The organism is Xanthomonas sp. WHRI 7065, assembly GCF_040203115.2.
Classification (GTDB): Bacteria; Pseudomonadota; Gammaproteobacteria; order Xanthomonadales; family Xanthomonadaceae; genus Xanthomonas; species Xanthomonas arboricola.
Window position 1 is genome coordinate 2108445 of sequence record NZ_CP168194.1, and the last position, 57671, is coordinate 2166115.

At 64.3% G+C, this 57671-nt stretch carries 33 protein-coding genes, 1 tRNA gene and 2 pseudogenes (2 of these 36 cut by a window edge); 16 read left to right on the forward strand and 20 right to left on the reverse strand.

The features are described 5' to 3' along the window. On the reverse strand, positions 1-1396 hold the 5' portion of the coding sequence (locus ABQY64_RS09180) for a PhoX family phosphatase (protein WP_104554972.1). It extends 560 nt beyond the left edge of the window; the window shows 1396 of its 1956 coding nt (coding positions 1-1396); the start codon lies at positions 1394-1396; the stop codon falls past the left edge of the window. Between the two features lie 435 nt (positions 1397-1831). Here ABQY64_RS09180 and ABQY64_RS09185 point away from each other — a divergent pair, with 435 nt between their 5' ends. Together ABQY64_RS09185 and ABQY64_RS09190 are read left to right on the forward strand one after the other, a co-directional pair. Beyond that, positions 1832-4444 carry an exo 1,3/1,4-beta-D-glucan glucohydrolase gene (locus tag ABQY64_RS09185; RefSeq protein ID WP_115511252.1) on the forward strand — a complete coding sequence of 871 codons (2613 nt, stop codon included), beginning with the start codon at positions 1832-1834 and terminating at the stop codon, positions 4442-4444. Positions 4445-4701: 257 nt separating this feature from the next. After that, positions 4702-6264: a sodium/sugar symporter gene (locus ABQY64_RS09190; RefSeq protein WP_039509865.1), complete on the forward strand. Its 1563-nt coding sequence runs from the start codon at positions 4702-4704 to the stop codon at positions 6262-6264. Positions 6265-6357: 93 nt separating this feature from the next. On the opposite strand, the gene ABQY64_RS09195 is transcribed toward ABQY64_RS09190, so the two are convergent. Then, on the reverse strand, positions 6358-8214 hold the full coding sequence (locus tag ABQY64_RS09195) for a GGDEF and EAL domain-containing protein (RefSeq protein WP_349780029.1): 1857 nt from the start codon (positions 8212-8214) through the stop codon (positions 6358-6360). 481 nt (positions 8215-8695) lie between these two features. On the opposite strand from ABQY64_RS09195, the gene ABQY64_RS09200 reads away from it, so the two are divergent. Beyond that, positions 8696-9652, forward strand: a complete 957-nt coding sequence (locus ABQY64_RS09200; RefSeq protein WP_104554975.1) for a glycoside hydrolase family 5 protein — start codon at positions 8696-8698, stop codon at positions 9650-9652. A 1026-nt stretch (positions 9653-10678) separates the two neighbouring features. Here ABQY64_RS09200 and ABQY64_RS09205 read toward each other — a convergent pair. Further along, positions 10679-11257 carry a response regulator transcription factor gene (locus ABQY64_RS09205; protein ID WP_016903100.1) on the reverse strand — a complete coding sequence of 193 codons (579 nt, stop codon included), beginning with the start codon at positions 11255-11257 and terminating at the stop codon, positions 10679-10681. Then, complete coding sequence (locus ABQY64_RS09210) at positions 11254-12480, reverse strand: ATP-binding protein (protein ID WP_016903101.1); 1227 nt, start codon at positions 12478-12480, stop codon at positions 11254-11256. The genes ABQY64_RS09205 and ABQY64_RS09210 overlap by 4 nt, the downstream gene beginning before the upstream one ends. A 120-nt stretch (positions 12481-12600) precedes the next feature. On the opposite strand from ABQY64_RS09210, the gene ispG reads away from it, so the two are divergent. Together ispG and ABQY64_RS09220 are read left to right on the forward strand one after the other, a co-directional pair. After that, positions 12601-13866, forward strand: a complete 1266-nt coding sequence (gene ispG / locus ABQY64_RS09215) for a flavodoxin-dependent (E)-4-hydroxy-3-methylbut-2-enyl-diphosphate synthase (protein ID WP_016903102.1) — start codon at positions 12601-12603, stop codon at positions 13864-13866. Then, a complete protein-coding gene (locus tag ABQY64_RS09220) occupies positions 13847-14545 on the forward strand; it encodes a phosphatase PAP2 family protein (protein ID WP_349780685.1) in 699 nt (232 codons plus the stop codon). The genes ispG and ABQY64_RS09220 overlap by 20 nt, the downstream gene beginning before the upstream one ends. Before the next feature lie 80 nt (positions 14546-14625). Here the strand turns inward: ABQY64_RS09220 and ABQY64_RS09225 are convergent, their stop codons facing one another. The 8 genes from ABQY64_RS09225 to ABQY64_RS09260 all read right to left on the reverse strand — a co-directional run bounded on the left by ABQY64_RS09225 (position 14626) and on the right by ABQY64_RS09260 (position 22879). Next, entirely contained in the window at positions 14626-15924 is a 1299-nt protein-coding gene (locus ABQY64_RS09225) for an MFS transporter (protein ID WP_349780684.1), read from the reverse strand. A 165-nt stretch (positions 15925-16089) separates the two neighbouring features. Continuing rightward, positions 16090-16794 (reverse strand): aspartate/glutamate racemase family protein, encoded by a 705-nt coding sequence (locus ABQY64_RS09230; RefSeq protein ID WP_349780683.1) that lies wholly within the window; start codon positions 16792-16794, stop codon positions 16090-16092. Positions 16795-16934: 140 nt separating this feature from the next. After that, positions 16935-17846, reverse strand: a complete 912-nt coding sequence (locus ABQY64_RS09235; protein WP_349780682.1) for a DMT family transporter — start codon at positions 17844-17846, stop codon at positions 16935-16937. Beyond that, entirely contained in the window at positions 17840-18892 is a 1053-nt protein-coding gene (gene murB / locus ABQY64_RS09240) for a UDP-N-acetylmuramate dehydrogenase (protein WP_228960884.1), read from the reverse strand. The genes ABQY64_RS09235 and murB overlap by 7 nt, the downstream gene beginning before the upstream one ends. Further along, entirely contained in the window at positions 18889-19944 is a 1056-nt protein-coding gene (locus ABQY64_RS09245; RefSeq protein WP_039521311.1) for a quinone-dependent dihydroorotate dehydrogenase, read from the reverse strand. The genes murB and ABQY64_RS09245 overlap by 4 nt, the downstream gene beginning before the upstream one ends. Positions 19945-19949: 5 nt before the next feature. Further along, positions 19950-20717 (reverse strand): class I SAM-dependent methyltransferase, encoded by a 768-nt coding sequence (locus tag ABQY64_RS09250; protein WP_349780681.1) that lies wholly within the window; start codon positions 20715-20717, stop codon positions 19950-19952. A gap of 2 nt (positions 20718-20719) precedes the next feature. Then, entirely contained in the window at positions 20720-21004 is a 285-nt protein-coding gene (locus tag ABQY64_RS09255; protein WP_016903110.1) for a DUF4190 domain-containing protein, read from the reverse strand. Between the two features lie 342 nt (positions 21005-21346). After that, positions 21347-22879 carry an aldehyde dehydrogenase family protein gene (locus ABQY64_RS09260; protein ID WP_102252462.1) on the reverse strand — a complete coding sequence of 511 codons (1533 nt, stop codon included), beginning with the start codon at positions 22877-22879 and terminating at the stop codon, positions 21347-21349. A gap of 134 nt (positions 22880-23013) precedes the next feature. Between ABQY64_RS09260 and ABQY64_RS09265 the strand changes: the two genes are divergently transcribed. Together ABQY64_RS09265 and ABQY64_RS09270 are read left to right on the forward strand one after the other, a co-directional pair. Then, a tRNA-Arg gene (locus ABQY64_RS09265) sits at positions 23014-23090 on the forward strand. Between the two features lie 1188 nt (positions 23091-24278). Then, a complete protein-coding gene (locus tag ABQY64_RS09270) occupies positions 24279-25553 on the forward strand; it encodes an RICIN domain-containing protein (RefSeq protein ID WP_181141788.1) in 1275 nt (424 codons plus the stop codon). 173 nt (positions 25554-25726) lie between these two features. Here ABQY64_RS09270 and pgaD read toward each other — a convergent pair whose 3' ends face one another. From pgaD to ABQY64_RS09290, 4 genes are read right to left on the reverse strand one after another with little or no spacing between them, the layout of a single operon-like run. Further along, positions 25727-26173 carry a poly-beta-1,6-N-acetyl-D-glucosamine biosynthesis protein PgaD gene (gene pgaD / locus ABQY64_RS09275; RefSeq protein WP_349780680.1) on the reverse strand — a complete coding sequence of 149 codons (447 nt, stop codon included), beginning with the start codon at positions 26171-26173 and terminating at the stop codon, positions 25727-25729. Then, on the reverse strand, positions 26170-27423 hold the full coding sequence (pgaC, locus tag ABQY64_RS09280) for a poly-beta-1,6-N-acetyl-D-glucosamine synthase (RefSeq protein ID WP_016904643.1): 1254 nt from the start codon (positions 27421-27423) through the stop codon (positions 26170-26172). Before pgaC ends, pgaD begins: the two co-directional genes overlap by 4 nt. 3 nt (positions 27424-27426) lie before the next feature. Next, entirely contained in the window at positions 27427-29325 is a 1899-nt protein-coding gene (gene pgaB / locus ABQY64_RS09285; protein ID WP_349780679.1) for a poly-beta-1,6-N-acetyl-D-glucosamine N-deacetylase PgaB, read from the reverse strand. Next, the gene (locus tag ABQY64_RS09290; RefSeq protein ID WP_349780686.1) at positions 29307-31265 is read right to left on the reverse strand and encodes a tetratricopeptide repeat protein; all 1959 of its coding nucleotides are present in this window, start codon (positions 31263-31265) and stop codon (positions 29307-29309) included. Before ABQY64_RS09290 ends, pgaB begins: the two co-directional genes overlap by 19 nt. Positions 31266-32012: 747 nt before the next feature. On the opposite strand from ABQY64_RS09290, the gene ABQY64_RS09295 reads away from it, so the two are divergent. The 4 genes from ABQY64_RS09295 (at position 32013) to ABQY64_RS09310 (ending at position 48915) form a co-directional block, all read left to right on the forward strand. Then, on the forward strand, positions 32013-33713 hold the full coding sequence (locus ABQY64_RS09295) for a ShlB/FhaC/HecB family hemolysin secretion/activation protein (protein ID WP_349780678.1): 1701 nt from the start codon (positions 32013-32015) through the stop codon (positions 33711-33713). A gap of 69 nt (positions 33714-33782) precedes the next feature. Continuing rightward, on the forward strand, positions 33783-48107 hold the full coding sequence (locus tag ABQY64_RS09300) for a hemagglutinin repeat-containing protein (RefSeq protein WP_349780677.1): 14325 nt from the start codon (positions 33783-33785) through the stop codon (positions 48105-48107). 4 nt (positions 48108-48111) lie between these two features. Further along, positions 48112-48402 carry a hypothetical protein gene (locus ABQY64_RS09305; RefSeq protein ID WP_104559269.1) on the forward strand — a complete coding sequence of 97 codons (291 nt, stop codon included), beginning with the start codon at positions 48112-48114 and terminating at the stop codon, positions 48400-48402. 138 nt (positions 48403-48540) lie between these two features. After that, on the forward strand, positions 48541-48915 hold the full coding sequence (locus ABQY64_RS09310; RefSeq protein ID WP_349780676.1) for a hypothetical protein: 375 nt from the start codon (positions 48541-48543) through the stop codon (positions 48913-48915). A gap of 96 nt (positions 48916-49011) precedes the next feature. Here ABQY64_RS09310 and ABQY64_RS09315 read toward each other — a convergent pair. After that, a pseudogene (locus ABQY64_RS09315) lies at positions 49012-49344 on the reverse strand (transposase); the annotation flags it as partial. Positions 49345-49400: 56 nt separating this feature from the next. Next, positions 49401-49625 (reverse strand): annotated as a pseudogene (locus ABQY64_RS09320) (transposase); the annotation flags it as partial. A gap of 185 nt (positions 49626-49810) precedes the next feature. Between ABQY64_RS09320 and ABQY64_RS09325 the strand changes: the two are divergent. From ABQY64_RS09325 to ABQY64_RS09335, 3 genes are all read left to right on the forward strand, one after another. Next, a complete protein-coding gene (locus ABQY64_RS09325) occupies positions 49811-50311 on the forward strand; it encodes a TspO/MBR family protein (RefSeq protein WP_104559270.1) in 501 nt (166 codons plus the stop codon). A gap of 591 nt (positions 50312-50902) precedes the next feature. Continuing rightward, complete coding sequence (gene thrA, locus ABQY64_RS09330) at positions 50903-53410, forward strand: bifunctional aspartate kinase/homoserine dehydrogenase I (protein WP_349780675.1); 2508 nt, start codon at positions 50903-50905, stop codon at positions 53408-53410. Between the two features lie 29 nt (positions 53411-53439). Next, entirely contained in the window at positions 53440-54390 is a 951-nt protein-coding gene (locus ABQY64_RS09335) for a homoserine kinase (protein ID WP_104559714.1), read from the forward strand. A gap of 74 nt (positions 54391-54464) precedes the next feature. On the opposite strand, the gene ABQY64_RS09340 is transcribed toward ABQY64_RS09335, so the two are convergent. Further along, the gene (locus ABQY64_RS09340; RefSeq protein WP_065032272.1) at positions 54465-54779 is read right to left on the reverse strand and encodes an EthD family reductase; all 315 of its coding nucleotides are present in this window, start codon (positions 54777-54779) and stop codon (positions 54465-54467) included. 146 nt (positions 54780-54925) lie between these two features. Here ABQY64_RS09340 and thrC point away from each other — a divergent pair, with 146 nt between their 5' ends. Both thrC and ABQY64_RS09350 read left to right on the forward strand, forming a co-directional pair. Next, positions 54926-56233, forward strand: a complete 1308-nt coding sequence (gene thrC / locus ABQY64_RS09345) for a threonine synthase (RefSeq protein WP_349780674.1) — start codon at positions 54926-54928, stop codon at positions 56231-56233. Between the two features lie 101 nt (positions 56234-56334). Then, a complete protein-coding gene (locus ABQY64_RS09350; RefSeq protein ID WP_104626671.1) occupies positions 56335-57081 on the forward strand; it encodes a murein L,D-transpeptidase catalytic domain family protein in 747 nt (248 codons plus the stop codon). Between the two features lie 244 nt (positions 57082-57325). On the opposite strand, the gene ABQY64_RS09355 is transcribed toward ABQY64_RS09350, so the two are convergent. Beyond that, positions 57326-57671, reverse strand: the 3' portion of a protein-coding gene (locus tag ABQY64_RS09355; protein WP_349780673.1) for a helix-turn-helix domain-containing protein. 278 nt of this gene lie beyond the right edge of the window; 346 of the gene's 624 nt are visible here — the last part of the coding sequence; its start codon lies off the right edge, out of view — the gene reads right to left on this strand; the stop codon is at positions 57326-57328.

The window sequence follows — 57671 nt, forward strand, 5'->3', positions numbered from 1 at the left end:
CGTTGCGCATGCTGGTGACGATGTAGGACATCGCCATGTAGGCGATCTTGTCGCGGGCGTTGACGGTGGTGCCTTCGAGCTTGGTGAAGCCCAGGCTGCCGCCGGCCAGCGCCGCGTAGCGATGGGTTTCCAGATAGGTCGCCGCCTTCTCCATGCCCGGCTTGATGCGGATCCAGTTGAAGGTGCCGTTGAACGGGATCTTGGTAAACGACGCATCGCCCGGGTCGCTCAGATGCACGTCGAGGATGTCGGCGGCGGTCAGACGGTCGGCCATGGCCTGGATCTCGGCGCTGGTGGCGTGGCCGAGCTTGATCCAGCGCAACGTGGCCGCGCCCGGGCCCACGCCCGAGGTCTGCTGCCACTTGCCCACGTACAAGGTGCCGGCCGACAGGTCCGCCTTGCGGTCGGCGATGAACATGAAAAGACCGCCATTGGTGGCATCGTCGCCCATCAGCACGGTGCGCTGGTCGGGCATCACCTGCACCAGCTCGTGCGAGATGCGGCCCAGGCAGTAGTGCTTGCGAACGCTCCCGGTGCCGTCCGGGTGCACGGTGATTTCGGGCAGGTGGCCGTAGTGATACGGATTGGCTTTTTCCGGGTCGCCGTACAGATGCGTGCTGTAGCTGCGGAACTGGGTGTTGCCGGCCAGCGCGGTGGCGTCGGGTTCGTACTCTTCGCTGGACAGGTGGGTATTCCACGGCGACAGGCTGGCGCCGCAGGTGGTCCACAGCCCGTGCACCGGCGCGGTGTCGACGTTGTGGTACTTCACCAGCGACAGCTTGCCGGTGGCCGGGTCCTGATCCAGCGTCAGCACCGCGATCGGCGCGGGCAGGTGGCGGTTGGTGTCGTTGCCGGCCTGGTCGCGGGTGGTGTATTCGAACTGCACCACCGCAAACACGTGGTTGCCCTTGACCCCGGGCACCTTGGCATCGGGCAGGGTCAGCAGCGAGGAGCCGTCCGGGCAATCGGAAAAGAACGGGCGTTCGGCACCGGGTTTGGAGCGGTCGATGATCGGCCGATGCTGGATGTCGTAATAGCCACCGGCCAGCACGGTGCCGCCCTTGCCGTCGGGCACCTGGTCGCCGGTGACGAAGAACGGGTGGTACGCAAGCGCATAACGCTGGCTGCTGCCGTCGCTGCGCGCCACCGTCAGCGCCGACCCCACCGTGGTGGTGGCCATCGCCGCGGGGTTGGCCAGGCTGGGTGCGGGCATGCCATGGAACGTGGCCGACACCAGCTGGGTCGGGTTGTCCGACGGCCGCAACGGGTGTGCGGCCAGTGCCGCGCCGCCGAGGTGTTGCAGGGCGGCGGCGCTGGCGCTGCCCAGCGGCAACAGCGGGACGGACGCCAGCAACTGCATCAGGCGGCGGCGGGCGGGATCGGGGGAGGCAGACATCGAAACTCCAGGCAAAGACGACGATCAACGATGGCCGGTGGCGCATCGGCAAGCCGGTCACGCTAGGCCCGAGGTATGACAGTTGTTTGACGGCGAGCTCACCCGTTGGCGGGCGTTCGAACACCTGCCTGCAAGCGAACCAGGCAATACCCGCGCGGGCGACAGCGGCTGCGCAGTGCGGAGCCTGCGAAGTGGTGCATTGCAGCAAAGTACGCCGCCGCGAAAGATCAAGCGCCACGCCGGATTCGGCGCTTTGCCGTGGTTTGACAGGTGCTGCCGGTATTCCAAGCCTATAGCCCGGGCCAATAAGTTGGCCGTCGTTTGGCATACAAGCGCGCGTTGTTGACAGGGTAGGGGAATCACGCAAGCGTACGCCGCCTAATGGCCTGCGGCGTCACGCATCGCCGTGGGGAGAACCACCTGGAGACCTGGATCTTGGACAAGCTGCTTCGTCGTACCGCCGCGCCTGTCGCGCGTCGTGCCCTCTCTCTGGCCACCGCCGCTGCGGTGCTGATGCTGGCCGCCTGCCAAGGCAAGGACACCGCTGCCGAGGCGAGCAAGACCGCACCGGCCGCCGCACCTGCCGAGGCGTCCACCACGATCCATCCCGACCAGTGGCCGTCGCCGAAGTGGCCGTTCGCCCAGGACCAGGCCCTGGAGCAGCGCATCACCGATGTGATGGCCAAGATGAGCGTCGAAGAGAAGGTCGCGCAGACCATCCAGGGCGACATCGCCAGCATGACCCCGGACGATGTGCGCAAGTACCGCATCGGCTCGGTGCTGGCCGGCGGCAATTCCGATCCGGGCGGCAAGTACGACGCCAGCCCGGCCGAATGGTTGAAGCTGGCCGACGCCTTCTATGAAGCGTCGATGGACACCTCCAAGGGCGGCAACGCGATTCCGATCATCTTCGGCATCGATGCGGTGCACGGCCAGAGCAACATCGTCGGCGCCACGCTGTTCCCGCACAACATCGGCCTGGGCGCCACGCGCAACCCGGAGCTGATCAAGCAGATCGGCGAAGTCACCGCCGCCGAAACCCGCGTCACCGGCATGGAGTGGACCTTCGCGCCGACCGTGGCGGTGCCGCAGGACGACCGCTGGGGCCGCAGCTACGAGGGCTATTCCGAGTCGCCGGATGTGGTGGCCAGCTTTGCCGGCAAGATGGTCGAAGGCGTGCAGGGCGTGCCGGGCACCCCGCAGTTCCTCGACGGTAGCCACGTGATTTCCTCGGTGAAGCATTTTGTCGGCGACGGCGGCACCACCGACGGCAAGGACCAGGGCGACACCAAGGTGTCCGAAGCCACCATGCGCGATATCCACGCGGCCGGTTACCCGCCGGCGATCGCGGCCGGTGCGCAGACGGTGATGGCCTCGTTCAACAGCTTCAACGGCGAGAAGATGCACGGCAACAAGGTCATGCTGACCGACGTGCTCAAGGGCCGCATGAACTTCGGCGGCTTCGTGGTCGGCGACTGGAATGGCCACGGCCAGGTCAAGGGCTGCACCAACGAAAACTGCCCGGCCTCGTTCATTGCCGGCGTCGACATGGCGATGGCCTCCGACAGCTGGAAGGGCATCTACGACACCGAACTGGCGGCAGTGAAGTCGGGCCAGATCTCGGCTGAGCGCCTGGACGATGCGGTGCGCCGGATCCTGCGCGTCAAGCTGCGCCTAGGCCTGTTCGAAGCCGGCAAGCCGTCCAAGCGCCCGCTCGGCGGCAAGTACGAATTGCTGGGCGCGCCGGAACACCGCGCGATCGCCCGCCAGGCGGTGCGCGAGTCGCTGGTGCTGCTGAAGAACCAGGCCGGCATCCTGCCGCTGGATCCGAAAAAGCGCGTGCTGGTGCTGGGCGACGGCGCCAACGACATGGGCAAGCAGTCCGGCGGCTGGACGCTGAACTGGCAGGGCACCGGCACCAAGCGCAGCGACTACCCCAATGGCAACACCATCTGGGAAGGCCTGGACAAGCAGATCAAGGCTGCCGGCGGCAAGGCCGAGCTGGCAGTCGATGGTGCGTACAAGACCAAGCCCGACGTGGCGGTGGTGGTGTTCGGTGAGAACCCGTACGCCGAGTTCCAGGGCGACATCGCCACCCTGCTGTACAAGCCGGGCGACGAGAGCGAGCTGGCGCTGATCAAGAAGCTCAAGGCCGAGGGCATCCCGGTGGTGGCGGTGTTCCTGAGCGGGCGCCCGTTGTGGATGAACCAGTACATCAACGCCGCCGATGCCTTCGTCGCCGCCTGGTTGCCGGGTTCGGAAGGCGAGGGCATTGCCGACGTGCTGCTACGCAAGGCCGATGGCACGGTACAGAACGACTTCAAGGGCAAGCTGAGCTTCTCCTGGCCCAAGACCGCGGTGCAGTTCGCCAACAACGTCGGGCAGAAGGATTACGACCCGCAGTTCAAGTTCGGCTTTGGCCTGACCTATGCCGACAAGGGCGACCTGGCTGCGTTACCGGAGGAATCGGGCGTGTCCGGCGAGCAGTCGGTGGGCGGGGTGTACTTCGTGCGCGGCAAGCCGGCGCTGGGTATTGCGATGCAGCTGTCCAATGCCGGCCAGGCCAACATGCCGGCGACCACGCTGCCGGTGGGTCTGTCCGATGGCAGCCTGAAGATGACCGCGGTCGACCACAAGGCGCAGGAAGATGCACGGCGTCTGGTCTGGTCCGGTGCCAAGGCCTCCAGCGTATTGCTGGTGTCTGGCAAGCCGGTCGATGTCTCGCGTGAGAGCAACGGCGATGTTCAGTTGCAGCTGACCGTGCGCCGCGATAGCGCGGTGACCGCGCCGGTGTGGCTGGGCGTGGGCTGTGGCGACAAGTGCGGCGGCCGCGTCGATGCGCAGAAGACTCTGGCCGCGCTGCCGCAAGGCCAGTGGAAGGTGGTGGGCGTGCCGTTGAAGTGCTTCGCAGTGGCCGGTGCGGATGTGACCAAGCTGACCCAGGTCGCCAGCATCGAAAGCGCTGCGGCGCTGGACCTGTCGGTGTCGAAGATCGCGCTGGGCGCACTCAACGAGGCCGAAGTCACGCTCGACTGCCCGGTCAAGTAAGCAGCACACCCGCAGGCGCGCTTGCGGGTATGCCCAGGTAAGAACCACATACATGCGTCGCCGGCCCCGGCGACGTGTTACAGCGGCCACCCTCAGCGGTGGTGTCATCAGCCGCCGCGGGACGCGCGCGTCGATCGGCCGGGACGGCCTGCAGCTGCGGTTCGCCGCGCTGCTGCCACGCACGTAGTGCGGGCGGCGGCAGTCTGCAGACCTGTCCGGTCCACGACGCTCAGCCCAGAGCCAGACAGGAGAGTGCAGTGGGTTTGGCGACGTTGGATATCGTGATTGTGCTGGTCTATCTGACCGGCATCTTCGTGCTCGCGCAGTGGGTCTCGCGCGAGAAGGCAGGTCACAGCAAGAGCGCCGAGGATTACTTCCTTGCCAGCAAGTCGTTGCCGTGGTGGGCGATCGGCGCCTCGCTGATCGCCGCGAACATCTCGGCCGAACAGATCATCGGCATGGCCGGTTCCGGTTATGCGATCGGCCTGGCGATCGCCTCCTACGAGTGGATGGCGGCGCTGACGCTGCTGATCGTGGGCAAGTTCTTCCTGCCGATCTTCCTGCGCAACGGCATCTACACCATGCCGCAGTTCCTGGAACAGCGGTACGGCAAGTGGATCCGCACCCTGATGGCGGTGTTCTGGCTGCTGCTGTACGTGTTCGTCAATCTCACCTCGATCCTGTGGCTGGGGTCGATCGCGGTCAGCCAGGTCACCGGCATGGACCAGACCCTGGCCCTGGCGTTGATCGGCGTATTCGCGCTGGTCTACCAGCTGTACGGCGGTCTGAAGGCGGTGGCGCTGACCGACATCGTGCAGGTCACGCTGCTGGTGCTGGGCGGCCTGCTGGTGGCCGGGCTGACCCTGGCACGGATCGGCGACGGTGCCGGCGTGCTGGCCGGCTTCAAGCATCTGTGGAGTGCGCACCCGGAGCACTTCCACATGATCCTGAGCAAGGACAACCCGTTCTACAAGGACCTGCCCGGCCTGAGCGTGCTGCTGGGCGGTCTGTGGGTGATGAACATCAGTTACTGGGGTTTCAACCAGTACATCATCCAGCGCGCGCTGGCGGCCAAGAACATCGGCGAGGCGCAGAAGGGCATGGTGTTCGCCGCGTTCCTGAAGCTGCTGATGCCGTTGGTGATCGTGGTGCCGGGCATCGCCGCGGTGGTGCTGGCGCCGGACCTGGCCAAGCCCGACCAGGCCTATCCGACCATGATGCAGCTGTTGCCGACCGGCATCCTGGGCCTGGTGTTCGCGGCGCTGGTGGCGGCGATCGTGGCCTCGCTGGCGTCGAAGATCAATTCGGTGGCGACCATCTTCACCCTGGATTTCTACGCCAAGTTCCGCCCGCAGACCGAGCAGAAGCAGCTGGTGCGCGTGGGTCGCATCGTGGCGATCGTGGCGGTGGTGATCGGCATCCTGACCGCGCGGCCGCTGCTGGGCAACTTCGATCAGGGCTTCCAGTTCATCCAGGAATTCACCGGCTTCTTTACGCCTGGCGTGGTGGTGATCTTCATGCTTGGCCTGTTCTGGAAGCGCGCCAATGAAGCCGGCGCACTGACCGCGGCGATCGGCTCGGTGGTGCTGTCGTTCGCGCTCAAGTTCGCCTGGCCGGAACTGCCATTCATGGACCGCATCGGCGTGGTGTTCGTGGCGGCGCTGGTGCTGGCAGTGCTGGTGTCGTTGATGACCGCGCCCACCCAGGCGCGCGACCTGATCCGTACCGACGATGTGGCCTACGGCACCACGCTGGGCTTCAAGGTCGGTGCGATCGGAGTGGTGGTGATCCTGATCGCGCTGTACGCGGTGTTCTGGTAATCGCCCAGTCAGTCCGCTGAAATTGGTTGTGCGCATGCGGCGCGACACTCAGGTGTCGCGCCGCATGCGTTTTGGCTGCTGTGCTGCTTCCGCTTACACCCGCGCCGCGGCCAAGCTTGCGGCGAGCAGGTTGACCGGCGCTTCGAACTGCTCATACCACGGCGTCTGCAGCCAGGTTTCCAATGCGGCCGCCGGCATCGGTTTGGCGATCCAGTAGCCCTGACCTTCGTCGCAGCCCCAGGCACGCAACTGCGTGTAGGCCTCTGCCGACTCGATGCCTTCGGCGACTACGCGCTGGCCCAGGCTGTGGCCGAGCTGGATCATCGCCGGCACCAGGGTGCGGTCGGTGCGGTTGTCCGGCAATGAGCGGATGAAGGATTGATCGATCTTCAACGAGCTGGCCGGCAGCTGCTTGAGATAGCTGAAATTGCTGTAGCCGGTGCCGAAGTCGTCGATGGCGATATGCACGCCCAACGCCGCGATGGCCGCCAATTGCTCGGCCAGATGCTCGGGGTGGCGGATCATCGCGCTTTCGGTGAATTCGATCTCCAGCCGGCGCGGATCCAGGTTGTGGCGCTCCAGGCCACGCCGCAGCAGGCCGACGAAACCGGGCCGGTCCAGATCGGCGGCCGACACGTTCAGGGCCAGATTGAAATCCAGGCCCTGTTGCTGCCAGCGCGCGGCCTGGGCGATGCCGTTGTCGATGACCCAGGCGGTGATGCGGTTGATCAACGCGGTTTTTTCGGCCATCGGCACGAAGTCGGCGGGCATTACCGGGCCGATCATCGGATGCTGCCAGCGCAGCAGCGCCTCCACTCCGACGCAGCGGTGATCGTGCAGGTCCACGCGCGGCTGGTAGTGCAGGCGTAGCTGGCTGGCGCTGTCCAGCGCGGCGGGCAGGGAAGCCAGCAGGCGAAAGGTGTTGCGCTGGGCCACGTCGTGCTTGCGCTCGTACATGCTCCACGGCACGCCACGTTCGCGCGAGATGTCCACCGAGGTGGTCAGCGAGCGGATAGTGTCGGCCGCGCCATAGCTGGTCTGCAGCGAGACCGCGCCGATCGAGGCCACTGCGGTATGCGGAATGCCCTGATGTTCCAGCGTCTCGGCAAAGGCCTTGGAGACCTTGGTGCACAGCGCGGACAGACGCTGCGTTTCGGCCTGGGCCAGAAAGCCGAAGGTGGTCGGGTCCAGCCGATACAGCGCGGTGCCGGCGGGCAGATACGCCGCCAGCCGACGCTGGGCGATGGCCACATAACCGTCGGCGTAGTCCCAGCCCAGCGCCTTGACCATGTCGCGGAAGTAATCGCTGCCGCAGATGTCGACCGCCACCGCGGTGGTGGCCGGCGCGCTGTCGCGTTGCGACAGCCAGGCATCCAGGTCCTCGGCAAAGCGCGACCGATTGGGCAGCCCGGTCGGGCCGTCGCGGTAGGTGGTGCTGCGCAGGTTTTCCACCCGCAGCACCGCCAGGTCGCGCAGGCCTTCCAGCTGGGTGATCGCTTCGGCGTCCAGGCCCGGACGCGGGCTGGTCCCGATCACACACAAGGTGCCGATGCGGTGGCCGTCGCGCAGCGTCAGCGGCGCGCCGGCGTAGAAGCGGATGAAGGGTGGCCCCAGCACCAGCGGGTTGTGGCAAAAGCGCGGATCCAGTTGCGCGTCGGGCACCACCATCACCTCGGGGGCGCGGATCGCATGCGCACAGAACGCCTGGTCACGCGGCGTTTCCTGCGGTTCCAGGCCGATGCGGGCCTTGAACCACTGACGATGCTCGTCCACCAGCGACACCAGCGCGATTTCTGCGCCAAGGTTGCGGGCGGCCATGGCGGCGATGGTCTCGAACACCGGGTCCGGCGGCGAGTCCAGCAGGCACAGGCCACGCAGGACGGACAACCGGGTCGACTCGTCGACCACGGGCGGAGGAGGGGACTTGGCGGGAGCGAGCGCGGATTGCATGCGCTTCTATCGGCCTGGAGCGTAATCCCTTGACCGATCGCGCTGGGCGCCGTTCAGTTGAAGCGGGGCTTGCCACGCGATGGCTGCGACTGAGCCGCTGCCGCGACGACAGCTGCGCGATGGCATCAGGCCACAGCATGCGGCGAGAGCCAGGCGCCAGGCCCGCGGTCGCTCTGACTCCCACGTCATGCGTGATGTAAGCAAACGTGCGGCGTCGCGGTCGGCGCTGGCGCACGGCCGCTAAACATTGGCGACGCCTTGCCGATCACTGAGGGTGCGCCTGCTTCGTTGCCCCACAACAACGTAATCGTTCAGCGCGCTTGTTTCGGCGCTTGTTCGATATGTGACAGGGGTTGCATCGGCTGACACGTCAAATTGACACAGTGTTCACGCGCACTGTGGGTGCCGCCATTGCTCGTCGTCCTCCTCTCTGTCTGGAAAATCGATCGTGAAATCACCGTTGTCTGGTTTTGCCCGCCGCATGCTGCTGGTCGTTGCAGGCCTGGCAGTGTCGTCTGCCGCACACGCGGGGCTGTCGGTGTCCGGCACACAACTACGTGAGTCCAATGGCAACACCGTGGTCTTGCGTGGCGTCAATCTGCCGCACGCCTGGTATGCAAGCCGTACCGACGCGGCCCTGGCTGCCATCGCTGCCACCGGCGCCAATAGCGTGCGCGTGGTGCTCAGTTCCGGTTATCGCTGGAACCGCACACCGGAGGCCGAGGTGTCGCGCATCATCGCGCGTTGCAAAAGCCTGGGCCTGATCGCGGTGCTGGAAGTGCACGACACCACCGGCTATGGCGAAGACGGCGCTGCCGCTGGCCTGGCCCACGCTACTGCGTACTGGACCAGCATCCGCAAGGCGCTGATCGGCAACGAAGACCAGGTCATCATCAACATCGGCAACGAGCCGTTCGGCAATCAGTTGAGCGCCAGCGAATGGGTCAACGGCCATGCAACCGCAATCGCCGCATTGCGCAAGGCCGGACTGACCCACGCCCTGATGGTGGATGCGCCGAACTGGGGCCAGGACTGGAAGTTCTACATGCGCGACAACGCTGCGGCGTTGCTGGCGCGCGACAGCCGCCGCAACCTGATCTTCAGCGTGCACATGTACGAAGTGTTCGGCAGCGATGCGACGGTCAACAATTATCTGCGCGCCTTCCGCGATAAAAAACTGGCGCTGGTGATCGGCGAGTTCGGGGGAGACCATCGCGGCGCGCACGTGGACGAGGCAGCGATCATGCGCCGTGCCCGCGAATACAACGTCGGCTATCTGGGCTGGTCGTGGTCGGGCAATGACAGCAGCACGCAATCGCTGGACATCGCAATCGGCTGGAACGCCACGCGCCTCAGCAGCTGGGGGCGCAACCTGATCCTCGGCGCCGATGGCATCACCGCGACCTCGCGCAGGGCGAGCGTGTTCGGGCCACGTTGAGAGTGACGCCCTGCGGTCAGCGTCTTTGGTTTTTGGGATGGGTGGATAGTTAGCTGCGGAGCTGCCATCTGCGGCTTGGCTGCAGGGCCCTTGCCTGCCCACCATCGCAGGACACGCCGCAAGTACGTCCATGTAGGCTCTTACGCGGCATCCATGCCGCGTAAGGTCCCGCGACGGTGGGCGGGCAATGACCAGTCGAGCTAGTCGGTGTGTATGGTGTTCAACAAAACAGCCGGCAACCGGGGCGGTGTCCTCGCCGCGCCATCGACGCTGTGAGTTGGCTGCAGGGTCCTTGCCCACCCATCATCGCAGGACACGCCGCAAGTACGTCCTTGTAGGCTCTTACGCGGCATCCATGCCGCGTAAGGTCCCGCGACGGTGAGCGGGCAAGGACCAGTCGAGATGGTCGGTGTGCATGGTTTCGATAGAGCAACCGGAAACCGGTGCGGTGTCCTCGCCGTGTTCTCGACGCTGTGAATTTGCTGCAGGGCCCTTGCCCGCCCACCATCGCAGGACACGCCGCAAGTACGTCCATGTAGGCTCTTACGCGGCATCCATGCCGCGTAAGGTCCCGCGACGGTGAGCGGGTAAGGACCCGTCGAGATGGTCGGTGTCATAGTGGAAGCGACGCATGACGTGCGCTGGTCGGATCACTAAGCGTTCAATCCATCTCTGACCATTCTTCCGTCGCAAGCCGAGCAGCAAACGGGCTTTCAACACGCAAGCTGCAAACGTCGCATCTGCTGCCGCAAGCCAAGCAATACGCTTTCAAGAAAGCAGCCGGCCAACTCTCTGGCGCGGTGTCCTTGCCGGTTGCGGGACCCTTGGCGGCATGGATGCCGCCAAGGAGCCTCCATGGATGGATTCACGGCGTGTCCCGCAAGCGGCGAGGGCACCGCGCTCTCGACTCACCGAGCGTTTGAGCTATGTATCGGATCGCGCCCCAAAACAGCGCCATGGTTGAACGGAATCAAGCCTCGCGTAGCGCCTGAAAAACGCAATGGTTCAACGTCTCGATGCCAGGTCTCAACGCCCGGGCTCGCGTAACGGCCCCGGGCTTGGACGCTTGGTCAGCTTGCGCTGCAGCGAGCGTCGGTGCATGCCGAGCAGGCGTGCGGCAGCGGACACATTGCCGCCGGTTTCGTGCAGCGCCTGCTGGATGTGCTCCCACTGCAGGCGGCTGAGCGGTGTCATCATTTCCCGCGCGGTTTCTTCTTCGTCCGGCTCCGGTAGCTCGTCGTCCTCTTCGCCCAGCGCCCGCATGATGGTGGGGATATTGGCCGGCTTGGGCAGGTAGTCGTCGGCGCCGAGCTTGATCGCCTCTACCGCGGTGGCGATGCTCGCATAGCCGGTGACCAGCAGGATGCGCATGTCGGCGCGGATCTCGCGCAGCGGCTGGATCAGGCTCAGGCCGGAATCGTGGCCGAGCTTGAGATCGATCAAGGCGAAATCGGGCAAGGCGCTGCGTGCGGTCGACAGGGCACTGGCCGCGTCGGTGGCGGTCAGGGTTTCCACGCCGCGGCGGGCGAGGCTGCGCTGCAGCGTGCGCAGATACAGGGTGTCGTCGTCGACCAGCAGGCCGGTACGCAGGGGAGTGCTTGTCATGCGAGTGCCTCGTGTTCGGAGAGCGGCAGACGGAAACCGACGCGGGCGCCGCTGCCTTCGGCGGGCAGCATCCACAACTCGCCCTGCAGCCGCTCGACGGTGGCGTGCGAGAGCGCCAGCCCGACGCCCATGCCGTCGTGCTTGCCGCTGTTGAACAAGGTGCCCGGCAGCATGGCCTGCGAGGTGTCGAAGCCCGGACCGTAGTCGCGGACTTCGCCGCTGAGATGATCCTGCTCCACGCGCAGGGTGAGATCGATCTGCGGCCGGCCAGCACGTTCGCCGGCATCGGCCGCGTTGTTGAGCAGCACCATCAGCAGATGGCTGACGCCTGGCTGCAGCAGCAGGCGCATCGGTGCGTCGTCGTTGCGGCGCAGCTCGATGGTCGGGCGTACCAGCCGCCATTGTTCCAGCACGTCCTTGACCGCCACTTCGCGGCTGAGGTGGCCGTTGTCGGCCGGTGCGGCCAGCGCCAGCACGCGCTCGTGGCACTGCACCAGCAGCTCGCGCAGGGTGTCCAGATCCTCGCGCAATTCGCCTTGGTCGCATTGGTCGGCGATGTCGTCGACCAGCAGGGTCATCGTCGCCAGTGGCGTATTGAGTTCATGCGCCACCGAGGCCGCATGCGTGGCCAGCGCGACGATGCCCTCGTTGCGCGCAAAGCGCTCGCGCAGCGTGGAGATCTCGCGCTCGCGTTCGCGCATCGACAAGGCCAGCCGGGTGGCGAAGGCCAGCACCACCACCGTCGACAGCAGGAAGTTGGCCGCCATGCCCCACATGTGCAGGCTGAGCGGGTCGAAGCTGCCGTAGGGCAGTGGCAGGCCGAACGCCGCACTGATCACATACCCGGCTACACAGGACGCCGCCACCGCCATCGCCCAGCCCAGCGGCAGGGCCAGCGCGGCCAGCGCGATCAGCACCAGGAACAGCGAGCCGAACGGGTTGGCGATGCCGCCGCTCCAGCCCACCATCCAGGTCAGCACGGTGACATCGACCAGGATGTGGCCGAACTCGGTGGCCGGGCTGACCGCGCCACGGTGAGCCACCCGCAATTGCGCATACAGGTTGAACACCGCCAGTGCGGCCACGCCGGCCCACAAGGGTTGCTGCGGCAGGTCCAGGCCCATCAGGCCGGTGGCGACCAGGATGGTGGCGGCCTGGCCGGCGGTGGCCAGCCAGCGCAGGCTGCACAGGGTCCGCAGGAAGGAGGCGTCTGAGGAATTCATCACGGCAATGCTATGCGCTCGGGGGCGTGGCGGCCTGCGACAAACCGTCGCATCGGCCCGGAAGACGACCCGCGCAGCGCTTCAGCTGTGAGCGGACCGATGACAGGCTAAAATACCGCGATGTACGACGCCGTGACTCGCCCAACCCCTCCCGCCGACGCCACCGCCTGGCCGCGCCGCATCACCCAGGCCGTCAAGATCGGCAGCGTGACTGTGGGCGGCGGCCACCCGGTGGTCGTCCAGTCGATGACCAATACCGATACCGCCGATATCGCCGGCAGCGTCAAGCAGGTGGCCGACCTGTGGCGCGCCGGCTCGGAAATGGTGCGCCTGACCGTCAATAACGCCGAGTCGGCCGCGGCCATTCCGCGCATCGTCGACAAGCTGCGCATGATGGGGATCGAGGTGCCGTTGATCGGCGATTTCCATTACAACGGTCACCAGTTGCTCGCCGCCGAGCCGGCCTGCGCCGAAGCGCTGGCCAAGTACCGCATCAATCCGGGCAATGTCGGCTTCGGCAAGAAAAAGGACCTGCAGTTCGCGCAGCTGATCGAGTTCGCGATCAAGTACGACAAGCCGGTGCGCATCGGTGCCAACTGGGGCTCGCTGGACCAGTCGCTGGCTGCGCAGCTGATGGACGAGAACTCGCAGCGCGCCACGCCCTGGGATGCCGGCCGCGTGCTGCGCGAGGCCTTAATCCGTTCGGCAGTGGATTCGGCCGAGCGCGCGGTGGAACTGGGGCTGGCGCGCGAGCGCATCATTTTGTCGGCCAAGGTATCCGGTGTGCAGGAGCTGATCGCGGTATATCGCGACATGGCGAGCCGCTGCGACTTTGCGCTGCACCTGGGCCTGACCGAGGCCGGCATCGGCAGCAAGGGCATCGTGGCCTCCGCCGCGGCGCTGAGCGTGCTGCTGCAGGAAGGCATCGGCGACACCATTCGCATCTCGCTGACGCCGGAACCGGGCCAGTCGCGCACCCAGGAAGTGATCGTCGCGCAGGAACTGCTGCAGACCACCGGCCAGCGCGCCTTCACGCCGATGGTCACGGCCTGCCCGGGCTGCGGCCGCACCACCTCCGAGTTCTTCCAGGAACTGGCCGGCGTGGTGCAGAACCATGTGCGCGCCAAGATGCCGGAGTGGAAGATCAGCAACCCCGGCGCGGAAAACATGACCCTGGCGGTGATGGGCTGCGTGGTGAACGGGCCGGGCGAATCGCGCCACGCCAACATCGGCATCTCGTTGCCGGGCACGGGCGAGGCGCCGTCGGCGCCGGTATTCATCGATGGCGAAAAAAGCGTCACCTTGCGTGGCGAAAACATCGCCTACGAGTTCATCGATCTGATCGATCAGTACGTCGAACGTACCTATGTCCGCCGCGCCGGCTGAATCGCCGGCCGGTTTCAGGGGATGGCTGCGCAGCAATGCGTGGCGCATGGCGTTGCTGTTTGCCGGCGTACTGTTGCCGTTGGGCTTGTTCGTCGACCTGGCCGACGAAGTCCACGAGCTGGAAAATTTCTATTTCGACGAGCCCCTGCTGTGGAGCATGCGCAGCATCGCCACGCCGGGGCTGGATGCGTTTTTCGGGGTGATCTCCAAGATCGGCTACCAGTACGGGGTGATCCCGGCCGATATCGCGATCGTGCTGGTGTTGCTGATGTTGCGGCGCTGGCGCGAGGGGACCTTTGCCGCACTCGGCTTTGCCGGCTCGGCCTTGTTGAACATGGGCGCCAAGCAGGTGTTCCAGCGCGACCGCCCGAGCCTGTGGGAATCGATCGCCCCGGAGAGCACTTTCAGCTTTCCCAGCGGGCATGCGATGGGCTCGATGACGCTCGCTGCGGTGCTCATCGCGCTGGCCTGGAACACGCGCTGGCGCTGGCCGGTGACCATTGCCGCCAGCCTGTTCGCGGTGCTGGTCGGCGTGTCGCGGATCTACCTGGGTGTGCATTATCCCTCCGACATCCTGGGTGGCTGGTCGGCCGCGCTGGTATGGGTGGTCGGGCTGTATCTGGTGATGTTTCGCGGCGCACGGCGGCCGCATTGGCGTCGCCGTCTGACCTCGGCCTGAGCGTACGGCCGCGCTGACGTCGAACGTTGTGGGCGAAAACGCGGGTATCGAGCATGGCGCAGACAGGCACGGCGTTCGACTCAGTAACGACGTGCGCGCTCCCGGCGCCACAACTGCAGCCCGATCACGCTGCCGATCGCGGCCAGCAGAATCATGTAATACGCCGGGCCCATCGGGTGTTGCTTGAGCAACATCACCACCACCAGCGGGGTCAGGCCACCGAATACCGCATAGCCCAGGTTGTAGGCGAACGACACGCCGGACAGGCGCACCACCGGCGGAAACGCTTCGACCATGACGCGCGGAACTGCCCCCAGGACACCGAGCGCCGCGCCCAGCAGGGCGTACAGCGGAAACAGCAACTGCGGATCACCGGCCAGGCGATAGAACAGCCAGGCGCTGGCGCCCAGGAACACGCTGCCGGCAAGCAGCACGCGTCCGTTGCCGCAGCGATCGGACAAGGCGCCGGCCACGATCGAGCCGATCGCCTGCAGCAGGACCGCAAGCAGGTTGGCCTGCAAGGCGACCGCTGCCGGGTAGTGGTACGCGCTCTGCAACAGCGTTGGCGTCATCAACGACACCACCAGCACCCCGGCGGCCACCATCCAGGTCAGCCACAACGACTGCGCCACACTGCGTGGATGATCGCGCAGCACCAGTTTGAGCGGCGTTTCACGCGCGACGGCACGCATCGCCATCAGCTCGGCGAACACCGGCGTTTCATGCAGCCAGCGTCGCAGATACACGGAAAGCAGGCCGAAGAGGCCGCCGGCCAGGAACGGCAGGCGCCAGGCATAGTCGGCGATTTCCTGCGGGGTGAAAGCGCGATTGATCGCCCCGGCGCTGAGCGAACCGAGCAACACCCCGGCGGCCAGGCCGGCGGTCAGTGTTCCGCAGGCCAGTCCCCTGCGTTGCGCAGGCACGTGCTCTGCGACGAAGACCCATGCACTGGGAACTTCGCCGCCGATGGCTGCGCCCTGCAGCAACCGCATCGTCAGCAGCAAGAGCGGGGCGGCCAGGCCGATCTGCGCATAGGTCGGCAGCACGCCGATGGCCAGCGTCGGCAAGGCCATCAACCCGATGCTCAGCGCGAACATGCGCTTGCGACCGAGCAGGTCGCCGAAGTGCGCCATCACGATCCCGCCCAGCGGACGGATCAGGTAGCCGGCAGCAAAGATGCCGAAGGTCTGCAACTGCCGCATCCAGTCCGGTATGCCCGGCGGAAAGAACAGCTCTCCCAGCACCGTCGCGAAGAAGATGAAGATGATGAAGTCGTAGAATTCCAGCGCGCCGCCCAGCGCGGACAGGGCCAGGGTCTTGTAATCGCCGCGTGTGAGCTGGCTTGCGGGTGCGGTGCCTGTTGCGGGATGGGTCTTCAAGGCATGACATCCTGTGGCAGGTGCTCGCGCGCATGCGCGTGCTGGAGCAGTGAGGTATGAGTCATCCGTGCTATTGCTGCGGCAACGCGCAGCTTGCACGCTCGCCCGCCACGGCCAGGCGCATGCACTTCGGGAAAGGCGCGCTGGCTGCGCCTTCGGTGCCGATCAGTCGCGCACACTTGCGTGCGCCGCCGCTTCGGCATGCAGTGCGGTGGTGTCGAACAACGGCAGCTGCGCATCGCTGCTGTCCACCAGCAGCGAAATCTCGGTACAGCCCAGGATGATCGCTTGCGCACCCTCTTGGCCGAGGTCGGCCATGACCTGGCGGAAATAGCCGCGCGACTCCGGCCGGATGATGCCCTGGCAGAGTTCGTCGTAGATCACCCGATGCAGTTGCGCGCGTGCGTCGGCCGGCGGTACCAGCACCTGCAGGCCACGCGCAGCCAGGCGCTCGCGATAGAACGGCTGTTCCATGGTGAAACGCGTGCCGAGCAGCCCGACCCGGGTGACGCCCGCGGCAATCAACGCATCGGCGGTGGCATCGGCGATATGCAGCAATGGCAGCGGCGTTGCGGAGGTGATCGCATCGGCAACGCAATGCATGGTGTTGGTGCACAGCACCAGGAAGTCGGCACCGCCGGCATGCAGCGCGCGCGCCGCTGCCGCCATTGCCTGGCCTGCGCCGTCCCAGTCGCCGGCGTGTTGCAGGCGCTCGATCTCATGGAAATTGACGCTGTACAGCAACAGCCTGGCCGAATGCAGGCCGCCGCAGGCCAGGCGCACCCGCTGGTTGATGATGCGGTAATAGGGCAGGGTGGATTCCCAGCTCATGCCGCCGATCAGGCCGATGGTTTTGCTTGGAATCGGCATGCCGACCTCACCTTGGAACAGTCAACGAAGTGCGTGCGCATCGCCCCTTCAATGGCCGGGGAGCGCGTACCAGCGCAGTGTACGTCGGCATCGTCGCCACGCCACCGCGCGGGCCGGTCAGGCCGCTCGCAGACGGTCGATCACTCGCCGGGTTTTGCGCCTTCCAGCGGTGCGTGCGTGGCGGCGCGACGCGCCAGCACGCTTTCACGATGGGCGATGTAGACATTGGCGCAGATGATGATGGCCGCACCGATCAGGGTATGGTGTTCGATCGCCTCGCCGAACAGCCACCAGCCCAGCAGCGCCACCAGCGGCAGCTGCATGAAGCTGATCGGCTGCAGTGCGGAGACTTCGCCCAGCTTGAGCGCGCGCGTCCAGAACAGCTGCCCGGCGGTGCCGAAGATGCCCGTCGCCGCCAGCCAGAGCCAGTCGATGCCCTGCGGCCAGCTCCACTGGAACAGTGCCGGAATCAGCGACATCGGCACCCAGAACACATAGGTGTAGAACACCACGGTGTCCGAGTCGTCGCTGCGCGAGAGCTGCTTGATCTGGATCGCCACCACGGCGCTGATCACCGCTGCCAGCAGCGCAATCAGCAGGCCGGGCGTAAAGGTGGACGAGCCTGGCCGCATGATCACCAACACGCCGATGAATCCGGCCGCCACCGCCAGCCAGCGGCGCAGGCGCACCTGTTCGTGCAGCCACACCACGGCCAGCACGGTGACGAACAACGGAGTGGAATACGACAGCGAGATCGCCTGCGACAACGGCAGATGGCCGATCGCCCAGAACCCGCACAGCATCGAAGCCAGGCCGATCAGGGTGCGCGCCAGGTACTGCGGCAATTGCCGTGTGCGCGGCAGCGCCTTGCCGGCGCGCAGGATCAGCGGCAACAGGGCCAACAGCCCGAACGCGTTGCGAAAGAACGCGATCTCGGTGGTGGCGATCGTGCCCGACGCCAGCCGGATGCAGATGGCCATCAGGCCGAAGGCGAAGGTACTGGTGAGCATCCACAGCGCAGCACGTCGTGGTGCCTGCTGCGCTGTCACCAATGCGCTCCGATGATGCGCGGCTCCGGCTCCAGGATCACCGAGTAACGCTCTCGCACCGATTCGGCGATGCGCCGCGCAAAGTCCAGCAGCTGCGCACCGCTGGCGGTGCCGTAATTGACCAGCACCAGGGCGTGATCCGGCGACACCCCGGCATCGCCTTCGCGCCGGCCCTTCCAGCCGCACTGCTCGATCAACCAGGCCGCCGACAACTTGCCCTGGCCGGGCTGCTCACCGGGATACACTGGCATATCGGCAAAGGTGGCCTGCAGCGCGGCAATCTGCTCGCTGGGTAACAAGGGATTCTTGAAGAAGCTGCCGGCATTGCCGAGCACATCCGGGTCGGGCAGCTTGCGCCGACGGATGTTGATCACCGCCTGCGCCACATCGGCGGCACCGGCCAGGTCGGCGCCCATGCTCGCCAGCTCCTCGCGGATGCCGGCGTAGTCCAGCCGCAACTCGTGCAGCAGCGGCAGATTGAATTCCACCGCGACGATCAGATAACGCTCCGGCTGCTGCTTGAACACGCTGTCGCGATAGGCAAAGGCGCACTCGGCCGCGGTCAGCCGCACGAACTGCTGGGCGTGCAGATCGAAGGCGTCCACCACATGGATGAAGTCGCCCACCTGCGCGCCGTATGCGCCGATGTTCTGGATCGGGCAGGCGCCGACGGTGCCGGGAATCAAGGCCAGATTCTCCAGCCCCGACAGGCCTTGCTGCAGCGAATACAGCACCAGCGCGTGCCAGTTGACGCCGGCACCGGCGCGCACGATGGCGTGGTCGGCGTGGTGCGCGATGATGGCGATGTCGCGGTTTTCGAAACACAGCACGCAGCCCGGTGGGTCGCCGGCCAGCAGCACGTTGCTGCCGCTGCCCAGCACCAGCAGCGCTTGCCCGGCGATCTCCGGCGCTGCCAGCGCCTGCGGCAAGGCATCGGGTGCGTGGATGCTCAGCAACCAGCGCGCCGTGGCATCGACATGAAAGGTATTGAGCGCACGCAGGGGCGCGTGTTCGCTCAAGTGCCAGCCGGCCTGCGTTGCATCGCTCATAGCGGCGACACCGCACCGCCGCTGGGCGCTTCGCGGCGGCGACGGATCGCGTCCACGCATTCGCCGATCAGCGGCGGCCCGCGATACACCAGGCCGCTGTAGCACTGCACCAGCGTCGCGCCGGCTGCCATCTTGGCCACCGCATCCGCACCGGAGTTGATGCCGCCCACGCCGATCAACGGAATCGACTCCGGCAGACGCGCGCGCAGGCGGCGCAGCACCAGGGTGGATTGCCCCAGCAGCGGCGCGCCCGACAGGCCGCCGGCCTCGGCAGCCAGCGGATGGTTGGCGATCAGGGTGCGCGTCACCGTGGTGTTGGTGGCGATCACACCATCCACCGCCAGATCGGCCAGCACGCGCGCGGCCGCATCGATGTCGCGATCGTTGAGATCCGGCGCCACCTTCACCAGCATCGGCACGCGCTTGCCGTGTTGCGCGGCCAGGGCTTCCTGGGTGTCGCGCAGATCGGCGATCAGCCGGCGCAGCGCCTGTTCTTCCTGCAGCTCGCGCAAGCCGGCAGTGTTGGGCGAAGAAATGTTAACGGTGATGTAGTCGGCCAGCGGGTATACGCGCTCCATGCAATAGCGGTAGTCGCTGGTGGCTTCCTCGTTGGGCGTGTCCTTGTTCTTGCCGATGTTGATGCCGAGCAGGCCGCCGCGACGCCGCGCGCGTTGCACGTTGGCCACCAGCACATCCACGCCCAGGTTGTTGAAGCCCATGCGGTTGATCACCGCCTGGTATTCCGGCAAACGGAACATACGCGGTTTGGGATTGCCTTCCTGCGGCCGCGGCGTCACCGTGCCGATCTCGACGAAGCCGAAACCCAGCGCGAGCAGCGCATCGATGTGCTCGCCGTTCTTGTCCAGGCCGGCACCGAGCCCGACCGGGTTGGGAAACATCAGACCGAAAGCCGGCGTCGGCAGCGGCACCGGGCGCTTGGCCAGCAGCGGCGTGGTGCCGGTGCGGTAGGCGACATCGATGGAGCGCAATGCCAGCGCGTGGGCGCGCTCGGCATCGAGGGAAAACAGCAAGGGGCGGGCAAGCGAATACATGCGGGTCAGTTCAATCCCCCGGCGAACACCCGGGTCTGGTATTGGAAGTCGATCAGCCCGTCGCGTGCATGCACATCGAACAGCGTGCGCAGTGCGGCGAGCATCGGGACATGGCGTGGGTCATGCGCGAGCGGCGCATACGACGAAGACAACAGCCGGCCGCGTAAGGCATCGAAGTCCAGCCGTTGCACATTCGGAAAGCGTGCCATCGCGCGGAAGCCTTCGCCGAACCACGCCTGCATGGTGGCATCGTCCTGATAGCGTTCGGCCACGGCCGAATAGTCGGTGCCGTAGTCCAGCAGCAGTTGCTCGTAGCCGCGCAGGAAGTCGGTGGTGTCCAGCTCGCGGCTGTTCCAGTAGATCACCGCCAGCCCGCCGGGCTGCAGGATGCGCGCCCACTCGGCACGCACCGCCTGCACGTCGAACCAGTGAAAGGCCTGCGCCGCGGACACCAAGCCGACGCTGGCATCCGCCAGCCCGGTGGCCTCGGCGGTGCCGTCGACCGCGCGGAACTTGGGGAACTCCGCCAACCACTGCTGCGCGGCTGCGCGCATGGCCGGGTTGGGTTCCACCGCCGTGACCGGATAACCGGCCTCCAGAAACAGCCGGCTGGAGATGCCGGTGCCGGCACCGATATCGGCCACCGCGGTGGCCGGCGTCAGGCCCAGCTCTTCGTGCAGCCAGCGCAGCAGCTGCGGCGGATAGCTCGGCCGGTAGCGCACATAGGCCGCGACGCGGTCGTTGAAGCGTTGGGCGGAGGAGGGCGCGGCCATGCTCAACTGTTGGCGGCCGCAAGCCAGGCCAGGCCGCCGAAGAACAGGATGAAGATCGCCACCCCTGCCACCCAGAGCGCGACCGCCAGCCAGCCAAGAATCAGCCCGCCGATGGCCAGCCCGTCGCCGTCCAGTCCCTGCGGATTGCGGCGGATTTCGCCGCGCGCCAGGTGGCCGGTGATGATGGCGCAGAGGCTGCCGAGGAACGGGATCAGCGTCCAGCCGAGAATGCCCGAGACCAGGCTGACGATGGCCATGGCACTGGTCTGTCGAACGACGACGTTCATCATGAACTCCTGAAGTGGCGGCAGCCGACGGCTGGCGTGGGCCGATTATCCCAGAGCCGCCGCCTGAATGGCGTGCCGTCTGCGGCCAGACGCGGTGCGGGGCCGGTTTTGACCGGAATGGGAGGGCTTGCGTGTCTGGTCGCCCCGCTATCGGACCGAGCGGCCGATGAGACGTTGGGTGCCGAGATCGTGCGCGGCTGCGTGGCGCACTGCCAATGACAAAGACATCGGAACCAAGCCGCCGCTGATTGGCTGAGCCGGACGCAGGCGCAACGTGGCGGCCATGCTCCGGTACGCTTGCGACAGCGCGCCGGCTCAATGCCCGGCGCGCCTGCACATCGATCAAAGATCGAACTTGATGCCCTGCGCCAGTGGCAGCGAGTCAGAGTAGTTGATCGTATTGGTCTGGCGACGCATATAGACCTTCCACGCATCCGAGCCGGATTCGCGGCCACCGCCGGTCTCCTTTTCGCCACCGAACGCGCCGCCGATCTCCGCACCCGAGGTACCGATGTTGACGTTGGCGATGCCGCAGTCGCTGCCGGCCGCCGACAGGAACTTCTCGGCCGCCTTCAGGTTCTGGGTGAAGATCGACGACGACAGGCCCTGCGGCACGCCGTTCTGCAGCTCGATCGCCTCGTCCAGCGTGCTGTACTTCATCACGTACAGGATCGGCGCGAAGGTCTCGTGCTGCACCACCGCGTCGCTGTTCTGCAGCCCGGTGACGATGGCCGGCAGCACGAAGTTGCCCGGGCGGTCGATCGCGGTGCCGCCCACTTCGACCGTGCCGCCAGCGGCCTTGGCCTTGGCGATCGATGCCAGGAACTGTTCCACCGCGCCCTGGCTGTTGAGCGGGCCCATCAGGTTTGCCGGGTCGGTCGGGTCGCCGATCTTGCTGTCGAGCTGCTTGTACGCCTTGACCAGCGTGGCCAGCACGTTGTCGTAGATGGATGCGTGCACGATCAGGCGGCGCGTGGTGGTGCAGCGCTGCCCGGCGGTGCCCACCGCGCCGAACACGATGCCCGGGATGGCCAGCTTCAGGTCGGCGGTCTCGTCCAGGATGATGGCGTTGTTGCCGCCCAGCTCCAGCAGGCAACGGCCCAGGCGGTGCGCGACCTTTTCCGCAACCACGCGGCCGATCTGGGTCGAACCGGTGAAGCTGATCAGCGGGATGCGGGTGTCTTCCACCAACTTCTGCGACAGCGCCGTGCCGGCATCGTTGATCAGGAAGAAGATGTCCGGGAAACCGGCGTCCTTCAACGCCGCATTGCAGATCTTCATCGTCGCGATCGCGGTCAGCGGGGTCTTGTTGGACGGCTTCCAGATGCAGATATCGCCGCAGATGGCCGCCAGGAACGCATTCCACGCCCACACCGCCACCGGGAAGTTGAACGCACTGATGATGCCGACCAGGCCCAGCGGCTGGTACTGCTCGTACATGCGGTGGCCCGGCCGCTCCGAGTGCATGGTGTAGCCATAGAGCATGCGGCTCTGGCCGACCGCGAAGTCGGCGATGTCGATCATCTCCTGTACTTCGCCATCGCCCTCGGGCTTGCTCTTGCCCATTTCCAGCGCCACCAGCGAGCCCAGCGCATCCTTGTGCGCACGCAGCGCCTCGCCACACAGGCGAACGGCTTCGCCACGGCGCGGCGCAGGCGTGGTCCGCCACACCTTGAAGGCAGCCTGCGCACGCTGGACGATCAGCTCGTAGTCTTCCGGCGTGGTGGCCTGCACCTCGGCGATCACCGCGTTGGTGGTCGGATTGAGCGGCTGCAGCACCCCGGCGCCGGTGGCCTGCGACCAGGTCGCCTCGCCAAGATAGGTACCGGAATTGGACGCGGCGAGGTCGAGCGCCTTGAGCAGGTCAGCGGACATGGGATCTCCAAAGGTCGGGACGGTCGCGCGGCGGCCAGGGCCTCCCGCGACACGGGTAGCCGCCGATTTTAGCAGGCTCCGCCGACCACCCGCCGGCTTGGCAATCGCAACGATCGTGCGACAATGCCCACCTTGGCCCCGTAGCTCAGCTGGATAGAGCGTCCCCCTCCTAAGGGGAAGGTCGCCCGTTCGAATCGGGCCGGGGTCACCAGGAATCAATCACTTAGCGCTTTCGCTGGTCCGCCGGCACATATCTGCGCATGCTGTGCAGGCGAATGCCACAGCTGCTACCGCTACCATGAACACCGGTGGTGCTGAGCAGTGACAAATATCTAGGTGATTTGACAGTATATTTAATCATACTGGTCTTGCCTGGTATTAATTCAAAAATTTAATGTGATCATTAAGTGGTTGCTTGGTAATATTAAATTCTGCGGGATTTTGATGTGGTGTTGCTCTGGATCTATATCCGGACAGGTGGTTCGAATAGATCGGGTAGATAGTAGAGGCTTGTTTGGCTCATCAAAGCTGTAGCTAATTTTTTCACATGCTATGCGGTGAGCTTGGGGCGATGCTGACTGATGCTTTGATAGATAATTTCAATCCGTCAGGGAATTGAAAGTGCGTGAGGTGATATGGGTGGTTTAATTTTAATTATTAAAATTTCTCTCCGTGCCATCGAAAGGTTGCCTGATATGGTTGCTGGGCCTCGATTCTTTGTGGGTTTCTATTGCGCGATAAATGGTGTGGCTTTAGCTTGATGACCTGTCCGGGACGAGCCCCGAAGAAAATTATGCTGATCGACCGGGTCTTGTGGTTATTTGATAAGTGCGGATCATTGAGCTCTCGCCGCAACAGCAACTTCCGCACGGAGGTGGCCACCAACTTGTCAGTCGTGCCGCCTTTGGTAGCAAAAGCTTTGAGTGCGTGGCTAAATCGACGCGTTCGCGCTCTTTGCGGATGGCAGAGAAGAGAACGAAGGCACATATCTTGCACTTACTTTGTCAGGCGTAGCGGTCGCGCAGGCGAGACCACGCGAGTCGAAGATGATGAGGTTGGGGAGCTACGGACCGTGGAGCTGCGCCAGCCAGGCGTTGTCGCGCCAGTAAAAGGCTGATGATTCATCTCATGGACAAGCCCGGCTGCTAGGGCTGCGATGTGCGACGTTGACATCGGTTGGTAAAAGACGCTGGAAGAGGTAAGACACATCCGTCACGGATGAATTTCGCTTTTGCTTGTCATGCGAAGCATGTCACTATTGCTAGGCCGGTTTTGGGGGAAGGGTCTTGCATCCTTTATCAAATCTCTGTCGCGCACGCAAGGTATTCTTGTGCGTGGTGTGCTTTTGCATAGACCGGTCACGTCAGTAGTCAGGCTTAATCAACTTAGTGGAGCAACAATGAAAGGGATAGTTGGTATTACATTCGCAGTGCTTGTCGCGACATCTTTCCAGGCTTCGGCAATTGGTTCGCGATACACCAATTACAACACTACGACGACAGTTACGTCCTCGAATCCATTTCCGGCTGGCGGCGAGACGGTAACTATTACTGCCAAGGTTTCCGCCCCAGCACTAGGTGTGAGGGTCGGAAATCCCGCAGCTGGCGAGGACATCGGCGGGCGAATCAACTTTTTCGCAAATGGAGTTTCCATCGGGCAGGTGCGAATTGGTGGTGCAAACACCCCAGTTGTAGGCCAGGTTCGTGATTTGGATGAGTCTTGTTATGCTGTCACAGGGGATCCTGCTCGCTGCACATATTATTTTTTCTATGCGCGTGAAGCAAATTTGTCTGTCCGTTATACGCTTCCAATTCAATACAGTAATGTAGTTATCACTGCCTCTTTCACTGGGGACTCCAATTTTTCAAAGGCATCTTCGTCTGCACCAATCACGTTGAAAACACTTCCGGCCTTTGGTCTCATCAAGGGCATGGGAAACAAATGTCTTGATGCAGTCGGCGGCGGTTCGGTCAACGGGACCGAGATTCAGCAGTACTCCTGCAACGAGAACGTGCAGCAGATGTGGAGTATGGTGTCCGGTTCTGGCTACATTCGTGGCGTGCCCAGTGGGCTCGTGCTAGATGTCAAGGATCTTGGAACCGCCAGTGGCACCACACTTCAGCTGTGGAATGGTCTCGGTGCTGCTAACCAGCAGTGGTGGTTCACTAACGCCGCTATCGTAGGCATTGGTGGGAAGGTTCTGGACGCAGTAAATCAATCCAGTAATAACGGAACAAAGCTGCAGATATTCTCTTCTCTCTCTAATGCTGGTCAGACTTGGAACTACGATCCGATCTCCGGGCGGATCACCGGTATCGGCGGCAAGTGTCTGGATGTCGAAGGTGCATCAAACGCGAACGGAACTTTAGTTCAACTTTGGGACTGCAGCGGTGCGCCACAGCAGCGTTGGGAAGTTGGCGAGCACGGAAGCTTGCGCTACGCTGGTAAGTGCCTGGAATCTGCAAATGGTAGCGCTCAGGATGGTAATGTTGTCCGCATATGGGATTGTAATGGTGGCGCCCATCAGGCGTGGCATTTCCTAGGCGAAATCCGTAACGTAGGTAGCAATCGTTGCCTGGCGGATCCGGGTCGAGGAGCTGCCGATGGTGCCCGTACCTATATTTGGGACTGCACTGGTGATGTTAATCAGAAGTGGGATTTTTCGTCTTACTAAGTAATTTTATAATTGCAAAAAGAAAAGGCCCGGTAGAACCGGGCCTTTTCTTGCTTCGGAGAATTTACTTTAAATATTTAATATTTAAATATAGGTTGCTGAAATTTATATAAGAGCCGAGCTTGGGGCGAAATATGTTGATGCCGGTATGTTGCATGAGCTGCAAGAACCACTCACCCATGCCGCACAACTCGCACCCCCACCGGCCTTGCAAACTTGTCCATCGCCACCGAGCAGATGCGGCTATGGCGCAGCAGGCTGCCGAGCTGTTCGGGGACGCCCAGACGTTGATCGACTTCCGGTTCGAGTACGGTGCGGCGGCGTTTGCGCTGGTCGGCCTTGGCGAAGCGGATGCGGTTGTACTCGGCCCAGCCGACGGTGGTGATGGCGCTCATCAGCGCGATCACCGGCAGGGCGCCAAGTGCGAACGGATCCAGCGCGTTGTGCTTGAGGTACAGCTCTATATAGGCGCTGCGCAGGCCGAAGAACCAGGCGATCAGCGTTGCCAGTGGTGCCCACAGATAGAAGTAGACCATCCAGGCGCCAGCGGTGGCGGCGCCGTAGGCGAGTCGGCGCGAGCGGCCGAGGCGTTGCGGCAGGTTGATGATGGGCGGTGTCATTGGATTCCTCGGTCGGGGCTTTTCCAGCGGGCGCGTTTGCTGCGGCGCGCGAGCAGGGCACGGGGGAAGGCGATGACGGCAGTGAGCATGCCGATCATCCAGAAGGCGACCGGATACCAGATCACCCAGAAGAACTGGCGCGCCAGGCCTTTTTCGTAGCGGCGTTCGATCACCAGGCTGGTGGCGAACTGCATCAGGCATACCACCGCCAGCACCAGGCCATGCCAGCGCGGCAGGATGGTGTCGACGTACAGCGCAGGCGGCAGCGTGATGACCTTGCCGAGCAGCCACAGCACGATGATGAAGAGCATCGTGTAGGCCCAGGCCAGGCTGAGCGCGTATTCCAGCAGCACGCCCCACATGCGTCGGCTGCGCCAGGACAGCACGCGGCGGCCATGGCTCAGCAACACTTCCACACCGCCGCGCGCCCAGCGCAGGCGCTGCATCCACAGGCCGCGGAAGGTCTCCGGCATCAGGATCCAGCACAGCGCGTTGGGTTCGTAGCGGATATCCCAGTCGTCGAGCTGCAGGCGCCAGGAAATGTCGATGTCTTCGGTGACCATGTTGTCGGACCAGAAGCCGACGTGATGCAGCGCCGACCGCCGGAACGCGCAGATCACGCCCGACACGGTGAACAGCCGCCCGTAGACACGCTGCGCACGCTTGATCAAACCGACGATGGCGGAGAATTCGCCCACCTGCATGCGGCCCATCAGCGTGGTGCGGTTACGCACCCGGGGGTTGCCGGTGACACCGCCGACGCGCGGGCCGGAGATCAGGTGGCCGACCATCCAGCGGGTGGCGTTCGGGTCCAGGATGGCGTCGGCATCCACGCACACCAGATAGTCCGAGCGCGACGCCAGCGTGCCGACACGCAGCGCGTTGGCCTTGCCGTGATTCTGCTCCAGGTGCACCACGCGCAGGCGCGGATGCTGGTGGGTGAGGTCGTCGAGCGCTTGGGCGGTGTCGTCGCTGCTGCCATCGTTGATGGCGATGATCTCGAAGTCCGGGTAGTTCTGCGCACTCATCGCGGCGATGGTTTCGCCGACATGCTTGGCCTCGTTGTAGCAGGGCACCAGCAACGACACGAACGGCTCGCTGGCCAACGGTGGCGGCGAGGAGGGACCTGGCGTGCCGCGTTCGCGTCGCAGGTAGTAGTACGTGCCTCCGATCATCCAGAAGAACGCCATGATGATGGGATAGAAAAACGCGAAGTTGAACAGGGCGCCCAACAGGAGGCTGGTCGTCATCGGCTACCGCTCGATATATGGGAATTGCCGAGCCGACATGGCCTCGCGCGCTTCGGGAACAGACGGGTGGCCGCCGATGAAATCGTCGGGGTAGTACGCCAGGTGGCGCACGCCCGCAGCCAGAAGCAACTTGCTGTGTTCGAGCAGCACGCCTTCCGGCAAGGGCTTGCCGGTGCGCCAATCCACGGTCTGCAGTTCAAAAATGGTGTTCTCGAAACCATGCGGCTGCTGGCCGACACGCTGCGCCAGCTGCTGCAGCCACTGCTGCGGGTCGTTGGCTTGCTCCATGTACGGCATCGCCATCAGCGCGGTGTAGTCGTAGGCCGAAGCAAACGCGTCAAGGCGCTGCGCGAACCAGGCTTCGCTATGCGGCTCCAGCACTGGCTGCGCGAACAGGTTGCGCACGGTCACCAGCTTGGGGCGCCAGCGTTCGGCGGCTGCTTTCAGCTCCTGGGTGAAGCCGATCAGCTGCTGCGTGCGCGTGGCAGGATCGCCATTGCCGTAGGCAGGCACTTCGTCGTCGCGCAGATAGGCATCGTCGTGGAACAACAGGCCTTCGAAGTAGGTGTTGGCGGCCAGGTCTTCGTAGATGTCGGCGACCAGCTGATGCGTGCGCGGATTGCCCGGGTCCAGGCGTGGCACATCCTTCGGGTCCTTGCCGCGAATCTGCAGCGCCGCCTGCTGCTGTGCATCGGGCAGATGAAAGCCCAGCACCGGCAACCAGGCGAACACGCGCACGCCAGCACGGGTGCGCAGCTGCCAGGCCACACGCCCGAACAGATCCGCACGCATCGGCAGATGCCGGTTAGGGAAGTACAGCGCATCGGCTGCGCCATCGCCATCCGGGTCGGCGAAGGCCTGCAGGAACACATGGCTGGGGCCGATGTCCTTGACGCGCTGGACCAGGATGTCGAGGTTGCGTGCCAGCTGCGCCGGGTCCGGGTCGTAGACGTAATCCAGATCGATCTGGATTGCACGCAGGCCGTCGCGCGACAGGTCGCGTCGCAGTTCGCCGGCCAGGTCGCGCACATCGGGGTTGTTGAACAGCAACAGGCGGCCGAGGCTGGCCAGCGATTGCCCGTCCACGCGGTCGCGGCCCTGCTGGCCGATATCGGCTTCGTGCGAACGGCCTTCCAGGTCGAAGCTGAGCGTCATGCCCAGTTGCGCGGCAATGGCATTGCTGGCGCGGTTGTAGGCGGCATACGGCCACACCATGGCGCGCGGCGGTTTGCCCAGATGCGCCACGATGACGTCGCGGCTATGGCGCAGATCGGTCTGGATGCGCTGGCGATAATCCGCTTCGCTCTCATAGCCCTTGCCCGCATCCCAACGACGGGTGACCGCGGCCGGGGTCTGATTGCCGAATGGATTGCCGGGGATACCTTTGTGTAGATCATCGCTGTGCGAGCCGATTTCGATCAGGCCGCTGTCCTGCATTTCGCGCAGTTGTGCCCAGGTGACGAAATCATCGTGGGTGAAATCGCGATGGCCGTAGGGCACTACCTGGTCGGCCGGCAATTCGACCCAGCTGGTGACGGGGGCGACCAGTGCGGGATAACCATAGGCCTGCAATAACGGAAAAACGCGCGTGTAGACGCTGCGCAAGCCGTCGTCGAAGGTCAGTAACACCGGCCTGGAGGGCAGGGCGTGCCTGCCGGCACGTGCGTCCAGGACCTGCTGCACGCTCACCGGGTGGTAGGCATGCGAGCGCAGCCAGTCCAGGTGCGCGGCGAAGTTGCTGGTGGACACCGCATAACGATCGGGATCGCCCTTGGCGGCGACGTCGTCGCGAATATCGTGGTAGCTGAGCACCAGCAGGCCCGCCTGCGCCGACGACGCGAACGTCATCAGCAGCAAGGCGACCAGCAACAGCGGCAGGCGGATCAAGGCGTACCTCCCCATCGGAAATCCAGGTCGAATCCAAGTTGTTGTTCGCGCTGGCCGTCGTAGACCGGGCGCGACCAGCTCACGCCGTAGCTCAGCGCACTGCCGTCGCCCAGCGACCACAGGTGCCGATACGCCGCGCTGGGCACCCACTGGCTGCCGAAGCCGGACTGATAGGTCGGCCCGACCGTGACCTCCAGCCGCTGCCGGAAGGCGTAGTCGTAGCGACGCCAGCCGATCTGATCGATGCGCACGCCGGCGGCCACCGCAGAGTTGCGGCGCGGATTGAAGTAATTGACGGCGCGATCGTCTTCGGCGCGTCCGGCCGAGGCGGCGAACAGGCCATCGAGCAGCACGTGCGGGCTGGCCCACAGGCGCTGGCTGCCGGACAGATCCAGCTGATCGCGCCGATTGCCGTCGCTGTAGCGCAGCTGGCGTGCCTGCAGTTCCCAACGGCTTTCGTCGTTGGGTGTCCAGCGCAGGGCGGCGCCGATGCTGTCGCCAGTGATGCCGAAACGGCGTGCCTGCAATGAGGCGTCCGGATCGCGTGTGCGCCAAGACAGGCTGCCGTACCAGGCATCGGAAAACCGCCACCCGGCATCCAGCGCCCAGGCGGTGCCATCGCGATCGAATTCGTCGAGCGCGCGTCCGCCGTAGGCGCTGACATCCAGGCGGTCGTAGCGGTAGTGCGTGCCCAGCCAGAAGCTGCGGTAACGCACGCGCGTGTCCTGGAAATCGGCCCAATCGTCGCGTGCACGCAATCCCACGCGCCAGCGCTCGCCGAGCAGTGGCGATTCGGCTTCCAGCAGCGTGCTCCCGAAGTCGTTGCCGAGCGGCGAGGTGCTGTTGGTCAGGGTGTCGTTGTCGCTGCGGCCGCGCGCATGGCTGAGATGTACCTGCCAGCCGCGTTGGCGTTCCAGCGAGGCGCCAAGCCGCTGCAGGCCGGCGTCATCCGGATATTCCTTGCGCAGCGGCGCAAAAGTCGCTGCGGCCAGATCCAGGCGATCCAGATCGCGCTGCGCTTCGACCACGCCACTGCGCGCCTGTTTCTGGTGCGGATCCAGCGTCAATGCCATCGCGTTGCGTTGCAGCGCGGCGCTCGGGTGCCCGCGACGGAATTCGATCGAGGCCAGTGCCGCCTGCAGCTCTGCATTGTCGGGGCCGATGGCCACACGTTCGCGCAGCAGGGCGTCTGCGTCGCGATTGTGGTTGGCCGCCGAGCGTGCGGTGGCCAGGGCGATGTCTGCGCTGAAGCGATCCCAGTTTTCGTAACCGCTGCTGGCACCGTTGCGGCGCGGCCACGGCGCCTGCGTGGCCGCGAGTGTTTCAAACAGCGGCATCGCCAGGTCGAAGCGTTCCTGCTCGAGCAAGGCATAGCCCAGCAGCAGCTGCGTATTGAAGTCGTCGGGATTGTGCTGCAGGGCCTGCCGGAGCACGGCTTCGGCCTCGGCCGGGCGACGCAGGCCCATCAGCGAATCGCCGACCGTCGGTAGCACATAGGCGGGAACCTCGATACCTTCTGCCTTCAACGCCTGGTAGTTGGCCACGACGTCGCGATGGCGCTGCCGCTGGTTGAGCGCGACCACGCTGTCGACGCGCAGCCGCGTGGCTTCCCACGTCAGCGTCGGCGGTGATTCGCGTTCGATGCGGGCGACATTGACCAGGGCCTGATCGGTCTCGGCATAGCGGTGCGCCGCATCGATGGGCTCGGCGCTGGCCCAGCCGATCATGCGGGCGACGCGATCGTTTTCGATGCGCTCGCGCTCCTGCTGCGAAAACCAGTCCGGATGCCGCCACACGGCCTCTGCCGCGAGCTGTGCGCTGCCGAGGTCGCTTAGCGTGATCGCACGCATGGTGTAGGCGCCACGGTCCCGCGGATTCGCACGCAGTACGCGCTCGTAGATGGCCAAGGCATCCGCATGGCGCTGCTGGCCGCGCAATTGCTCAGCCTGCTGCATGGGAGTGAGGGCGGTGGAGGCGTCAGTCACCCCGTTCGGCCGCACTTCACCACCGTGCGCCTGGGGCACACATGCGGCAATCAAAGCGAGGCTGAGCAGAGGAGTGAGTGCGCCCGTACGGTCAGGACAACCGCGACGCACGTGGTTGCAAAAGCTGGGGGAAAAGGCAGTGCATTAGCGGTCCAGGCGTATGACGACTGGCGATACTGCGTATGCCCACGTAAAGCCTACGTCATCACGAATTTAACGCGATCTTCATCTGATCAGTCCGCTTTAAATGTGACTTGGGTCACGAAAAATGCCTTGAGGCAATCTTCCTGCCCTAATTAATTGCCTTCAGCGGCGCCACGGAGACCTGAAGATTGACCAGACCGGCATCACTCAACTACGCCGCTGATTTGCCACGCTGGTCGCAGTTAGATATGCATTAAAGGTAATTATTCTGTTGTCTACGTTAGCGGCACGTTGCCGGATGTTTCTGGTTCGGGAGCAACGGAATTCGGTAGTGAGCGCGTGAGCCGAGATATTTTCGCCCGCTTTTTAAGTGATTTACGTCACAAAAGTGAAAGGGTCGGGTTTTTCTTACAGGGTGGCCCCTACATAGCGCGTTGACCAGTTCTTAACGTTCCATCACAGTTGCGCCGCACTCGTTGTGTTGAAGGGTTGCGTCGCCGTCTTGGTGGCCAGGCATAGCGGTGTGAGCGACGGCGCGCCAAGGCGCGGCCCGCCGCACAGGGGGCAGGACAGATGTGGATGCGTTCGGCGCCAATGGCGCTGGCGGCTTGCCTATGGGCTGTCGCCGGGCTGGCGGCTGCACAACAAACGGCACCGACGACGCTGGATCGGCAGGAGCAATTGCGCCAGGCCGAGGAGATTCAGCGGCGTCAGGAACAGGAGCGACAAGCACCCTTCGCTGGCCCGCGCGAGGATGCCGAGCGCGTGGATGCGCGCAGCACCGTGCTGCCCAAGGAGGAACTGTGTTTCCCGATCGCCCGCGTGCGCCTGTCCGGTGCAGGGAACGACGGTGCACGCCTTGCGTGGTTGTGGAAGTCGCTGCGTCGTTATGAGGGCCGCTGCATCGGTCGCGCGGGTATCGACATCATCCGCCGTCGCGCCCTGGACCAGCTGGTCGCGCGCGGCCTGGTCACCACCCGCATCGGCGTGCCCGAACAGGATCTTTCGCGCGGCGAACTGCGTTTCGAACTGATGCCCGGCCGCTTGCGTGCGGTGCGCGTGGTTTCCGACACCGGCGGCGAACATTGGAAGAGCGCGCTGCCGCTACGGCACGGCGACCTGCTGGACCTGCGTGCGATCGAGCAGGCGGTGGAGCAGTTCAAGCGACTGCCTTCGCAGGACGCCAAGATCGATATCGCGCCGGGCGAGGCACCGGGCGAATCGGATCTGGTCATCACCTTGCAGCATGGTCGGCGCTGGCGCGGCGTGGCCAATGCCGACGACTCTGGCGTGGAAGCCACCGGGCGCGTGCAGAGCGGGCTGGATTTTTCGCTGGACAACCTGCTGGGCCTCAACGATCTGCTCAGTGTCGGCTACAGCCATGACCTGGCCACGCGCGACGAAGAGCGCGGCACGCGCGGCAACAGTCTCAGTTACAACCTGCCGTGGGGCTGGTGGACGTTTGCGTTGTCGGCCTCGTCATACCGCTATCACCAGCGCGTGGACGGATTTTTGCAGACCTTCCAGTCCAGCGGCGAATCCAGCAACGCGCAGCTGGATATCCAGCGCGTATTGCATCGCAACGGCACCAGCAAGACCTCTGCCGGTGTCACGGTTGGCCGGCGGCGTGCGCGCAGCTATCTGGATGGCGTGGAGATCGGCATCCAGCGTCGCGATACCAGCAGCGCGGAGTTCTACTTCACCCATCGCCGTTATCTGGGGACGATGCAGTTGGACGTGCGTATCGCGCATCGGCGTGGCACGCCGTGGTTCAACAGCCAGTGGACCGGTTACGACCCGCAGATCGGGTTCCCGACATTCCGTTATGGCGTGACCACGCTGGACGTGAGCACCGCCATGCCGTTCAAGCTGGGACCGTTGCCGATGGCGTGGGAAAGCAGCCTGCGTGCGCAAACCGCAGGCGAGCTGTTGCTTGGCTCGGAGTTCGTCACCATCGGGGGTCGCTACAGCGTGCGCGGCTTCGATGGCGAAGCGACCTTGGGCGCGGAAAAAGGCGCGTACTGGCGCAACACCTTGAGTTTTCCGATCCAGCAGATCGGGCTGACACCGTACCTGGGCCTGGATGCGGGTCGCATCGATGGCACCAGTGCCAGCGGCCTGCGCGGCCGCAGTCTGGTGGGCGGCGCGGTGGGTCTGCGCGGCGGTTGGTTCGGTGCCAGCATCGATGCGTTTGCAGGCTGGGCGATCCATCGCCCGGATGGATTTGGAAGTGCGCAGCCGGCGTATGGCGCGCGTGTGATCTACCAGTTCTGACATGGATCGCGCCGCCAGCCGGCAGCGCGCTGTTGATTGATGACGCCCACCAGTGGCGAGAGAGAAACGATGGACACCGAAGCGATGAGCGTACGTGCTTACCTGGCCGAACAAAGCAAGCGCGCGCTTGCGTTGCTACTGTGCTGCACGGTCACCTGGACATCGTTTCCGGCATGGGCACAGGTGACGCCAACGCCAAATCCCGGCGGGCAGACACCCGGTCAACAGGTCGCCGCCAATGGCGTGCCGGTGGTGGACATCGTCGCGCCCAATGCGCGCGGCATCTCGCATAACCGCTACAGCAATTTCAACGTCGGCCCGAACGGGTTGATCCTCAACAACAGCGCGCAGATCTCCAAGACCGAGCTGGGCGGCTATGTCGCCGGCAACGACAATCTGCAACGCAGCGGCGCCGCCTCGCTGATCCTCAACGAGGTCACCTCGGCCAGCAGCCGCTTGCAGGGATACACCGAAATCGCCGGTGCCAAGGCGCAGCTGGTGATCGCCAACCCCAACGGCATTTCCTGCGATGGCTGCGGGTTTCTCAACACCTCGCGCGTGACCTTGACCACCGGCACGCCCAACCTGGGCAGCGATGGCGCGTTGAACGGCTTCAGCATCACCGGCGGTGCGCTGAGTATCGGCAGCAACGGTCTGGATGCGTTCAATGTGGATCGCCTGGACCTGCTCTCGCGTCAGCTCAGCGTGGAGGGCTCGATCTGGACCAGGGAACTGGTCGCTGCCGCGGGTGCAGGGCGGGTCAATTATGACGGCATGCTGCTGGACGTGGTGCCGGGCACCGATGGCGCGGCACCGTCGATCGGCATCGACGTGGCGCAGCTGGGCGGCATGTATGCCGACCGTATTCGCCTGATTGCGACCGAAGCCGGTGTCGGCGTGGTAAGTCGCGGCACCCTGGCGGCGCAGAGTGGCGATCTGCAGATCGACAGCGCGGGCCAGGTGAGCCTGAGCGGGACCACGGTGGCGCGCGATGGAATGGGTGTGCGTGCCGCCGGTGACCTCGACCAGCGCGGCGTGCTCGGCTCGCAGCAAGGCGATGTGCGTCTGCGCGGCGCGCGCATGACCCTGGCAGGCGATCTGGTCGCCGCCGGTACCCTGGATGCACAAACCAGTGGCACGTTGAGCCACAGCGGCCGCAGCAGTGCCGGGGCCATCCGTCTGTTCGGTTCGGAATTGAATGCCGATGGCAGTCTGCATACGACTGGTGCGCTGGATCTGGGCGCCGATGGCGTGTTGCGCAGCAACGGTGTGGCCTATGCGGCAACCGCTGCAACCCTGCGCGCGGGGCAGATTGGCCTGACCGGCACGCTGCAGAGCGGCGGCGCGATCGGGCTGAATGCGAACGCGATTGATGCACTGGGCACCCTGGACGCGGCCACCGCCTTGCGCGTGAACAGCAGCGGCGACGCGCGCCTGGGTGGATTGGCGCAGGCCGGGCGGGGTGCTGATGTGCAAGCCGGCGGTCGGCTGGAACTGCAGGGTCAGCTGATTGCAGCGGATGCAGTGGCGCTCAATGCGGCGAGTATCGACATCGCACAGCGCGGTGCAGTGTCTGCGGGTGGCGATCTGGAGTTGCGCAGTGCAGGTGCGTTGAACAATGCCGGTAGCGGCTACGCCGGCCGAGATCTGCGTCTCCAGGCAGCGACTGTCACCACGACAGGCAGTCTGGCGGCCGCACGCGATGCGCAGGCGGCGGTTGCCGGTGGTCTGGTCAATAGCGGCACGTTCGTTGCAGGCAATGCGCTGACCATTGACGCAGCGCAGCTGGACAGTCGTGGCGATATCGGCAGCCAGCGTGGGGAGACGCTGCTGCGCAGCCGCGGCGGTCTGGCGCTCAGCGGCAACACCGTGGCAGGTACTGTTCTGGGCCTGGACGCCGCAGCGGACGCGCAGGTCTCGGGCATCGTCAACGCCGGTCGCGTAGATCTTCGTAGCGGCGGGGATACCGCACTCTCCGGCACCCTGCAGACCACCGCCGGTGGGTTGGTGATCGCCGCAGGCGGTGAGCTCGTCAGCGATGCCGTGGTGAGTTCGACAGGCACGATAGATTTGCAGGCGAACGGCGCGCTGCGTCAGCGTGGTCAGCTCCGCGGCGACGGCGCGGTACAATTGCGTGGCGCGGCGGTCGAGCACAACGGTGTCATCGATGCAGCTGGCGACCTGCGCATCACCAGTGCTGCCGAGCTCGCGTTGGACGGCACCGTGCAGAGCGCTGGCTCAGCCACATTGCAGGCGGGCGCAGCACTGCAGAACCGCGCGAAGGTGATCGCAGCTGGCGCGCTGGATGTAGAGGCAGCCTCGTTGCGCAACGCGCAGAGTGGTGCGTTTTCGTCGGATGCCGGTGCGCGCGTGCGCACGGCCGGCACATTGGACAACGCCGGCAGCCTGTATGCGGCGAGCGATCTGCAGCTGACCGCAGGCGGGTTCACGCAAAGCGGCAGCGCCAGCTCGGGTAACACGCTTTCGGCAGCTGTGAGCGGGTCATTCGACAACGCTGGCAATGTGATTGCCAGGAACGCGCTACAGATCGATGCCGGCAGCGTGCGCAGCAGCGGTCAACTCGGCAGCGAAGCGGCAGGTGTTCGTCTGGACAGCCAGGGCGATATCGCGCTGCAAGGCGTGGTTGCCGCTGCGACCACGCTGCAGGCCAGCGCCGCTGGCGATCTGCAGCAGGCAGGGTCGCTAAGAGCGCAGTCGCTGGCATTGAGTGCCGGGCGTGATCTCACCGCTGCTGGCAACCTGCAATCGGCGTCCACGCTGGATCTGCAGGCACAACGTGCTCTGACATTTGCTGCCCAGGGCCAGGCTGGCGGTGATGCTTCGCTGCGCGCTGCCACACTGACAACCAGCCAGGATGCGGTGTTGCAGAGCACGGGAGCGATTGCGCTGGACAGCGCGGCCATCGACAGCCGCGGCAAGCTGGATGCAGGGAGCGATCTGCACATCCGCAGCCAGGGCGATCTGGCGCTGGCGGGTGTGGCACAAGGCGGGCTCGACGTTGTTTTGAATGCCACCGGCGCGCTCAGCAACGCAGCGCAGGTGTTTGCAGGCCGCGATCTGTCGTTGCAGGCAGGTAGCCTCGACAACGCCACGAGCGGTGTGTTGGGGGGCGAGGGCAACATCGCCCTGACCACTACGGCACTGCTGAACAACGCTGGCCGCGTGCAGGCCGGTGGCGATCTGCAGGTCAGCGCAGCAAATATGGACCAGGGCGGTAGCGCGTCTGCAGGCAGGGCGTTGCGCGCCGCCATCGCAGGCACGCTGGCCAATCGTGGCAATCTGATCGCCAAGGATGCGTTGCAGGTCGATGCGGCCACGCTGCGTAGCAGTGGGCAGTTGGGTAGCGAGCGGGCCGATGTCACGTTGAACAGCCGAGACGCGCTGCAACTCGAGGGTGTGGTTGCAGCGGCCACTGCATTGCGTGCGACTGCTGGCGGCGATTTGCAGCAGGCCGGTTCGCTCAAGGCACAGTCGATCGCATTGCAGGCGGGGCGCGACCTCACTGCAAATGGCACTCTGCAATCGGCATCCACGTTGGATCTGCAAGCGCAGCGCACGCTCGCCCTGAATGGACAAGCATCGAGTACGGGTGAGGCAACCGTCACCGGCGCAACGGTTCTGACAGGCGCTGCAGCAGTGCTGCAGAGCGGTACCGCCATCACCCTGGATGGCGGCTCCATCGATAGCCGCGGTTCGCTCGATGCGGCGACCGATTTGAATGTGCGTAGCGCCGGTGATCTTGCACTGGCTGGCGTGGTCCAGGGCGGGCGCGATGTTGTGCTGACCGCTGCGGGCGCGTTGAACAATGGCGCTCAAGTCGTCGCAGCCCGCGATCTGCACGTGCAGGCTGCCAGTGCCAACAACGCCGCAACGGCAACCCTGGGTGCACTACGCGACCTGCGCGTTGATGTCGCCGGGGTGTTGGAAAACAATGGCAGCCTGCATGGCGAGCGTGGCCTTGCACTGAACACCGGCACGCTGCTGCAGCGCGGCCGTGTCTACAGCGGGGATGCGGTATCGATCTCGTCGACAGGCGCATTCGAAAACGCGGGCCAGCTGGTATCGGGCAAGGATCTGAGCATCGCTGCCGACAGCATCGTCAGCAGCGGGCAACTCGGCTCGGTCAACGGCGCACTGACGTTGACCAGCCAGAACGCGATCGATCTGCACGGTGTGGTGGCTGCGGCGACTACGCTGCAAGCCACCGCTGGCACCGATCTGCTGCAGGCCGGCTCGCTCAACGCGCAGGCCGTGACATTGCAGGCCGGCCGCGATCTCACTTCCGGGGGTACCCTGCAGTCCGCGTCTGCGTTGGATCTGCAGGCGCAGCGTAGCCTGACGTTGAACGGTCAGGCGCAGGCGGGCAGTGACGCCAACCTGCGCGGCAGCAGCATCGCCACCGGCCGCGACGCCGTGCTGAAAAGCGTCAGCGCGATCAGCCTGGACGGTGTGGCAATCGACAGCCGTGGCACGCTCGATGCCGGCACGGACCTGCGCCTGCGTAGCACGGGAGCACTTGCGCTCGCAGGCGTGGCGCAAGCCAATCGCGATGTCGTGTTGAGCGCAACCGACACCTTAAGTAATGCGAGCCAGGTGATTGCCGGCCGTGATCTGTCGGTGCAGGGAGGCAACATCAACAACGTGGCGGCCGGCGTGTTGGCGGCCGATGGCAGCGTCACGCTGACCACTGGCGCGTTGCAGAACGGCGGCAGCCTGCAGAGCGGCGGCGATCTGCGCATCACCGCCGCCAGCATGGATCAGGGCGGCACTGCGATTGCAGGCAAGGCACTGACCGCGAAGGTCACTGGCACGCTGGACAACCGCGGCAACCTCATTGCCAAAGACACGCTGCAGGTTGAGGCAGGCAGCTTACGCAGCAGCGGCCAGCTCGGTAGCGAAATTGCCAACGTCAGCTTGATCAGCCAAGGCGACATGACGCTGCAAGGCGTTGTCGCCGCAGCGACCACACTGCAGGCCGCTGCAGTTGGCGATCTGCAGCAGGCGGGCTCACTCAAGGCGCAATCGATCGCGCTACAGGCCGGGCGCGATCTCACCGCCGCAGGCACGCTGCAGTCGGCAACGCAACTGGATCTGCAGGCGCAGCGCGCACTGGCAATGAACGGACAGGCGGTGGCGACGGGCAATGTAACCCTGCGCGGCGCGCGGATCGGTACCGGTCAGGCTGCCGTGTTGCAAAGCGGTGGCGCGATCAGCCTGGATGGTGCCGCGATCGATAGCCGTGGCGCACTCGATGCAGCCACTGATTTGAATCTACGCAGCACCGGCGACCTGGCGGTTGCCGGTGTCGCGCAAGCCGATCGCAATGTGGTGCTGAGCGCAGCTGGCGCGTTGACCAATGCGGCGCAAGTCGTCGCTGGTCAGAGCTTGAACGTCACCGCAGCCAGCGCAAGCAATGCCGCCAGCGGCGTGCTGCTCGCGCAGAGCGACGCTACCTTCACCATCGGCGGCTTGCTCGAAAATGCTGGAGCCGTGCGCGCCGGCAATCAACTCGCCTTGGGCGTCGGGTCGCTGCGCCAGACCGGCCAGGCCTACGGCTCGCAACGCCTGGGTGTTATCGCCACTGGAGCGGTGGACAATCGCGGTGACCTGATTGGCGGCAATGGCTTGCGCGTGGAAGCGGCGCAAGTCAGCAGCAGCGGCCAACTGGGCAGCGAGCGCGGGGATGTCGCATTGATCAGCCGCGGCAACCTGGAGCTCGGCGGCAACCTCGCATCGGCAGGCAGCTTCTCGGCGCAGGCCGATGGCGCGCTGGCACAGAGCGGCACCTTGAGCGCTGGTAGCACGCTGGAGTTACGCTCCAAGGGCGATCTGGGTGTGGCCGGCCAGCTCGGCGCTCAGCAGGTCACCTTGACCAGCGACGCCGTGTTGCGTCAGCAGGGCACCGTCAGCGGTACGACGGTAGGTCTGCAGGGCGCCCGCATCGAGAACGCCGGGCAGACCACCGCTTCGGGCAACTTGAGCCTACGTGCGGGTGAGATCAGCATCGCCGGCACCGTCGGCGCTGGTATCAACGCAGATGGCAGCCTCGGCAGCGGACGCACGCTGAGCCTGATCGCCGATCGCCAACTCAGCGCCTCCGGCAAGCTGTTGGCTGGCGGCAACCTCACGGCGCAGGGCAGCCAGCTGCAGCTGGCGGGTGCCAGCACACGCGCAACCGGCAATGTCGCACTGACCACCGGCGGCAACCTCGATCATCGTGGCGGTGATTTGCTTGCCGGTGGCACGCTCACCGTGCAGGCCGGCGGCACCATCGACAACGGGCGTCTCAACGCCGTCGCCGGCCAGATGCATGCCAACCAGCTGAGTATCGACGGCGCCAGCCTGAGCAATGCCGGCGGGCGGTTGGTGCAAAGCGGCAACGGACTGACCCGCGTCAGCATTGGCGGCGCGATCGACAACACCGGTGGCACGCTGGCCAGCAATGCGCAGGATCTGAACATCACTGCAGCCAGCCTGGAAAATGCACAAGGGCGCATCGAACACGCCGGCACCGGCGTCCTGTCGGTCACCAGCCGTAGTGCGCTGGGCAACAGCAGTGGGCGCATCCTCACGCAAGGCCAACTGAGCCTGGATGCCAGTGGCGCGTTGAACAACCAGGGCGGCGCGATTGCCGCAGCGGGCGATGCAGCACTCACTGTTGCTGGCCTCAATAACATCGGTGGTTCCGTCTCAGCACGTGAATTGAAGGTGCAAAGTACCGGCGCGGCCGACAACCGCAACGGCTTGCTGCAAGCCAGCGGTGGTGCGCTGACCTTGCGTGCCGACAGCCTCAGCAATGCCGGCGGCATTGTGCAGGCGGTCGCGAACGCTGGTGCGGGTGGAAGCCTGCGCGTCGAACTCAATCGCGGCCTGGACAACGGCAACGGCACGATCGGTGCCGGCACCGACGCAGTGGTTACTGCGGAAAACATCAGCAGCAGCGGCGGCAGTCTGCAAGCGGCGCGCGACCTCAGCGTCACTGCACGCGGCCAGCTGGACAATCACCAAGGCGGCAAGCTCAGTGCGGGGCGTGATCTCAACGTTGCCGTCGCCGGCGCGTTGCTCAACAGCGGCGGCCAGCTTGATGCCGGCAATACGCTGACCGCCTCCGGCAGAAGTATCGACAATAGTCAAGGCAGTATCGTCAACAACGGCGGTGGACTGACACGCATCACCACCGCTGGTGCATTGACCAACAGCGGCGGCAATCTCGGTGGACGCGGCAGCGTGGTGATCGATGCCGCCAGCATCACCAACAACAGCGGCCAGCTGGTCGCCGGCGGCGACCTGATCGCCAACACCAATGGCTTGAACAACCAGGGCGGCAACGTCTATGCCGGCGCAAGCTTCCTGCTGCAGCGCGCAGGCGCCACGCTAGACAATCAGAACGGCACCATCAAGGCCGAGCAGGCAGTCCGCTTGAACCTGCAGAACTTGAACAACGCGGGTGGCAAGATTGGCGCCGGCAGCATGACCGGCGGCGCCGGCGATGTGGTGATCGATACCGTCGGCTTCGACGGTGGCGGCAGCATCCTGGCGCAGAACCTGCTGGACCTGACCTTGCGTAGCGACTACACCCACCGCGCCGGTGCAGACCTTACCAGTAACGGCAATTTCAACCTGCGCGTCGGTGGGAGCCTGGTCAACGAATCCACGCTCAAGGCTGCGCGCAGCCTGGACATTACGGCCGGCAGCATCACCAACCGTGCGGGCGCCAACATCCTGTCCAACGACACCCGCCTCAACGGCGGCAACATCATCGACAACGCCGGCAGTATCTCCGGCAATGGCGCACTGTCGCTGGTGGCGAACAGCATCAACAACACCGGCAGCATCGTCGGCGGCAACGTCTCGGTGAACACCGGCACATTGGTGAACGGCGCCGACTTCGGCGGCGCGACCGACAACGCAGCGTATGGCTCGGCCTTGCTCGGTTCCACCGGCAACATGAACCTGATCGTGCGCGATCAACTGCTCAACCGCGACGCGCGCATCTTCAGCCTGGGCAATATCGCCATCGGCGGCGCGCAGGATGGCGGTGGCACCTTGGTATCGCGTACGGGTGTGGTCAATAACCTGTCGGGCAGCATCGAGGCTGATGGGAGCATCTTGATTGCGGCCAATCAGCTGAATAATCGGCGGCGGGTTTTGACCACTGCATTGGGTGCATTGACCGAGCAAGAAAAGGCAGCTGCAAATGCAACGATGCCCGAGGAGCTTATTGAGTCACGTGGAATTGTCTATCCAAGGCAATCATACTTCATTCGTTTTCCTTACACAGGAAAAAATCCTGGTGTTTATCGTTCCTATTCGGTCGAACAGCAAGAGCGTCTCATCGCTGCAAGTACGGAGGGACGAATCGCGGCTGGAGGAAATATAGCGATTTCCGGAAGCATCACCAATAACACTTCGTCGATTGCGGCGGCAGGTGCGCTGCAAATAAACCAACGTGGCGTGGGTGGATTGAGTGATGGGCTTTTCGTTGGAGGAGAGTCGATCTTCAACGAATCGCTTGCCTTGAATAGGCAAGTCGTACAGAGAGACTACGAGTATTCAGTAACAGCAGTCATTGACGACTGTGCGCTGAACCAAGGGAATCGGCGTCCTATCTGTACATATGATGCTGAGTCAAAAACCATTTCTTCTTCTACGATCAACACGAGCTATATCGCCCTGGGCGCCAGCATGACCGGTGGCCAAGGCGTCAGCATAAACGGCGCCAACATCAGCAATGGTGCCGTCGGCAGTGACGGTCGTGGCATCAGCGGCGCTTCGCTGAATGGTGTCGGCGCACAAGGGGGCTTGACCGGTCGCGCCACGCAAAGCGCCGGTGGAGTGGGCGGCCAGGCAGTGATTGGTCGCGCCAATGGCGGCGCGAGCAGTATTCGTGTTGCCACCGGTACGACCGGCAGTGCAGGCACTCAGGTGGGTGCCAACACGCAAGACGCAACGCTGGCCACATCGGGTGGCATCGTCAAGATGTCGGTTGCACCTGTCGCGTCCAACGACAGCGGGCTTGTACGCAGCAGCGTCGATCAGGCAAACGTGCAGGCCACCGCGGCCGGTACCGGCGTCACTGCCGTCGCGACCGACAGCCGTACCCGAGTCGATCCGGCCACCATTCCGGTGACCAACATTGTTGGTAGCGGGCAAACATCGCTGACGCAGATCGATCTGCCCATTGGCGGGCTGTATCGCCTATCCGGCGGCACCGGTACCGATCTCACCGCAATGGGCCGTGCCGCCAACGGGCTGGGCGGCATCAATGCCTGGCGCAGCAATGGCCCGGGCCGTCGTTACCTGATCGAGACCGACCCGCGCTTCGTCAACTACGACAACTTCATCAGCAGTGACTTCCTGCTGGACAAGCTGGGTGTTGATCCAGAGTGGACCCAGACCCGCCTGGGCGATGGCTTCTACGAGCAGCGCCTGGTGCTGGACCAGATCACCCAGCTCACCGGCCGCCGCTATCTGGGCAACTACGCCGATGGCGTGGCGCAGTACCACGCCTTGCTGGAATCGGGCGTGGCCGCCGCAGGCCAGCTGCAGCTGAGCATGGGCGTTGGCTTGACCGCCGCACAAGCGGCCGCGCTGACGCAAGACATCGTGTGGATGGTCGAACAGGACTACCAGGGCCAGAAGGTGCTGGTGCCGGTTGTGTATCTGGCCTCCAACTCGCTGCAGTTGCGCGGCAACGGCGCATTGATTGCAGGCAGCAACGTCGAGCTCAACGCCACCAATTCCATGAGCAACCAGGGCGTCATTGCCGGCGCCGACGTCAGCATCACCGCAGGCAACCTGCTCAACCAGGGCCGCATCAGCGGCACTGGCAGCGTTGACCTGGAAGCGCGCAACGACCTGCTCAATCAGGGCCAGATCCAGGGTCGCGACGTGGCACTGGTGGCCGGCAACAATCTGGTCAGCGAAGCATCCAAGGCCATCAACGGCGTCGGCATTCTGTCCGGCATCAGCGCCAGCAACACCCTGCAACTATTCGCCGGCAATGACATGACATTGACCGGTACCCGCGTGCAGGCCGATGGCAGTGCGGCGTTGATCGCAGGCAACAACCTCAGCCTCACGCCCAGCGCCTTGCGCGACGACAACGGCCTGCTGCGCGGTGGCGATGCGGTGTCGGTGACCACCGGCAAGGATCTGGTGATGTCTGCAGGCAACGACCTGCAACTGCATGGCGTGACCATCAAAGCCGGCGGCAGTGCCGCACTGCAGGCAGGCAACAACCTTTCACTGACCCCGACCACTGGTCTCGACGGCAAGGTCGCCACGCGCACCAACATCAGCACCGGCGACAGCCTGCAATTGACCGCCGGCAACGATCTGACCATCCGCCAGGCCGACGTCAAGGCCGGCGGCGATCTGATTGCCGCAGCAGGCAACAACCTCAACGTCGAATCCGTCCTCAACGAGAGCGAGACCAATAGCTACAAGACACGCAACGGCAAGACCCGCGTCACCACCGCCACAACCACCCAGAGCATTGACCAGCAGGCGCTCACTGCGGGCGGCAACCTAATCCTCAGCGCCGGGAACGACGTCAATCTGGTCGCCGCCAAGCTGGACGCCGGAAAGGGTCTGGGCATCAGCGCCGGCAACGACATCAATGCCAGCACGCTGACCACGGTGGACACCAGCAACACGCTGGAAACGCGCAAGCGCTTCAAGCAGACCACCGCGACCAGCGACGAGACCGTCCACGGCACCGAGTTCAACGCTGGCGGCAACCTGGCGATGCAGGCCGGCAATGACATCACCCTCACCGCCGCATCTGCCGCTACCAAGGAAGGCGGCATCACCCTGGCTGCCGGCAACGACGTCAACCTGCTCGCCGCCAGCGAGCAGCACGACGCCGTGCAGGACATGACCAAGAAGAAGAAGGGCACGTTCTCCAGCAAGACCACGACCACGCACGACGAGTGGCACGACAACGTGGCGGTCACCACCACGCTCAGTGGCGACACGGTGCAAATTGCGGCGGGTAACGATTTGCTGTCGCAAGGCGCGCAGGTCGCCAGCACGGGCGATGTGGTGCTGGCAGCAGGCAACAACCTGACGCTGGATACGGTGCAGAATACGCACAGCGAGGAACACGAAAAGACAGTCAAGAAGTCCGGTCTCTACGGCGGCGGCGGATTCAGCGTCGCTTTGGGCGTCACCAAGAAGACCGACGGCCTGGATGTCACAGAAGTCACCAACAGCGGCAGTCTGGTCGGCAGCACCGACGGCTCGGTGACGATGACTGCCGGGAACAAGGTAGCCATCACTGGCAGCGATGTGCTGAGCGCGACGAGTACCACCATCGTCGGCAAGGAAGTCACGATCGCTGCAGCGGAAAACACCGTGGATACGGTGCAGACCTCCAAGCAGCAGAGTGCGGGTCTGACGTTGGGGCTGACCGGTGCAGCGGTCGAGGCAGCCCAAGCGGCGTATATGGCGACCAAGCGCGGGTCGGAAGTAGAGGACGACCGCCTCAAGGCGCTCTATGCGGCCAAGACGGCATACGCCGTCAGCGATGCGGTAAGTGCTTACCAGGCACCGCCGACCAGCGGCGGCCAGGACGCCGTCAGCTTGAAGATCGCCCTTGGTGCCAGCAGCGCGTCGAGCAAGACGACCACGCACGACGAAACGACTGGCGGCAGCCGCATCCTCAGCGACGGCAACGTGACCATCGCCGCCACGGGCGGCGACCTAAACGTGATGGGTAGTGAGATCAACGGCCAGAACGTGACGTTGGCGGCGGCCAACAATCTCAACCTGCTCAGCAACAAGGAAACCAATACCAGCAAGTCGGAGAACAAGAACGGCGGCGGCGAGATCGGTGTGAGCGTCGGCACCACCACCGGTTTCTACGTGAGTGCCTACGCTGGCAAGGGCAGTGCCAAGGGCAACAGCGAGCTGCACACCGAAAGCGTGGTAACGGCCAAGGACACGCTGACCCTGGTCAGCGGCAACGACACCACGATCAAGGGCGCACAGGCGATCGGCGACACCGTGCTGGCCAAGATCGGCGGCGACTTGCTGCTCCAGAGCGAACAGGACACCGAAGACTACAAGAGCAAGCAGCAACAGGCGGGCGTCAAGCTGGTCTATGGCGTCAGCGGCAGCAGCGCCAACTACAGCCAGCAGAAGGTCAACAGCAGCTACACCAGCGTCAAGGAGCAGAGCGGCATCCAAGCCGGCAATGGCGGCTTCGACATCACGGTGGGCGGCAATACGCACCTGATCGGCGGCGCCATTGCCAGCACGGCCGATGCAACCCTGAACCACCTGTCCACCGGCAGCCTGACGGTGGAGGACTTGCATAACAAGGCCGAGTACAAGGCTGGCGGATTTGGGGTCGGCACAGGCGATTGGAAATCCGTGGCGGCCGGTGCGGCCTTGAGTCTGGCAGGTAATCAGACCGGAAGCAGCGGCAGCACGACCAAGAGCGACATCGCGGCGGGCAGTGTCGAGGTGCGCAACGGGGACTCGACTGCTTTGGCTGGTCTGGATCGCAGCGCTACGGAACTGCAGCAGAGCGGGCTGAAGCAGATCTTCGATGAGAAGAAGGTTGCGGAGCAGCAGGAACTGGCGCAAGTCGCTGGCGAGGTCGCGTTTAGGTCGGCCAAGGAACTTATTTCCTACAAGAGGGAGCAAGCGGCTGCAGACGCAGAGCAGGCCATGGCCGATCTGGAAGCGGCCAAGGGCGATCCGGAAGCGACGGCAACGGCGAAGGCACGCCTGCTAACAGCCAATGAACAACTCGCAAAATGGAACGACGCGGGAGCCGCAAAGCAGATCACCCAAGTGACTGCGGGCGCACTGGCTGCTGCTGTCTCGGGCGGCAATGTCCTGAGCGCAGCCGGTGGCGTGTTGATGAACGAAACGTTGTTGCCGAAGTTCGCTGACGCATTGCAAAAGGGTGGCATACAGCCGGGAAGTGGTGCCGAGGCCACGCTTATGGGGGGCCTTGGAGCCCTGCTTGGCGCTGCGGGCGGTCTCCTGGGTGGCGATGTACAGGCTGGCGCAGCGTCGGGCAATGCGGTCCAGACCTATGGCTACTACGACTATCGCGAAGGGCGTGCGCAACGGCAGGCGATGGCTGCTGAGGCATTGAAGAATGTCGGGATCACCGATCCCAACGACGTTGCCGGTGTCAATGCACTTCTCGATAACTGCGTGAAGCTCGGCTGCGATCCGGACAAGCTGGTGCTGTTGCTCAAATCTCCGGATGCAGCGTCAACGCTGCGAGAGCTCGCGCAACCTGAGAGCGTTGCCTTCCAGCGCTATGGCAAGGGTTTCAATGAGCTGGACGAACAGCAGCGCAGAGATGTCATTAATCACATTCCGACGGGTGAGGTCAGCGTTGGTGCTATTGAAAAAACTCCGATTGGGACCGTCACCGTTGGGGCTGTGGGAAGTACTCATGCAGGTGGCACAGCTTCTTCTAGCAGTGAGGGAGCTGACAATTCACAGGGAATCGCGGGCTCGCAGCAATCGCAAGATGAAAATTTAAGACTGAAGGGGGCAACGGTTGTCTCCAATCTCGCCATCGCAGGTGGGAAGAAGGTAGAGCAGTTCAAGAACTGGCTGGGCGAAGACAATGCAGAGACTGCTGCGCTGGTCTTGATGGCGGCGGCAGGTGGCCCGGTGAAGACGTTGGGCAGTACACTGTGGGCGGCAACGCCGATAGCGGGGTATTTTTCGGAAAAGAAAGAGGAGTATCTGGTCAATCCGTTGACACCGTTCATCGGCACCAACGCATTTGGTGCTTTGACCGATCGCGATCAGCAAGCGGTGCAGCCTGCGAGTCATGCGACTAGCTCGATGCTTGTAGATACATTGCTGTCGTCACTTGGTGTGGTGGGCACCAAAGCTGGTGCGATCGGCATTATCAAAAGTAGCGACGGATTTTTGGCGAAAGTTGAAGGTGCAGATAATGCATTTACCTTCTCTGGAGGAAAACCAGCAGTAGCTGGTGACAGCTACCATCCTTCATCTGTAGTGGAACGTTCGAAATCTAATAGAGATTACTATGGTGAAGCAAATGCCTCTAATGAATTTCCAGCGGGAACAGTAAATTATGAAAGCCACTCGACAGCCAGGCTTGAGCAATCTAAAGTTCCGCGGGATCTGAATGAACAAGTGCTCTGGAATAGAGTAAAAGATGATCCGTCGAAGGGTGAACCCTTAAAGCTTAATAATGATCCAAATTTCCCCCGTGAGGACGGCTGGCAAAAAATGCAAGTAACGCATCGGCTTCCAAATGGAAATAATATAACTATTCATTATCAATACAATGAGCGCACTGGAAAGGCATATGACATGAAAGTTCTTACGCCTCAGTATGATTTAAATCCTTCGGGAGATAAATAGTCGCATGCATATAAAGTTTAATGATAGCGACAATTCAATAGAAGTTCTTGGAATTTATTGGGTTAATGGAAAGAAATACTATTGGATTATTCCGCATGAAGGGTATCAAGGATTTTTGGCCGTAAGTGAAGATAATTGCGTAGTAACCGATTCATTTCTTTCTAGTGATATGATTATTTGTAAGGGCGATGATGGTACGGACGAAATCATACATTGGGCAGCACATGATCTATTAGAAGATTTGGTTGAACATGATGCCCGAGCAATGATGGAATTTATCAGGAGAAGGAAATAGCGAAAGCACTGCCTGGTTGGCAACAACGGCGCCAGCGTCAACACGCTTTGGAAGAAGGTAAAGCAGTTCAATAACTGGCTGGGCGAAGACAATGCAGAGACTGCCGCGCTGGTCTTGATGGCTGCGGTAGGTGGCCCGGTGAAGATTTTGGGCAGTACACTGTGGGCGGCGACGCCGATAGCGGGGTATTTTTCGGAAAAGAAAGAGCAGTATCTGGTCAATCTGTTGAAACCGTTCATCGGCACCAACGCAATTGGTGCTTTGACCGATCGCGATCAGCAAGCAATGCAGCCTGCGAGCCATGCGACTAGCTCGATGCTTGTGGATACATTGCTGTCGTCGCTTGGTGTAACGGGTATCAAAGCCGGTGCGATCGGTATTATCAAAAGCAGCGATGGATTATCGGGGGGCAGTAAAAAGCGCGCCGAGAATGCCTTGCAAGATCCGACCCGCTTTATTAATGGTACTAAAGTCGTTGAGAAAAACAGGTCAGTTGTTCGAAGGAACGGTTGACTTGGCTCCGGCTTTGAGTCGTATAAAATCACAAATGACGGGGTCCACGAATAACGGGGTCAGGTTGAGCTACCCCCGATTTCTCGGACAGATTAATTAGGGGGCAATAACCATCTTTTCGAACTCGGCCGGCGAGCGGTAGCCCAGCGCACTGTGCAACCGCTGCCGGTTGTAGAACACTTCGATGTACTCGAACACCTTCCCGCGCGCTTCGTCGAGACTGGCGAAGCGCTCGTGGTGCGTCAGTTCCTGCTTGAGCGAGTTGAAGGAGCTTTCCATCAATGCATTGTCGTAAGGCATGCCCTTGTAACTCATGCTCGCGACTAACCCAGCTTCCTGCAATTGCCGCTGATACGCACCGCTGGTGTATTGCGTGCCCTGGTCGCTATGGTGGATTGCGCCCTTCACTGGCCGCCGGCGTTGGAGTGCGATTGTCGAATCCCCGTAATTCAATTCCAGCGAAAATTAGAGGTCTGTGGTTGATGTTAATCGCCAAACTCGGCGGGAGTTAGCCCGCCCACGCTGTCGTGCGGTATCTGTTGGTTGTAGTCGGCCAGCCACTGCTCGGTCTGCTCACGGACCTCGCTCAGCGTGCGGAAGAGATGCATGTCCAGCGCGCCGCGCCTTTAGCTGCCGTTGAGGCGTTCGATGAAACCGGTTTGCATCGGCCGTCCCGGCTCAACGAAATCCAATACGATGCCATCGCGCTCGCGACATCCCCCCGATTTTGAGTGGCGCATTGCTTTGGAGTCCAATTACCTATCCCGAGGAGATTGGACATGACGGCACGAATCCGTACGGCGTTAGCTGAGCGCGGACTCGCTTATGCGCGTAGTCACGGCTTGCACAGAAGCTCTGCCACGCTGACGAGCGCGGATCACAGGCCAAAGCAGTCATGACCCAAGGACGTTCAAAAAAATCGCAATGGTTCGGCCTTCTGGGTTGGATGGTGCTTTGCTATGCCGTCGCTGGGCTGGGCGCAATGGCATCGATCCAGGCGGCCAGCCTTTATGCGCTTCTGCAGCGGCCGGCGTGGGCGCCGCCGGGCTGGTTGTTCGGACCGGTGTGGACAGTGTTGTACGGAATGATGGCGGTGTCGGTCTGGTTGATGTGGCGGCGCGGCAGCTGGGCGGGGACGCGTCCGGCGCTGGGCCTGTTCGTGCTGCAGCTGATGCTCAATGGTTTGTGGAGCTGGCTGTTCTTCGCGTGGCAGTTGGGGGCGTGGGCATTCGCGGACATCGTGGCGCTGTGGCTGGTGCTGGTAGGAATGATTGCCGTGTTCGCGAAGCGGCAGGCGCTGGCGGCGTGGCTGTTGGTGCCGTATCTGGCGTGGGTGAGCTTCGCAGCGGCGCTCAACTTTTCGGTCTGGCAACTCAATCCCCAGGTACTCGGCTGATCTCCGCTGCTGATCCTGGAGGCTCGTACTCACCGGCGCTGCACTAGCGACGATCTGTTGCTTGGTGCGAAGTGGCCTGTTGCTTGATGCGAACTGATGCCGGCAGCGAAGCGACGCCTCGCCCGCAGGCGATCTAGTCAGTTGTATCGCGTGATCTGAGCGCATGACACTACCAATCGAGGTTCGAAGCCTGCGCAGGGCGGCTCTCCAAAGTCGTTTCAAAAGTTTCCATAGCAATCAATTGATTGCGCGCGCGATGCTTAAATCCCTGAGCAGCAAGGTTTTCTGTTTCGCGCCCCGAGCGCGTGCGCCTACCCATTCACGCAATGCTTGACAGGCCTCGGCCCTGTGATGTCTTTTGCACGCATGCCTAACGCCTCCGCCATCTCCTCGCTTACCTGCCAGCCGCACCTGCGGCCGGGTGCGGGCGTGGCCGGCATTAGCACCACCATTACCACCGTCACCATTCGCCCGGTGCGGCCCGTCGTCTTCGCGTAACTTCCGAAAACAACGGCCCCGCACCCGGATCAGGATGCGGGGGCTTTCCTCCCTCATCTGATGCGGACGGGGCCTCCCTAACGAGGTCTTTCGATGTCATCGCCTGCTGTTTCCTTCGAACCCGCTGCTGTTCTTGCGTCCTCTGCGCGCACCATTGTGCACAAATTTGGCGGCACCTCGGTGGCCGATGCCGAGCGCTACCGGCATGTGGCGCAGCTGTTGCTGGCACGCGACGAGTCGGTGCAGGTCACCGTGGTGTCGGCGATGAAGGGGGTGACCGATGCGTTGATCGCGCTGGCCGAACTGGCCGCGCAGAACCGCCCCGAATGGCGCGAGCGCTGGCATGAGACGCGGGCGCGCCATCGCGGTGCGGCGGTGGCCCTGCTGGGCGAGCATTCCGGGCCGACGGTGGAGTGGCTGGACGAGCGCTTCGAGCATCTGTCGCAGATCCTGGGCGCATTGGCGGTGATCGGCGAGCTGCCGCGCGAGGTGCTCGACCGCGTGCAAGGCCTGGGCGAGGTGTATTCGGCGCAGTTGCTGGGCGACCATTTCCGCGCGCTTGGCGAGGATTGTGCGGTGCTGGATGCGCGCGATGTGCTGGTGGTCAACCGCGGCGAACTCGGCGTGGATGTGGACTGGGACACCAGCGCGCAGCGCCTTGCGACCTGGCGCCAGGCGCATCCGCAGACGCGCGTGGTGGTCACCGGGTTTGTGGCGCGTGACCGCGCCGATCGCATCACCACGTTGGGCCGCAATGGCAGCGATTATTCCGGCGCGATCTTCGCGGCCTTGTTCGATGCCGATGAGCTGCATATCTGGACCGACGTGGACGGCGTACTGTCGGCCGATCCGCGCGTGGTGCCCGAAGCGGTGCAACTGGAAACGTTGAGCTACGACGAGGCCTGCGAACTGGCCTACTTCGGCGCCAAGGTGGTGCACCCGCAGACCATGTCGCCGGCGATCGAGCGCGGCTTGCCGATCATCATCCGCAATACCTTCCAGCCCGAACATCCGGGTACGCGCATCACCGCCAGCAGCGCGGTGAGCGGGCCGATCAAGGGGCTGACGCTGAGCCCGGATCTGGCCGTGCTAAACCTGGAAGGCACCGGTCTGATCGGCGTGCCGGGTACCGCCGAGCGGGTGTTCGCAGCGCTGCGCACGGCGCAGGTGTCGGTGGTGATGATCTCGCAGGGCTCGTCCGAGCATTCGATCTGTTGCGTAGTCAAGCAGCATGAATCCGAGCGCGCACGCAATGCCTTGCTGCAGGCCTTTGCGCATGAACTCACGGTCGGTCAGGTGCAGCGTGTGCAGCTGACCACCGGCATCAGTGTGCTCGCCGCAGTGGGCGATGGCATGGCCGGGCAGCCGGGCGTGGCGGCGCGGCTGTTCGAGTCCCTGGGGCGTGCGCAGGTCAATATCCTGGCGATCGCGCAGGGCTCGTCGGAGCGCAACATCTCGGTGGCCATCGACGCGGCGCATGCGACCAAGGCCTTGCGTGCGGCGCATGCCGGCTTTTGGCTCTCGCCGCAGACGTTCTCGGTGGGCGTGATTGGCCCGGGTAATGTGGGTGCGGCGTTGCTGGACCAGTTGTGCATTGCGCAGCCGCAGTTGCTGGGCAAGGCCAACCTGGATCTGCGCCTGCGCGCAGTAGTCTCGCGCGGCCGCATGCTGCTGGACGAGCGCGGCCTGGTCGGCAACTGGCGCGATGCCTTCGCCTCTGCAGCCACCGCGACCGATCTGGAGCGTTTCACCACGCACCTGTTGTCCGCGCATCTGCCGCATACGGTGATCATCGATTGCAGCGGTAGCGCAGAAGTGGCCGATCGCTATGCGGAATGGTTGGCTGCCGGCATCCATGTGGTGACGCCGAACAAACAGGCCGGCTCCGGCCCGTTGCAGCGCTATCAGGCGATCCGTGCGGCGGCCGATGCCAGCGGCGCACGCTTCCGTTACGAAGCCACCGTGGGCGCCGGCTTGCCGGTGATCACCACGTTGCGCGATCTGGTCGATACCGGCGATGCGGTGACCTCGATCGAAGGCATCTTCTCCGGCACCCTGGCGTGGTTGTTCAACAAATACGACGGCAGCGTGCCGTTCGCCGAACTGGTGACGCAGGCGCGCGGCATGGGCTATACCGAGCCGGATCCGCGCGACGATCTGTCGGGTGTGGATGTGGCGCGCAAGCTGGTGATCCTGGCGCGCGAAGCCGGGCGCGAGATCAGCCTGGAAGATGTGCAGGTCGAGAGCCTGGTGCCTGAAGCACTGCGTCAGGCCAGCGTGGACGATTTCATGGCGCGCCTGCATGAGGTGGATGCGACGTTTGCGCAGCGCCTGGCCGACGCACGTGCACGCGGCAATGTGCTGCGCTATGTCGCGCAGCTGCCACCGGATCGTGCTCCCAGCGTGGGTCTGGTCGAACTGCCGGCCGATCACGCGTTCGCCAACTTGCGCCTGACCGACAACGTGGTGCAATTCACCACGCGTCGCTACTGCGAAAACCCGTTGGTGGTGCAAGGCCCGGGCGCTGGCCCGGAAGTCACCGCAGCCGGCGTGTTTGCCGATCTGCTGCGGGTGGCGGCGGGCGAGGGGGCACGCTTGTGAATCAGGCGGTTGCAGACCAGTCCGCGGAGATGCAACAGGTGGCGATTGCTGCGCGCGAGCTTGGCCAGGCGCGCGCCTTCGCACCGGCCTCGGTGGCGAATGTGGCAGTAGGATTCGATCTGCTCGGTTATCCCATCGACGGCGTCGGCGACAACGTCACGGTGCGGCGCATCGATGCGCCACTGGTGCGTATCGCCGCCATCCGCGGCACCACCGTGGCCTTGCCGCTGGATGCCGAACGCAACACGGCGGGCGCGGCCTTGATGTCGTTACGCGCGGCGCTGGCGTTGCCGTTCGGCTTTGAAATCGAGATCGACAAAGGCATCGCCTTGAGTTCGGGCATGGGCGGATCTGCAGCGTCATGCGTGGCGGCGTTGGTTGCCGCCAACGCGCTGCTGGATGCCCCGCTGAGTAACGAGCAGCTGTATCAGCACGCACTCGATGGCGAGGCGGTGGCCAGCGGTAGCCGCCACGGCGACAATCTTGGCCCGTTGTTTTTGGGCGGCCTGGTGCTGTGCACGCTGGAGCGTCTGGTACCGATCAACGTGCCGGCTGCGTGGCACAGCCTGCTGGTGCATCCGGATGCGGTGCTGGAAACGCGCCGCGCGCGCGAAGCCCTGGCCGGCGACTATCAGCTGCGCGAGTTCGTCGCGCAGAGTACCAACCTGGCCTTGGTACTGGCCGGCTGCCATGCCGGCGATGCAGGGCTGGTGCGGGCGGGCCTGCGCGATGTGCTGGTCGAACCACGCCGCGCGCCCTTGATCGCCGGCTTTGCCGCTGCCAAGCAGGCCGCGCTGGATCACAATGCCTTGGGTGCCAGCATCTCCGGCGCCGGCCCCAGTGTGTTCGCCTGGTTCGCATCGCGCGCGGCCGCCGACGCTGCCGCCGCATCGGTCAAGGCCGCCTTCGCAGGCGTTGGCCTGGATAGCCAGCACTGGGTGTCTCCGATTGCCAGCCCGGCGGCGCGGTTGCTCGCATGAGCCATCGCGCGGATGTCGTCGTCGATCGATCACCCGCCCACGGCATCCATGCCGTGCAGCGTGCAACGCAACGTTTAACCGACCACCACCTCGCTGATCTGCATCACCGGCGCAAGATCGGTGTAGTTGGCGATATCGGCCAGGATCTCCTCGGCGTGCGGCCCGAAGCTGGCGCCGAAGGCCTCCACCGACTCGCAGAAGATATGGCACATGCCGATGAAGGCCGGGGGGCTGCCCGGCTCGCCGCCGCTGATGCCCTTGTCCACCGTATAGCGCAGGCAGGCCGCGCCCATCCGCGCGCTCACCAGCGGCATGTGCGAGTCGCGGTAGTAGGCATGGTCGAAGCGGGCGCCTTCGCGGTACGGGTACATCACGCTGACCTTGATCATCTGCCGGCTCCACTGGAAGGTGCGCGCAGCATAGCGCTGCGCCGCCCTTGCCGGGCGCCGCCGCAACGCGGCGCGGCCATGCCGCAGTGTCCGGCTTTCTCATTCACGGGCCACGCCCCGTCTTCGTCTTGTCTGGAGTCGTCACCATGAACTTTCTCTCCACTCGTGGCGGCGCGCTCGCCGCAAGCCTGAGCCAGGCGATTGCCGCCGGCCTGGCGCCCGATGGCGGCCTGTACGTGCCGCAGACCCTGCCACCGGCACGCACGCTGACGGCCGGCACCACCTTGGCCGACACCGCCGCCACGTTGCTGCAGCCGTTCTTCGACGGCGATGCGCTGGCGGCCGAGCTGCCGGCCATCTGTGCCGAAGCCTTAGACTTCCCGGCGCCGCTGGTGGCCCTGGGCACCCCTGGCGACTACGCGCTGGAGCTGTTCCATGGCCCGACCGCCGCGTTCAAGGATTTCGGCGCGCGCTTTCTTGCCGCCTGCCTGACCCGCCTGCGCCGTGCCGAAGACCGCCCGCTCACCATCCTGGTCGCCACCTCCGGCGACACCGGCGCTGCGGTGGCCGCGGCATTCCACCGCCAGCCGGGTCTGCGCGTGGTGGTGTTGTATCCGGACGGGCGCGTGTCGCCGCGCCAGGCGCATCAGCTGGGCTGCTTCGGCGACAACATCCACGCCCTGCGCGTGGCCGGCTCGTTCGACGATTGCCAGGCGATGGTCAAGCAGGCCCTGAACGATGCCGACCTGCAGGCGCAGCTGCCGCTGAGTTCGGCCAACAGCATCAGCCTGGGCCGCTTGCTGCCGCAGATGAGCTATTACGCGCACGCCGCCCTGCAGCACCATGCCGGGGCGGGGGCGGCGCTGAATCTGGTGGTGCCCACCGGCAACCTTGGCAACGGGCTGGCGGCGATCCTGGCGCGCGCGCTCGGTGTGCCGCTGGGCCGTATCGCGTTGGCGTCCAATGCCAATCATGTGTTGCCGGATTATTTTGCCGGCGACGATTACGCGCCGCAGGCCAGCATCGCCACGCTGGCCAATGCGATGGACGTGGGTGCGCCGAGCAACTTCGAACGGCTGCGCTGGCTCTACCAGGGCGACGACGTCGCGCTGCGCGAGGCCTTCCGTGCGCTTTCGGTGGACGATGCGGCGATCCGCCACACCGTGCAGCAGCGCTTTGCGCGCTACGGCGAAGTGCATTGCCCCCATACCGCCACCGCCGTGCATGTGCTGGAGCAGCTGCGCGCAGAAGGGGCCGAGGGCGGCACCGGCGACTGGGCGGTGGCGGCCACCGCACATCCGGCCAAGTTCGAGGGCGTGGTCGAGCCGCTGATCGGGCGTGAGGTGGAGGTGCCGCCGGCGCTGGCCGCGCTGCTGCAGCGTCCTGCGCATGCCGAAACGCTGGCACCGGACTACGCGGCGTTCCGGCAGCGCCTGCTTGCGGATGCGGCCTGACCGAACGCGTTCAGCCTGCCGGGGTTGGAAAGTGCGGCACATGCGGCTATTTGTAGGGGGTGCGGTTCCGCCATGGCGCCGCGTCCGATGTGGGTCGTTGCATGTCTTATCGAGTGATCGCCGTTGCCGCCGCGTTGTGCGGGTGGGCAGCGGCTGGAACGGCCAGTGCGGCCGATGCCATCTCCGCCGCGCCGTTGCCGGGGCTGGGCGCACCGCGTATGGGTCTGGTCGATGCATTGGCGCGGCAGGCGCCGTCGCTGGATCGCCAGGTGCTGGCCCTGGCGGCCGAGGCGCTGCAATGCGCGCGGCAGCGCCAGCAGGTGGGTGCCGAGCGCGTGCTGAGCGTCATCGACTACAGCCGGCCGTCGACCGAGCGCCGGCTGTGGGTGTTCGATCTGGAGCGGCAGCGGCTGCTGTTTCAGGAATGGGTGGCGCACGGGCGCAATACCGGCAACAACCTGGCGGCCAAGTTTTCCAACGACGACGGCAGCTTCCAGTCCAGCCTGGGCGCGTTCACCGCGCAGGAGTCGTACACCGGCCACAACGGCTATTCGTTACGGCTGAAGGGCCTGGAGCCCGGATTCAACGACCATGCGCGCGACCGCGCAATCGTGATCCACGGCGCGCCCTATGTCAGCGAGGCGGTGATCCGCACACAGGGCCGGCTTGGCCGCAGCCTGGGCTGCCCGGCGGTGCGTCCGGCGGTGGCCAGACAGCTGATCGATACCTTGCGTGAAGGTGCCTTCGTGTTCGCCTACTACCCGGACCGGGCCTGGCTGCGGCAATCGCGGTTGCTGGGCGGCGGCTGTGGCGCGTCTGTGGCGAGTGCGAATGTGGGCGGTCGCTGAGTCGTTGTAGGCGGCGCGGGGTGTGAAGATCGCCCGATCAGCCTGAAGTGCTGGCATCGCGTTGGAATCTGCGGGTCACTCACGCGGCGATGCTTGCCTGCTGTGCGAGGCACAAAGCGTCGTCGGTGGTCTGGTGCGGACGGGCGCGCAGGAATCCCGCGTTTGTTGATGCCAACGTCCGCACCGCTTGCGCCTATGGGTGCGTGCGCTCGCTGGTCGCATCGGTCCTGCTGGCCGTCGCGTCTCAGACGGTATCGCCCGCCAGGCTGCGCAGCGCCGCGTAATCCAGGATCTGCACCAGATGCAGCTGCGGCAGCGCGATCAGCTGCTGTTGCCGCAGCTTGGTGAAGGTGCGGCTCACCGTTTCCACGGTCAGCCCGAGGTGGTCGGCGATATCGCTGCGGCTCATCGGCAAGGCGACGGTGTCGCCGCTGGCGCCGGGCTGGGTGGAGCGGGCGGCCAGTCGCATCAGGAAATGCGCCAGCCGTTCGCCCGGTTGCAGGCGCGCCAGCAGCAGGCCGGTGTCCTGCGCGGCGGCCAGCTCCATGCTGGCACGCTGCAGCAGCTTGCGTTCCAGCTGCGGGTAGCGC

Bases quoted from the DNA above. Each gene is read 5' to 3' on its own strand.
- ABQY64_RS09210 (WP_016903101.1), bottom strand. From the start codon at position 12,480: ATGAATTCCTCAGACGCCTCCTTCCTGCGGACCCTGTGCAGCCTGCGC.
- ABQY64_RS09290 (WP_349780686.1), bottom strand. From the start codon at position 31,265: ATGCAGCAGGCTGAGCAATTGCGCGGCCAGCAGCGCCATGCGGATGCC.
- ABQY64_RS09255 (WP_016903110.1), bottom strand. From the start codon at position 21,004: ATGAACGTCGTCGTTCGACAGACCAGTGCCATGGCCATCGTCAGCCTG.
- ABQY64_RS09350 (WP_104626671.1), top strand. From the start codon at position 56,335: ATGTCTTATCGAGTGATCGCCGTTGCCGCCGCGTTGTGCGGGTGGGCA.
- thrC (WP_349780674.1), top strand. From the start codon at position 54,926: ATGAACTTTCTCTCCACTCGTGGCGGCGCGCTCGCCGCAAGCCTGAGC.
- ABQY64_RS09295 (WP_349780678.1), top strand. From the start codon at position 32,013: ATGTGGATGCGTTCGGCGCCAATGGCGCTGGCGGCTTGCCTATGGGCT.
- pgaB (WP_349780679.1), bottom strand. From the start codon at position 29,325: ATGGGGAGGTACGCCTTGATCCGCCTGCCGCTGTTGCTGGTCGCCTTG.
- thrA (WP_349780675.1), top strand. From the start codon at position 50,903: ATGTCATCGCCTGCTGTTTCCTTCGAACCCGCTGCTGTTCTTGCGTCC.
- pgaD (WP_349780680.1), bottom strand. From the start codon at position 26,173: ATGACACCGCCCATCATCAACCTGCCGCAACGCCTCGGCCGCTCGCGC.
- ABQY64_RS09220 (WP_349780685.1), top strand. From the start codon at position 13,847: ATGTCCGCCGCGCCGGCTGAATCGCCGGCCGGTTTCAGGGGATGGCTG.
- ABQY64_RS09270 (WP_181141788.1), top strand. From the start codon at position 24,279: ATGAAAGGGATAGTTGGTATTACATTCGCAGTGCTTGTCGCGACATCT.
- ABQY64_RS09335 (WP_104559714.1), top strand. From the start codon at position 53,440: ATGCAACAGGTGGCGATTGCTGCGCGCGAGCTTGGCCAGGCGCGCGCC.
- ABQY64_RS09200 (WP_104554975.1), top strand. From the start codon at position 8,696: ATGCTGCTGGTCGTTGCAGGCCTGGCAGTGTCGTCTGCCGCACACGCG.
- ABQY64_RS09340 (WP_065032272.1), bottom strand. From the start codon at position 54,779: ATGATCAAGGTCAGCGTGATGTACCCGTACCGCGAAGGCGCCCGCTTC.
- ABQY64_RS09260 (WP_102252462.1), bottom strand. From the start codon at position 22,879: ATGTCCGCTGACCTGCTCAAGGCGCTCGACCTCGCCGCGTCCAATTCC.
- ABQY64_RS09195 (WP_349780029.1), bottom strand. From the start codon at position 8,214: ATGCAATCCGCGCTCGCTCCCGCCAAGTCCCCTCCTCCGCCCGTGGTC.
- ABQY64_RS09325 (WP_104559270.1), top strand. From the start codon at position 49,811: ATGACCCAAGGACGTTCAAAAAAATCGCAATGGTTCGGCCTTCTGGGT.
- ABQY64_RS09230 (WP_349780683.1), bottom strand. From the start codon at position 16,794: ATGCCGATTCCAAGCAAAACCATCGGCCTGATCGGCGGCATGAGCTGG.
- ABQY64_RS09305 (WP_104559269.1), top strand. From the start codon at position 48,112: ATGCATATAAAGTTTAATGATAGCGACAATTCAATAGAAGTTCTTGGA.
- ispG (WP_016903102.1), top strand. From the start codon at position 12,601: ATGTACGACGCCGTGACTCGCCCAACCCCTCCCGCCGACGCCACCGCC.
- murB (WP_228960884.1), bottom strand. From the start codon at position 18,892: ATGAGCGATGCAACGCAGGCCGGCTGGCACTTGAGCGAACACGCGCCC.
- ABQY64_RS09300 (WP_349780677.1), top strand. From the start codon at position 33,783: ATGGACACCGAAGCGATGAGCGTACGTGCTTACCTGGCCGAACAAAGC.
- ABQY64_RS09250 (WP_349780681.1), bottom strand. From the start codon at position 20,717: ATGGCCGCGCCCTCCTCCGCCCAACGCTTCAACGACCGCGTCGCGGCC.
- ABQY64_RS09205 (WP_016903100.1), bottom strand. From the start codon at position 11,257: ATGACAAGCACTCCCCTGCGTACCGGCCTGCTGGTCGACGACGACACC.
- pgaC (WP_016904643.1), bottom strand. From the start codon at position 27,423: ATGACGACCAGCCTCCTGTTGGGCGCCCTGTTCAACTTCGCGTTTTTC.
- ABQY64_RS09245 (WP_039521311.1), bottom strand. From the start codon at position 19,944: ATGTATTCGCTTGCCCGCCCCTTGCTGTTTTCCCTCGATGCCGAGCGC.